56 protein-coding genes and 1 pseudogene (2 of these 57 cut by a window edge) are annotated in these 55,774 nt (G+C 62.8%); 27 read left to right on the top strand and 30 right to left on the bottom strand.

Features of this window, described 5'->3' with window-relative positions; genetic code table 11:
* Positions 1–124, top strand: the end of a protein-coding gene (locus tag J7655_RS14780; RefSeq protein ID WP_230925088.1) for a DUF5064 family protein. It extends 245 nt beyond the left edge of the window; only the last 124 of its 369 coding nucleotides appear in the window; the start codon falls outside the window, past its left edge; the stop codon is at positions 122–124.
* A 79-nt stretch (positions 125–203) separates the two neighbouring features.
* Here the strand turns inward: J7655_RS14780 and J7655_RS14775 are convergent, their stop codons facing one another.
* From J7655_RS14775 to pyrC, 3 genes are all read right to left on the bottom strand, one after another.
* Positions 204–422, bottom strand: coding sequence for a bacterioferritin-associated ferredoxin (locus J7655_RS14775; RefSeq protein ID WP_004423711.1), 219 nt, complete (start codon positions 420–422; stop codon positions 204–206).
* Positions 423–590: 168 nt separating this feature from the next.
* Entirely contained in the window at positions 591–1,265 is a 675-nt protein-coding gene (rnt, locus tag J7655_RS14770; protein WP_230925087.1) for a ribonuclease T, read from the bottom strand.
* Positions 1,262–2,308: a dihydroorotase gene (gene pyrC, locus J7655_RS14765; RefSeq protein WP_230925086.1), complete on the bottom strand. Its 1,047-nt coding sequence runs from the start codon at positions 2,306–2,308 to the stop codon at positions 1,262–1,264. The genes rnt and pyrC overlap by 4 nt, the downstream gene beginning before the upstream one ends.
* Positions 2,309–2,461: 153 nt before the next feature.
* On the opposite strand from pyrC, the gene J7655_RS14760 reads away from it, so the two are divergent.
* Both J7655_RS14760 and J7655_RS14755 read left to right on the top strand, forming a co-directional pair.
* Complete coding sequence (locus J7655_RS14760; protein ID WP_275948850.1) at positions 2,462–3,403, top strand: flagellar protein MotY; 942 nt, start codon at positions 2,462–2,464, stop codon at positions 3,401–3,403.
* Positions 3,404–3,509: 106 nt separating this feature from the next.
* Positions 3,510–4,727, top strand: coding sequence for an argininosuccinate synthase (locus tag J7655_RS14755; protein WP_041977727.1), 1,218 nt, complete (start codon positions 3,510–3,512; stop codon positions 4,725–4,727).
* Positions 4,728–4,850: 123 nt separating this feature from the next.
* Here the strand turns inward: J7655_RS14755 and J7655_RS14750 are convergent, their stop codons facing one another.
* From J7655_RS14750 to metG, 9 genes are all read right to left on the bottom strand, one after another.
* Entirely contained in the window at positions 4,851–5,030 is a 180-nt protein-coding gene (locus tag J7655_RS14750; RefSeq protein ID WP_004423730.1) for a PA3496 family putative envelope integrity protein, read from the bottom strand.
* Between the two features lie 111 nt (positions 5,031–5,141).
* Positions 5,142–5,780: an endonuclease III gene (gene nth, locus J7655_RS14745; protein WP_230925085.1), complete on the bottom strand. Its 639-nt coding sequence runs from the start codon at positions 5,778–5,780 to the stop codon at positions 5,142–5,144.
* Positions 5,777–6,484: an electron transport complex subunit E gene (locus tag J7655_RS14740; RefSeq protein WP_230925084.1), complete on the bottom strand. Its 708-nt coding sequence runs from the start codon at positions 6,482–6,484 to the stop codon at positions 5,777–5,779. The genes nth and J7655_RS14740 overlap by 4 nt, the downstream gene beginning before the upstream one ends.
* A complete protein-coding gene (gene rsxG / locus J7655_RS14735) occupies positions 6,481–7,116 on the bottom strand; it encodes an electron transport complex subunit RsxG (protein ID WP_230925083.1) in 636 nt (211 codons plus the stop codon). Before rsxG ends, J7655_RS14740 begins: the two co-directional genes overlap by 4 nt.
* Before the next feature lie 2 nt (positions 7,117–7,118).
* Positions 7,119–8,150: an RnfABCDGE type electron transport complex subunit D gene (locus J7655_RS14730; protein ID WP_230925082.1), complete on the bottom strand. Its 1,032-nt coding sequence runs from the start codon at positions 8,148–8,150 to the stop codon at positions 7,119–7,121.
* A gap of 295 nt (positions 8,151–8,445) precedes the next feature.
* A complete protein-coding gene (gene rsxC / locus J7655_RS14725; protein ID WP_230925081.1) occupies positions 8,446–11,085 on the bottom strand; it encodes an electron transport complex subunit RsxC in 2,640 nt (879 codons plus the stop codon).
* Complete coding sequence (rsxB, locus tag J7655_RS14720; protein WP_230925080.1) at positions 11,082–11,657, bottom strand: electron transport complex subunit RsxB; 576 nt, start codon at positions 11,655–11,657, stop codon at positions 11,082–11,084. Before rsxB ends, rsxC begins: the two co-directional genes overlap by 4 nt.
* A complete protein-coding gene (gene rsxA / locus J7655_RS14715; protein ID WP_004423752.1) occupies positions 11,654–12,238 on the bottom strand; it encodes an electron transport complex subunit RsxA in 585 nt (194 codons plus the stop codon). The genes rsxB and rsxA overlap by 4 nt, the downstream gene beginning before the upstream one ends.
* Positions 12,239–12,357: 119 nt before the next feature.
* Positions 12,358–14,394, bottom strand: a complete 2,037-nt coding sequence (gene metG, locus J7655_RS14710; RefSeq protein ID WP_230925079.1) for a methionine--tRNA ligase — start codon at positions 14,392–14,394, stop codon at positions 12,358–12,360.
* Positions 14,395–14,577: 183 nt separating this feature from the next.
* On the opposite strand from metG, the gene apbC reads away from it, so the two are divergent.
* Positions 14,578–15,666 carry an iron-sulfur cluster carrier protein ApbC gene (gene apbC / locus J7655_RS14705; RefSeq protein ID WP_230925078.1) on the top strand — a complete coding sequence of 363 codons (1,089 nt, stop codon included), beginning with the start codon at positions 14,578–14,580 and terminating at the stop codon, positions 15,664–15,666.
* A 191-nt stretch (positions 15,667–15,857) separates the two neighbouring features.
* On the opposite strand, the gene J7655_RS14700 is transcribed toward apbC, so the two are convergent.
* Positions 15,858–17,279, bottom strand: coding sequence for an IS1182 family transposase (locus J7655_RS14700; protein WP_230925077.1), 1,422 nt, complete (start codon positions 17,277–17,279; stop codon positions 15,858–15,860).
* Between the two features lie 114 nt (positions 17,280–17,393).
* Entirely contained in the window at positions 17,394–17,603 is a 210-nt protein-coding gene (locus J7655_RS14695; RefSeq protein WP_003245585.1) for a cold-shock protein, read from the bottom strand.
* Positions 17,604–17,904: 301 nt separating this feature from the next.
* Here J7655_RS14695 and dcd point away from each other — a divergent pair, with 301 nt between their 5' ends.
* A complete protein-coding gene (dcd, locus tag J7655_RS14690) occupies positions 17,905–18,471 on the top strand; it encodes a dCTP deaminase (protein WP_104727057.1) in 567 nt (188 codons plus the stop codon).
* 62 nt (positions 18,472–18,533) lie between these two features.
* On the opposite strand, the gene nadE is transcribed toward dcd, so the two are convergent.
* Genes nadE through J7655_RS14675 form a run of 3 tightly spaced genes read right to left on the bottom strand, consistent with a single transcriptional unit; the run spans position 18,534 to position 21,212 of the window.
* Positions 18,534–19,361: an ammonia-dependent NAD(+) synthetase gene (gene nadE / locus J7655_RS14685; protein ID WP_230925076.1), complete on the bottom strand. Its 828-nt coding sequence runs from the start codon at positions 19,359–19,361 to the stop codon at positions 18,534–18,536.
* A gap of 10 nt (positions 19,362–19,371) precedes the next feature.
* On the bottom strand, positions 19,372–20,571 hold the full coding sequence (pncB, locus tag J7655_RS14680) for a nicotinate phosphoribosyltransferase (RefSeq protein WP_230925075.1): 1,200 nt from the start codon (positions 20,569–20,571) through the stop codon (positions 19,372–19,374).
* The gene (locus J7655_RS14675) at positions 20,568–21,212 is read right to left on the bottom strand and encodes a nicotinamidase (protein WP_230925074.1); all 645 of its coding nucleotides are present in this window, start codon (positions 21,210–21,212) and stop codon (positions 20,568–20,570) included. Before J7655_RS14675 ends, pncB begins: the two co-directional genes overlap by 4 nt.
* Positions 21,213–21,352: 140 nt before the next feature.
* Here J7655_RS14675 and J7655_RS14670 point away from each other — a divergent pair, with 140 nt between their 5' ends.
* Positions 21,353–22,045: an NUDIX domain-containing protein gene (locus J7655_RS14670; RefSeq protein ID WP_230925073.1), complete on the top strand. Its 693-nt coding sequence runs from the start codon at positions 21,353–21,355 to the stop codon at positions 22,043–22,045.
* 285 nt (positions 22,046–22,330) lie between these two features.
* Here the strand turns inward: J7655_RS14670 and J7655_RS14665 are convergent, their stop codons facing one another.
* From J7655_RS14665 to J7655_RS14650, 4 genes are all read right to left on the bottom strand, one after another.
* Entirely contained in the window at positions 22,331–24,844 is a 2,514-nt protein-coding gene (locus J7655_RS14665; RefSeq protein WP_230925072.1) for a penicillin acylase family protein, read from the bottom strand.
* Between the two features lie 99 nt (positions 24,845–24,943).
* Positions 24,944–25,408: a DUF2489 domain-containing protein gene (locus J7655_RS14660; protein WP_230925071.1), complete on the bottom strand. Its 465-nt coding sequence runs from the start codon at positions 25,406–25,408 to the stop codon at positions 24,944–24,946.
* 7 nt (positions 25,409–25,415) lie between these two features.
* Positions 25,416–25,610, bottom strand: coding sequence for an SEC-C metal-binding domain-containing protein (locus tag J7655_RS14655; RefSeq protein ID WP_147810524.1), 195 nt, complete (start codon positions 25,608–25,610; stop codon positions 25,416–25,418).
* A 17-nt stretch (positions 25,611–25,627) separates the two neighbouring features.
* Positions 25,628–26,125, bottom strand: coding sequence for an LEA/WHy family protein (locus J7655_RS14650; RefSeq protein ID WP_230925070.1), 498 nt, complete (start codon positions 26,123–26,125; stop codon positions 25,628–25,630).
* Between the two features lie 191 nt (positions 26,126–26,316).
* On the opposite strand from J7655_RS14650, the gene J7655_RS14645 reads away from it, so the two are divergent.
* Complete coding sequence (locus tag J7655_RS14645; RefSeq protein WP_230925069.1) at positions 26,317–26,871, top strand: hypothetical protein; 555 nt, start codon at positions 26,317–26,319, stop codon at positions 26,869–26,871.
* Between the two features lie 68 nt (positions 26,872–26,939).
* On the opposite strand, the gene J7655_RS14640 is transcribed toward J7655_RS14645, so the two are convergent.
* Complete coding sequence (locus J7655_RS14640) at positions 26,940–27,422, bottom strand: YchJ family protein (protein WP_230925068.1); 483 nt, start codon at positions 27,420–27,422, stop codon at positions 26,940–26,942.
* A 4-nt stretch (positions 27,423–27,426) separates the two neighbouring features.
* Positions 27,427–27,924, bottom strand: a complete 498-nt coding sequence (locus J7655_RS14635) for a DUF6231 family protein (protein WP_230925067.1) — start codon at positions 27,922–27,924, stop codon at positions 27,427–27,429.
* 445 nt (positions 27,925–28,369) lie between these two features.
* Between J7655_RS14635 and J7655_RS14630 the strand changes: the two are divergent.
* The 3 genes and pseudogenes from J7655_RS14630 to J7655_RS14620 all read left to right on the top strand — a co-directional run.
* Positions 28,370–28,720: pseudogene (locus J7655_RS14630) on the top strand (OmpA family protein); the annotation flags it as partial.
* A 273-nt stretch (positions 28,721–28,993) separates the two neighbouring features.
* Positions 28,994–29,299 (top strand): DUF1145 domain-containing protein, encoded by a 306-nt coding sequence (locus J7655_RS14625; protein ID WP_230925066.1) that lies wholly within the window; start codon positions 28,994–28,996, stop codon positions 29,297–29,299.
* Positions 29,292–30,053, top strand: coding sequence for a collagen-like protein (locus tag J7655_RS14620; RefSeq protein ID WP_230925065.1), 762 nt, complete (start codon positions 29,292–29,294; stop codon positions 30,051–30,053). The genes J7655_RS14625 and J7655_RS14620 overlap by 8 nt, the downstream gene beginning before the upstream one ends.
* Positions 30,054–30,093: 40 nt before the next feature.
* Here J7655_RS14620 and J7655_RS14615 read toward each other — a convergent pair whose 3' ends face one another.
* Positions 30,094–30,558, bottom strand: a complete 465-nt coding sequence (locus J7655_RS14615) for a CopD family protein (RefSeq protein ID WP_230925064.1) — start codon at positions 30,556–30,558, stop codon at positions 30,094–30,096.
* Positions 30,559–30,698: 140 nt separating this feature from the next.
* Between J7655_RS14615 and dinG the strand changes: the two genes are divergently transcribed.
* The gene (gene dinG, locus J7655_RS14610; protein WP_230925063.1) at positions 30,699–32,843 is read left to right on the top strand and encodes an ATP-dependent DNA helicase DinG; all 2,145 of its coding nucleotides are present in this window, start codon (positions 30,699–30,701) and stop codon (positions 32,841–32,843) included.
* Between the two features lie 5 nt (positions 32,844–32,848).
* On the opposite strand, the gene mnhG is transcribed toward dinG, so the two are convergent.
* From mnhG to mbhE, 6 genes are read right to left on the bottom strand one after another with little or no spacing between them, the layout of a single operon-like run.
* Positions 32,849–33,190, bottom strand: coding sequence for a monovalent cation/H(+) antiporter subunit G (gene mnhG / locus J7655_RS14605; RefSeq protein ID WP_230925062.1), 342 nt, complete (start codon positions 33,188–33,190; stop codon positions 32,849–32,851).
* Positions 33,187–33,498: a monovalent cation/H+ antiporter complex subunit F gene (locus J7655_RS14600; RefSeq protein ID WP_230925061.1), complete on the bottom strand. Its 312-nt coding sequence runs from the start codon at positions 33,496–33,498 to the stop codon at positions 33,187–33,189. The genes mnhG and J7655_RS14600 overlap by 4 nt, the downstream gene beginning before the upstream one ends.
* Positions 33,495–33,992, bottom strand: a complete 498-nt coding sequence (locus J7655_RS14595; RefSeq protein WP_230925060.1) for a Na+/H+ antiporter subunit E — start codon at positions 33,990–33,992, stop codon at positions 33,495–33,497. Before J7655_RS14595 ends, J7655_RS14600 begins: the two co-directional genes overlap by 4 nt.
* Entirely contained in the window at positions 33,992–35,488 is a 1,497-nt protein-coding gene (locus tag J7655_RS14590) for a proton-conducting transporter transmembrane domain-containing protein (protein WP_230925059.1), read from the bottom strand. Before J7655_RS14590 ends, J7655_RS14595 begins: the two co-directional genes overlap by 1 nt.
* Complete coding sequence (locus J7655_RS14585) at positions 35,485–35,889, bottom strand: Na+/H+ antiporter subunit C (RefSeq protein WP_004423816.1); 405 nt, start codon at positions 35,887–35,889, stop codon at positions 35,485–35,487. Before J7655_RS14585 ends, J7655_RS14590 begins: the two co-directional genes overlap by 4 nt.
* A complete protein-coding gene (mbhE, locus tag J7655_RS14580; protein ID WP_230925058.1) occupies positions 35,889–38,609 on the bottom strand; it encodes a hydrogen gas-evolving membrane-bound hydrogenase subunit E in 2,721 nt (906 codons plus the stop codon). The genes J7655_RS14585 and mbhE overlap by 1 nt, the downstream gene beginning before the upstream one ends.
* Before the next feature lie 236 nt (positions 38,610–38,845).
* On the opposite strand from mbhE, the gene J7655_RS14575 reads away from it, so the two are divergent.
* From J7655_RS14575 to J7655_RS14500, 16 genes are all read left to right on the top strand, one after another.
* The gene (locus J7655_RS14575) at positions 38,846–39,991 is read left to right on the top strand and encodes a serine hydrolase domain-containing protein (RefSeq protein WP_230925057.1); all 1,146 of its coding nucleotides are present in this window, start codon (positions 38,846–38,848) and stop codon (positions 39,989–39,991) included.
* Positions 39,992–40,073: 82 nt separating this feature from the next.
* Complete coding sequence (locus J7655_RS14570) at positions 40,074–40,727, top strand: OmpA family protein (RefSeq protein ID WP_230925056.1); 654 nt, start codon at positions 40,074–40,076, stop codon at positions 40,725–40,727.
* Positions 40,728–40,807: 80 nt separating this feature from the next.
* Positions 40,808–41,455 carry a pyridoxamine 5'-phosphate oxidase gene (gene pdxH / locus J7655_RS14565; RefSeq protein ID WP_230925055.1) on the top strand — a complete coding sequence of 216 codons (648 nt, stop codon included), beginning with the start codon at positions 40,808–40,810 and terminating at the stop codon, positions 41,453–41,455.
* Positions 41,456–41,822: 367 nt separating this feature from the next.
* Positions 41,823–43,196, top strand: a complete 1,374-nt coding sequence (locus J7655_RS14560; RefSeq protein ID WP_230925054.1) for a hemolysin family protein — start codon at positions 41,823–41,825, stop codon at positions 43,194–43,196.
* Positions 43,193–44,209: a CNNM domain-containing protein gene (locus J7655_RS14555; protein WP_230925053.1), complete on the top strand. Its 1,017-nt coding sequence runs from the start codon at positions 43,193–43,195 to the stop codon at positions 44,207–44,209. The genes J7655_RS14560 and J7655_RS14555 overlap by 4 nt, the downstream gene beginning before the upstream one ends.
* A gap of 47 nt (positions 44,210–44,256) precedes the next feature.
* A complete protein-coding gene (locus J7655_RS14550; protein ID WP_230925052.1) occupies positions 44,257–44,838 on the top strand; it encodes a phosphatidylglycerophosphatase A family protein in 582 nt (193 codons plus the stop codon).
* A gap of 169 nt (positions 44,839–45,007) precedes the next feature.
* The gene (locus J7655_RS14545) at positions 45,008–45,535 is read left to right on the top strand and encodes a ProQ/FinO family protein (protein WP_230925051.1); all 528 of its coding nucleotides are present in this window, start codon (positions 45,008–45,010) and stop codon (positions 45,533–45,535) included.
* Positions 45,536–45,635: 100 nt separating this feature from the next.
* Positions 45,636–46,739 (top strand): sugar diacid recognition domain-containing protein, encoded by a 1,104-nt coding sequence (locus J7655_RS14540; RefSeq protein ID WP_230925050.1) that lies wholly within the window; start codon positions 45,636–45,638, stop codon positions 46,737–46,739.
* A 176-nt stretch (positions 46,740–46,915) separates the two neighbouring features.
* Positions 46,916–48,283 carry a GntP family permease gene (locus J7655_RS14535; protein ID WP_230925049.1) on the top strand — a complete coding sequence of 456 codons (1,368 nt, stop codon included), beginning with the start codon at positions 46,916–46,918 and terminating at the stop codon, positions 48,281–48,283.
* A 53-nt stretch (positions 48,284–48,336) separates the two neighbouring features.
* Positions 48,337–49,470, top strand: coding sequence for a glycerate kinase (locus tag J7655_RS14530; RefSeq protein WP_230925048.1), 1,134 nt, complete (start codon positions 48,337–48,339; stop codon positions 49,468–49,470).
* 113 nt (positions 49,471–49,583) lie between these two features.
* Positions 49,584–50,045: an outer membrane lipoprotein gene (locus tag J7655_RS14525; RefSeq protein ID WP_230925047.1), complete on the top strand. Its 462-nt coding sequence runs from the start codon at positions 49,584–49,586 to the stop codon at positions 50,043–50,045.
* A 353-nt stretch (positions 50,046–50,398) separates the two neighbouring features.
* Positions 50,399–53,191 carry a monovalent cation/H+ antiporter subunit A gene (locus J7655_RS14520; protein WP_230925046.1) on the top strand — a complete coding sequence of 931 codons (2,793 nt, stop codon included), beginning with the start codon at positions 50,399–50,401 and terminating at the stop codon, positions 53,189–53,191.
* 1 nt (position 53,192) lies between these two features.
* Complete coding sequence (locus J7655_RS14515; protein ID WP_084341320.1) at positions 53,193–53,522, top strand: Na+/H+ antiporter subunit C; 330 nt, start codon at positions 53,193–53,195, stop codon at positions 53,520–53,522.
* Entirely contained in the window at positions 53,519–55,030 is a 1,512-nt protein-coding gene (locus tag J7655_RS14510; protein ID WP_230925045.1) for a monovalent cation/H+ antiporter subunit D, read from the top strand. Before J7655_RS14515 ends, J7655_RS14510 begins: the two co-directional genes overlap by 4 nt.
* Entirely contained in the window at positions 55,027–55,524 is a 498-nt protein-coding gene (locus J7655_RS14505; RefSeq protein ID WP_116619400.1) for a Na+/H+ antiporter subunit E, read from the top strand. The genes J7655_RS14510 and J7655_RS14505 overlap by 4 nt, the downstream gene beginning before the upstream one ends.
* Positions 55,509–55,774: the 5' portion of a K+/H+ antiporter subunit F gene (locus J7655_RS14500; protein ID WP_017361639.1), read on the top strand. 4 nt of this gene lie beyond the right edge of the window; the window shows 266 of its 270 coding nt (coding positions 1–266); its start codon is at positions 55,509–55,511; its stop codon lies off the right edge, out of view. The genes J7655_RS14505 and J7655_RS14500 overlap by 16 nt, the downstream gene beginning before the upstream one ends.

The following is a 55,774-nucleotide window of genomic DNA, read 5'->3' as shown; positions in this document are numbered from 1 at the left end:
TCACAGCCCGATCATGCGGGCGCATGCCGAATACGATGCGATCTTCGAGGATATTCGCGCCAGGCTGCACGCCAAGCCGGGTCAAGCGGTGGACCTCGATCACCTGGAGCGTGACAGCCTGTAGCCTGCAAGATGCATCGAGGCTTTCTGCGAGACGAAAAAAACCGGATTGTACAATCCGGTTTTTTATTTGCGGGTCAGGTTCAGGCGGCGACGAAGCCTGCAGGATAGGCCAGCGAGGCCTGGCTGCTCTGCACTTCGGCGATGGTTTCGCGCACGACCTGCTTGGCCAGGCACGCGCACTTGCCGCACTGGCTGGCGATGCCGAGTGTGCCGCGCACTTCACGATAGCTGCAGCAGCCCTCGTAGACCGCATCGCGGATTTGCGTATCGGTGACACCTTCACAGAGGCAGACGTACATAAGCAAGGCTCGTCTTGGTGGTTCTGTTCGATGGGTCGGATACTAATGTTAATGAGAATGCTTGTCAAAGATCGATTGCGAATGCTCGCATCTCCTGACGAACGGTGCAGGCCATGAGGCCCGATATGAAAAAACCGGCTTTCGCCGGTTTTTTCATATCGGGGGGGCCTACTGATCGAACTCGTCCCAGCCGCCCATTTCCTTCCAGCGGTTGACGATGCCGCAGAACAGTTCGGCGGTTTTCTCGGTGTCGTAACGGGCCGAGTGCGCTTCCTTGCCGTCGAATTCGATGCCCGCTGCCTGGCAGGCCTTGGCCAGCACGGTCTGGCCGTAGGCGAGGCCGGCGAGGGTGGCGGTGTCGAAGCTGGAGAAGGGGTGGAAGGGGTTGCGCTTGATGCCGCAACGCGCCACCGCAGCGTTGAGAAAACCCAGGTCGAAGCTGCTGTTGTGCCCGACCAGGATCGCACGCTTGCAGCCGGCCGATTTGATCGACTTGCGCAGGCCCTTGAAGATTTCACCCAGCGCGTGTTCTTCGCTCACCGCCATGCGCAGCGGGTGGTCGAGCTTGATACCGGTGAACTCCAGCGCCGCCGCTTCGATATTGGCGCCCTCGAAGGGCTCGACGCGGAAGAAGTGGGTATGGTCCGAGTAGAGAAAGCCGCTCTCGTCCATGGCAATGGTGGTCGCGGCGATTTCCAGCAGGGCGTCGGTGGCGCTGTTGAAACCACCGGTTTCCACGTCCACCACAACCGGCAGATAACCGCGAAAGCGCGCTGCCATGGGCGTGCGCGGGCCGGACGGCAGGCTCGGTTCGAGTTCGTCGTCGTAGTTGTCTTCGCTCACGCCTGAGCCTCCAGCAATTTCCAGCGCAGGGTTTCGCCGGCACGCAGCGGGATTACGCTGTTGTCGCCCAGCGGCAGGCTGGCCGGTACGGTCCACTCTTCACGCACCAGGGTGATGCTGTCGGTGTTGCGCGGCAGGCCGTAGAAGTCCGGGCCGTGGCAGCTGGCGAAGGCTTCCAGCTTGTCCAGGGCGTTGCGCTGCTCGAATGCCTCGGCATACAGCTCGATGGCGGCATAGGCGGTGTAGCAGCCGGCGCAGCCGCAGGCGGCTTCCTTGGCGTGCTTGGCATGTGGCGCCGAGTCGGTGCCGAGGAAGAACTTGGCGTTGCCGCTGGTGGCGGCATCGAGCAGGGCTTCCTGGTGCACGTTGCGCTTGAGGATCGGCAGGCAATAGAAGTGCGGGCGAATGCCGCCCACCAGCATGTGGTTGCGGTTGTACAGCAGGTGGTGCGCGGTGATGGTGGCGCCGACGTTGGCCGAGGTGGCCTCGACGAACTGCACCGCGTCACGGGTGGTGATGTGCTCGAACACCACTTTCAGGGTGGGGAAGCGTTCGACCACGCGGGTCAGGTGCTCATCGATGAAGGCCTTCTCGCGGTCGAACACGTCGATCTCGGCGCGGGTCACTTCGCCATGCACCAGCAGCAGCATGCCGACTTCGGCCATGGCTTCCAGCGCTGGGAAGATCTTGTCGATGCTGGTCACGCCCAAGTCGGAGTTGGTGGTGGCACCGGCCGGGTAGAGCTTGGCGGCATGCACGAAACCGCTGGCCTTGGCCGCGCGTACGTCTTCGGGGCTGGTGTTGTCGGTGAGGTAAAGCACCATCAGCGGCTCGAAGCGGCTGCCAGCCGGGCGCGCCGCGAGAATGCGCTGGCGATAGGCGTCAGCCTCGGCGGCGTTGCGTACCGGCGGTACCAGGTTGGGCATGATGATGGCGCGGCCGAAGGTGCGCGCGGCATCGCCGACGGTATGTGGCAGCACCGCGCCATCGCGCAGGTGGATGTGCCAGTCATCGGGACGCAGAAGAGTCAGACGGTCGGACATGGAGGCTTCCAGGCGGGTAAAACGTGGCCGCATGGTACCTGAAAAGCGCCTGTTCGCGCTCGCGCCAGCGTGACAATCGCACGCAGGGGGTCAAGTTTTCGCGAACCTGACCGATACCCCTTGGGAATGCCGTGAACCGCCGTGGAGCCTGTCGTGCGTGCGTCCAATTTCCTTCTGATCAGCCTGCTGGCAGGCATGCCTTTATGCATGCCTGCGCATGCCATCAGCTTCCAGACGCGACTGGAGAAGGTGGAGTGGACGGTAGAAGGTGATCAGTTCGAGTGTCGCCTGAGCCAGCCGATCAGCAATTTCGGCAGCGGTGAGTTCGTGCGCCGCGCGGGTGAACAAGTCACCTTCCGCCTCAAGGCCCGCGAGCGCTGGATGGGCGCGGGGTCGGCGACCTTGCTGGCGGCGGCGGCGCCCTGGCAGCCGGGGCGCGGTGATATCAACCTGGGAGTAGTCAGTGTTGGTAACGGCGAGGTGCCGTTCAACAGCTCGCAGGAGCAGGGCGCGCGCCTGCTCACCGGTTTGCTCGAAGGGCGCAGCCCGCTGGTGCGCCACCGCACGCTCAATGGCGGCGACAACCTGGAGGTGCGCCTGCTGCCGGTGAAGTTTCACAAGGCTTATGAGGACTACCAAGCCTGTACCGCCAAGTTGCTGCCGGTCAATTTCGATCAGATTCGCCAGGCGCAGATCGGCTTTCCCGGTGGCGGCATCGATCTCGACCCAATGGCCAAGTCCAAGCTCGACATCATCCTCGACTTCGTCAAAGCCGACCCGAGCATCAACAGCTTTCAGATCGACGGTCACGCCGATAACAGTGGTAACCGCCTGACCAATCGCGACCTGTCACGCCGCCGTGCACTGGCGGTGCAGGAGTATCTGGTGGCCGGCGGCATACCGGTCGAGCAGATCACCATGCGTTTTCATGGCGAGCGTTACCCGCTGGTGCCGAACACCAGCGACGCCAATCGCGCCAAGAATCGCCGTGCGACCCTGCGTCTGGAGCGTGTGCCAGCGGCAGAAGTGCCACAACAGAGTGCGCCTGCCCCGGCCACCACGCCGGTCGACCCACCCGGAAGCAGCCCATCCTGAATCCAGTCGGCGTCGCTTGCGCAACGCTGTGTGTCGCGCCCCTGTAAATTGCGGCGCGAGGCCAGTAGAATTACGGGTTTTACCGTACAACCCGTGGAGTGATGGCATGGCGGACGTCAAAAAGGTAGTTCTGGCCTATTCCGGTGGCCTGGACACCTCGGTGATCCTCAAGTGGCTGCAAGATACCTACAACTGTGAAGTGGTGACCTTCACCGCTGACCTCGGCCAGGGCGAAGAGGTCGAGCCGGCCCGCGCCAAGGCCCAGGCTCTGGGCGTCAAGGAAATCTACATCGACGACCTGCGCGAAGAATTCGTCCGCGACTTCGTCTACCCGATGTTCCGCGCCAACACTGTCTACGAAGGCGAGTACCTGCTGGGTACGTCCATCGCCCGTCCGCTGATCGCCAAGCGCCTGATCGAGATCGCCAACGAGACTGGCGCCGATGCCATCTCCCACGGTGCCACCGGCAAGGGCAACGACCAGGTGCGTTTCGAGCTGGGCGCCTATGCGCTCAAGCCAGGCGTCAAGGTCATCGCTCCGTGGCGCGAGTGGGATCTGCTGTCGCGCGAGAAGCTGATGGACTACGCCGAGAAGCACGCCATCCCGATCGAGCGCCACGGCAAGAAGAAGTCGCCGTACTCCATGGATGCCAACCTGCTGCATATCTCCTATGAAGGTGGTGTGCTGGAGGACACCTGGACCGAGCACGAAGAAGACATGTGGCGCTGGACCAAGTCGCCGGAAGCGGCGCCGGACACCCCGACCTACATCGAACTGACCTACAAGGCCGGTGACATCGTCGCCATCGACGGCAAGGCCATGACCCCGGCGCAGGTGCTGGCCGAGCTGAACCGCATCGGCGGCGAGAACGGCATCGGCCGTCTGGATATCGTCGAGAACCGCTTCGTCGGCATGAAGTCGCGTGGCTGCTACGAAACCCCCGGCGGCACCATCATGCTCAAGGCCCACCGCGCCATCGAGTCGATCACCCTCGACCGCGAAGTCGCTCACCTCAAAGACGAGCTGATGCCGAAATATGCCAGCCTGATCTACAACGGTTTCTGGTGGAGCCCGGAGCGTCTGATGCTGCAACAGATGATCGACGCCTCCCAAGCCAACGTGAACGGTGTGGTGCGCCTGAAGCTGTACAAGGGCAACGTCATCGTCACCGGCCGCAAGTCCGACGATTCGCTGTTCGACGCCAACATCGCGACCTTCGAGGAAGATGGCGGCGCCTACAACCAGCAGGACGCGGCAGGCTTCATCAAGCTCAATGCCCTGCGCATGCGCATCGCTGCCGGCAAGGGCCGCAAGCTGGTCTGATCGACCGCTTCAGCCTGCCAGCGAACCCCGGCCTTGTGCCGGGGTTCGTCGTTTCAGGTCTGTCAATTTCGGCGCTCAAACAAAAGCCCCGGCTTGCGGGGCTCTTGTAGAAGGCAGCGGCTCTCAGATATCGAAGTCGTATTCGGCCAGCTGTTTGTGCAGGCGTCGTTCTTCGAGGAAGTTGTCGATGATGCGGCGCTTGGTCAGGTTGGTCTTGGCGACTTCTACCGCAGGCTCGGCATCGTCTGCATCGTCCGCGACAAAGTCTTCGTCCAGCTCGAGGTCTTCTTTGTCTGTGCTCATTTCTTCCACTCCAGGCCATTTACTGGGGCCAATGGCGCACCTTATAGCGGCAAAAATTGAGCGGGTAAAAAAGATTTTTTCAATCAGAGGATCGCCAGATTCTATGGTCGATCAATCGTCGGAAGTTTTCGCCTTGTACTCGCACAGATCTTCGATGCGGCAGGCGCCACAGCGCGGTTTGCGTGCGGTACAGACGTAGCGCCCATGCAGGATCAGCCAGTGATGGGCGTCGAGCAGATAATCCTTGGGCACGAACTTGAGCAGCTTCTTCTCCACCTCGACCACGTTCTTGCCGGGGGCGATGCCGGTGCGGTTGCTGACGCGGAAGATGTGCGTGTCCACAGCCATGGCGAGCTGACGGAAGGCAGTGTTGAGCACCACGTTGGCCGTCTTGCGGCCGACACCGGGCAGGGCTTCGAGGTCTTCGCGGTTGTCCGGCACCTGGCTGCCGTGCTTCTCGATGAGGATGCGGCAGGCCTCGATGACGTTCTTCGCCTTGCTGTTGTACAGGCCGATGGTCTTGATGTATTCGGACAAACCCTCGACGCCGAGGGCGTACATGGCCTCCGGCGTATTGGCCACCGGGAACAGCTTGGCCGTGGCCTTGTTGACGCTGACGTCGGTGGCCTGTGCCGATAGCGTCACCGCCACCAGCAGCTCGAAGGGCGTGCTGTAGGCCAGCTCGGTCTTCGGCTCGGGGTTGTCCTCGTGCAGGCGACGGAAGATTTCCAGGCGTTTGGCGGCGTTCATTCGATGACTCCGGTAACGCGAACGCGGCGGCTTTGTACGGGCGCCTCGGGAGCGGCGGCCTTGGCCCGTTCCGCGGCGATCTGATCGATGCGGTTCTTGCCGGCGATCAGCAGGCCCAGAACGATGAAGGCGCCCGGCGGCAGGATGGCCAGCAGAAAGCCCTTGTAATCCTGCACCAGGGTAAGTTTCCACTCGGCGGCAATCGGCCCGAACAACAGGTGCATATTGGCGAACAGCGCGCCGGTGCCGAGCAGCTCGCGAATGGCGCCGATCAACACCAGCACCACGCCGAAGCCCAGGCCCATCATCAGACCGTCGTAGGCGGCGCGGGCCGGGTCGTGCTTGGCGGCGAAGCCGTCGGCGCGACCGAGGATCACGCAGTTGGTGGTGATCAGCGGAATAAAGATGCCGAGGATCTGGTACAGTTCGTAGGTGTAGGCCTGCATCAACAGCTCGATGCAGGTGGTCAGCGCGGCGATGATCATGACGAAGGCCGGCAGGCGCACGGCGGTATTGACCACGCCACGCACCAGCGACACAGCGGTGTTGGAACAGGCCAGCACCAGCGTCGTGGCCAGGGCCAGGCCAAGGGCGTTGACCGTGGAATTGCTCACCCCCAGCAGCGGGCAGAGGCCGAGCAGCTGCACCAGCGCCGGGTTGTTCTTCCACAGGCCATTGAGGGTTATTTCGCGGTAGCTGGTCATTGCGCGTCCTCCGCCACGCCCAATAGTTGGTCGCGGTGTACATCGAAATACTGCAGGGCGCCGTGCACGGCCTTGACCACTGCACGCGGGGTGATGGTGGCACCGGCGAACTGGTCGAACTCGCCGCGATCCTTCTTTACCGCCCAGCCGTCATTGCCAGGGTTACTCAGGGATTTACCCTCGAAGCTGCGGATCCAGTCGCTCTTGGCCAGTTCGATCTTGTCGCCCAGGCCTGGGGTTTCTCTGTGGCTGAGCACACGCACGCCGGCCAGGCGGCCGTCGGCGAAGATGCCCACCAGCAGGTGAATGGCGCCGCTGTAACCGTCCGGGGCGCTCACCGGCAGGATCAGCGCGCTGGGCTGGTCGCTCTTCAATGCCAGGTAGGCCGACTGCGCACTGCGGTGACCCAGCTCGGGAGCGTTAAGCTCGATGCGGTTGTCCAGCAGGTGATTGTCGTAGCTGCCTGCGGGCAGGATTTCGGCCAGGGCGCGCACCTGCGCTTCACGCTCGGCGGCGGCGATGCGCTCGGCGGTGCCCTGTTGCAGCAGGGCAACGCTACCGACTGTGCCAATGGCGAACAGGCCGAGGATCAGGGCGTTTTTCAGCATCGAACGGCTGATTTCCGGCAGCATGCTCATTCTCCCAGCTTGAAGCCGCTATTGGGCTTGCGGTGGCCGTAGCTGCGCGGCCGGGTGTAGTAGTCGATGGTCGGCGCCGCCAGGTTCATCAGCAGCACGGCGAAGGCCACCGCATCCGGGTAACCACCCCAGGCGCGGATCACGTAGACCAGCACGCCGACGCCGATGCCGAACACCAGCCGCCCGCGATTGCTGGTGGCGCCGGAGACCGGGTCGGTGACGATGAAGAAGGCGCCGAGCATGGTCGCGCCGGTGAGCAGGTGAAACAGCGGTGAGCCGTTGGAATCCGAGCCGCTGCCGTTCCAGAACAGCAGGCTCATGACGAACAGGGCGGCGAGCATACCCACCGGCGCGTGCCAGGTGATCAGGCGTTTGTGCAGCAGATACAGACCGCCGGCGAGGAAAGCCAGGTTGACCGCCTCGCTGCCGGCGCCGCCGAAGTGGCCGAAGGCCGGATTGGCGGCGCGCAGTTCGTCGATGGTCAGGCTCTTGTTCACCTTCAGGGCGTCCAGTGCGGTGGCCTGGGCCCAGCCATCGGGCAGGCTGGCGATGCCGAGGATGTGCTTGAGGCCATCCAGCGCGGCGACGCCATGCGGCGCGGGCCAACTGGTCATGTCGACGGGGAAGGAGATCAGCACCACCACGTAGCCGACCATCGCCGGGTTGAACGGGTTCTGCCCGAGGCCGCCATAGAGTTGCTTGCCGAAGCCGATGGCGAAGCCGCAGGCGATCAGGGTCAGCCACCAGGGCGAGTAGGGCGGCAGGGCCAGGGCCAGCAGCACGGCGGTGACCAGGGCGCTGTAGTCCTTGAGGAAGAAGGCGATCGGGCGTTTGCGTGCGGCCAGCAATGCGGCCTCGAAGCCCAGCGCGCAGAGGCAGGCCCATGCCAGATTGAACAGGGTGCCGGCACCGAATAGCCAGGTCAGGGCGAGGATGCCCGGCACGGTGGCCAGCAGCACCTGCAGCATGACCTGCTGGGTACGGTTGCTGCCCGTGGCGTGGGGCGATGTGATACGGGGCAGGGCCATCGGCGCTCCGTTGGTTCTGTTGCTGCGTTCGTATTGAGCGCAGTGGTGTTCATTCCCCGGATTGCATCCGGGCTACGGTTGTCTGTGCCGCCCGGATGCTCCGGCGCAACGGGTGTCTTTTGTAGCCCGGATGCAATCCGGGGCGCTGTACCGGCGTGCCGGCGTTTTCATTCCCCCTCTCCCGTTTACGGGAGAGGGCCGGGGAGAGGGTGCGGCGCACTGGCCCTCTCCCCAACCCCTCTCCCACAAGTGGGAGAGGGGCTTTAATCGCAGTGCAGCCTGCCCTGGACGATCGCTACTTCTGGTATTCGGCCAGCTTGCGTTCGGCTTCGGTCAGGCGGTTACGCGCCTGTTCCAGCGCCTCGCCAGCGGCGCTCTCGTCACGCTCCAGCTTGCGCAGATCGGCGCGGGCGAAGGCTACTTCGGTCTTCAGGGCTTTCAGTTCGGCATCTACGCCGGGGCGTTCGGTGCGCACCAGCTCCGGCGCCGGTTTGCCCGAGGCCGCCTCGGCGGCATGTAGAGCGTGTTCAGCGTCAGCCAGGGCATCGCGCAGCGGCTGCAGCGTGGTTTCGTCGCTGCCGGTTTTTTCCGCCTTTTTCAGCTCGGCGCGTTTCATCGCCAGTTCGATCTTGGCTTTCTTCAATGCCTCTTCGCCGGCGGGTTTGGCTGCCGGGATGGGCGCCTGCTCCTGAAATTCGGCGAGGGCTTTCTCAGCGGCTTCAAGCTGCTGGCGCACGCGGGCGATTTCGGCCTGCTGATCATCGTCCGGCGCTTCGGTCTTCTCCAGCTTGCGCAATTGCGCCTTGAGCATGGCGGCTTCGATCTTGGCTTTTTTCAGCGCTTCGTTGCTGACGGGGTTGGCAGCCGGCGCAGGCGCCTGGTTCTGCAGCCTGACCAGGACCTTCTCGGCGGCTTCCAGTTGCTGGCGCAGGCGGGCGATTTCGGCCTGCTGCTCGTCGTCCGGGTTCTCGATCTTTTCCAGCTTGCGCAACTGGGCCTTGAGCATAGCCGCTTCGATCTTGGCCTTTTTCAGCGCTTCGTCGCCAGCGGATTTGGCGGCTGGGGCGGGTGCCTGGTTCTGCAGATCGATCAGGGACTTCTCGGCGGCTTCAAGCTGCTGGCGCACGCGGGCGATTTCGGCCTGCTGATCATCGTCCGGCGCTTCGATCTTCTCCAGCTTGCGCAATTGCGCCTTGAGCATGGCGGCTTCGATCTTGGCTTTTTTCAGCGCTTCATCGCCGGCTGGCTGGGGCGCTGGGGCAGGGGCTGTAGCCTGGGCATCGGCCAGCGCCTTCTGTGCGGCTTCGGCGGCGGCGCGCAGCTCGGCGACCTGTACCTGCAGCTCGGGCGTGTCGTGGGCGGCCAGCTGTTTCTCGGCCTTCTTCAGTGCGACCTGGGCCATGCTGGCTTCGATCTTGAGCTTCTTCAGCGTTTCATCGGCTGGCGCCGCCGCCGCTGCGACGGGGGCTTCGGCTTGCGCGGCCTTGGCGCGGGCGGCTTTCTCTGCACGGGCCTTGCGCTCGGCTTCCTTCTGCTCCTCGGCGCGACGCAGGCGTTCCTGGCGTTGCTCGAAGCGCTGTTTGGAGTGCTCGGCCTTGAGCTGTTTCTGTTCCAGCTCGCGGATTTCCGCCTTGGCCGCGCGGTAGTACTGCACCAGCGGGATACTGGATGGGCAGACGTAAGCGCAGGCGCCGCATTCGATGCAGTCGAACAGGTTGTGCGCCTTGAGCTGTTCGTGCTCCTGGCCCAGGGCGAAGAAGTGCAGTTGCTGCGGCAACAGGCTGGCCGGACAGGCCTCGGCGCATTCGCCACAGCGGATGCAGGGCATGGCCGGCGGTGGCAGCGGCAGCTCGGCAGCGGTGCTGGCCAGCAGGCAGTTGCTGCTCTTGATCAGCGGCACCTCGAGACTGGGCAGAGTGAAGCCCATCATCGGCCCGCCCATGATCAGGCGGTTGAGTTTGCTGGTGTCCAGTCCGGCGAACGCCAGCAGCTCGCCCACCGGTGTGCCGATCAGCGCCTCGACATTGCCGGGCCGCGCCAGCGCTTCGCCGGTCAGCGTGGTAATGCGTGAGATCAACGGCTTGCCCAACAGCACGGCGTCGTGGATGGCCACGCAGGTACCGACGTTCTGGCAGAGAATGCCGATATCGGCCGGCAGCCCGCCCGAGGGCACCTCGACACCAGTGAGAATCTGGATCAGCTGTTTCTCACCGCCGGAGGGGTACTTGGTGGGGAACACCCGCACCTGGTAGTCATGCCCGGCGCAGGCGGCGCGTACGGCGGCGATGGCCTCGGGCTTGTTGTCTTCGATACCGATCAGCACCTGCTCCGGCTGAATCAGATGGGCCAGTATCTCGATACCGGCCACCAGCTCGGCGGCGCGTTCGCGCATCAGTAGGTCATCGGCGGTGATATAGGGCTCGCACTCGGTGCCGTTGATGATCAGCGTGTGGATCTTTTGCGTCGGCCGTGCGGTGAGCTTGACCGCCGTAGGGAAGCCGGCGCCGCCCAGGCCGTTGATGCCGGCCTCGCGGATCAGTGCCAGCAGCTCGGCAGATTCCATATGCCGGTAGTCGGCATGGGGTGTCAGCTCGCCCCATTCATCCAGACCGTCGCTGTCGATGACGATGGCTGGCGCCAGCATGCCGGAGACGTGCGGGTACGGCTGCGCGCCGATAAAGCTGACGGTGCCGGAGGTGGGTGCATGCAGCGGCGCGCTGACGAAGCCGTTGGCTTCGGCGATCTTCTCGCCCTTGCGCACTCGTTGGCCGACCACCACGCAGGGCTCGGCGACCGTACCGATATGCTGGCCGAGCGGCAAGACCAGGCGCTTGGGCAGTGGCGCCTGCTGGATCGGCGTGCGGTTGGACAGCTCCTTGCGCTCGGCAGGGTGTATGCCACCCGGGATATCCCAGATATTTACCTGCGTGCTCATGCTGCCTGCTCCCGGTCACTGGCGATCAACTGGCCGGGTGCCAGTGGTTTGTCCCATTTCCAGCTCTGCACGGTGCTGCCAACTTCGAGCATGTCGATGCAGTCCACCGGGCATGGCTCGACGCACAGGTCGCAGCCGGTGCACTCGCTGGCGATCACCGTATGCATCTGCCGCGCGGCGCCGACGATGGCGTCCACCGGGCAGGCCTGGATGCACTTGGTGCAGCCGATGCATTCGGCTTCGCGGATAAACGCGACCATCTGCGGCTTCTCGCCTTCCACCGCATCCAGCGGCTCGGGCTCGACGTCGAGCAGATCGGCCAGCGCCTGGATGGTCGTCTCGCCGCCGGGCGGGCACTTGTTGATTTTGTCGCCGCCGGCAATCGCCTCGGCGTACGGCTTGCAGCCGGGGTAGCCGCACTGGCCGCACTGGGTCTGCGGCAGCAGGGCGTTGATCTGTTCGGCAATGGGGTCACCCTCGACCTTGAAGCGCACGGCGGCAAAACCGAGGATGGCACCGGCGATCAGGCACAGCGCGAGCAGGGCGAGGACGGCGACCAGCACCAGGCTCATAGCTTGATCAACCCGGTAAAGCCCATGAACGCCAGCGACATCAGGCCCGCGGTGATCATGCCGATGGCCGCGCCCTGGAAGGATTTCGGTACGTCGGCGATGGCGATGCGCTCACGCATGGCGGCGAACAGCACCAGCACCAGGGAGAAGCCCAGGCCGGCGGCGAAACCATTGGCGGTGGCGGTGATGAAGGTGAACTCGGCCTTGTTGGCATTGAGCAGGGCAACGCCCAGGACGATGCAGTTGGTGGTGATCAGCGGCAGGAAGATGCCCAGCACGCGATACAGCAGCGGGCTGGTCTTGTTCACCACCATCTCGGTGAACTGCACCACCACGGCGATCACCAGGATGAAACTGATGGTACGCAGAAATTCCAGGTCCAGCGGCTTGAGCACGTACTGCTGCACCAGGTAGCTGCACATGGCGGCCAAGGTCAGCACGAAGGTGGTCGCCAGGGACAGGCCGATGGCGGTTTCGATCTTCTTCGACACGCCCATGAATGGGCACAGGCCGAGGAACTGCACCAGCACGAAGTTATTGACCAGGATGGCGCTGACCATGATCAGGACGAGTTCGGTCATCGGGTTGCCGTCGAGTGCGCAAAGGCCATAGGAAAAGGGCGCCTATTATCGGGAAGCGCGTAGATGCAAACAAGCCGGCATTGGCCGGCTTGTTCGACAGCTATAAGCCTAGCGTGTGCTTACTTGACGCGCTGACCCGGTTTGGCGCCGCTGTCCGGGCTGAGCAGGTAGATTTCCTCACCACCGGGGCCGGCCGCCAGGACCATGCCTTCGCTGATGCCGAACTTCATCTTGCGCGGCGCCAGATTGGCGACGTACAGGGTCAGGCGGCCTTCCAGCTGGCTCGGGTCCGGGTAGGCGGACTTGATGCCGGAGAACACGTTGCGCTTCTCGTCACCGATGTCCAGCGACAGGCGCAGCAGCTTGTCGGCGCCTTCGACGAACTCGCACTTCTCGATCAGGGCAATACGCAGGTCGACAGCGGCGAAGGCGTCGAAGTTGATCTCGGCAGCCAGCGGATCCTTGGCCAGTTCACCGTTGCCTTGAGGCTTGGGCGCTTCGGCGGCCAGGTCTTCCTTGGAGGCTTCGATCATGGCTTCGATTTTTGCCGGCTCGATGCGGGTCAGCAGCGGGTTGAACGGGTTCAACTGATGGTTGGCCAGTGGCAGTGCCAGGTCGGCCCAGGTTTGCGGCTGCACGTTGAGGAAGGCTTCGGCCTCGGCAGCCAGCTTCGGCAGCACGGGTTTCAACATGATCACCAACTGGCGGAACAGGTTGATACCCAGGGCGCAGATGGCCTGCACTTCGGCCTGCTTGCCCTCGACCTTGTTCAGCGCCCAGGGCGCCTTGTCGGCGATCCAGGCGTTGGCGCGGTCTGCCAGGGCCATGATCTCGCGCATGGCGCGGGAGAAATCGCGCGCCTCGTAAGCCTCGGCAATGCTCGGTGCGGCGGCCTGGAAGGCGTCCCACAGCTCCGGCTCGGGGTTGGCGGCGACCAGCAGGCCGGCGTTGCCCTTGTGGATAAAACCGGCGCAGCGGCTGGCGATGTTGACCACCTTGCCGACCAGGTCCGAGTTGACCTTCTGCACGAAGTCTTCGAGGTTCAGATCCAAATCGTCCACGCCACGGCCCAGCTTGGCGGCGTAGTAGTAGCGCAGGTACTCCGGGTTCAGGTGATCCAGATAAGTGCGCGCCTTGATGAAGGTGCCGCGCGACTTGGACATCTTCTGCCCGTTGACCGTCAGATAGCCGTGCACGTTGACGGCGGTCGGCTTGCGGTAGCCAGCGCCTTCGAGCATCGCCGGCCAGAACAGAGCGTGGAAATTGACGATGTCCTTGCCGATGAAGTGGTACAGCTCGGCAGTGGAGTCCTTGCCCCAGAAGGCATCGAAGTCCAGCTCCGGGCGTTTGCTGCAGAGGTTCTTGAAGCTGGCCATGTAGCCGATCGGCGCGTCCAGCCAGACATAGAAGTACTTGCCCGGCTCGCCGGGAATCTCGAAGCCGAAGTAGGGCGCATCGCGGCTGATGTCCCACTCCTGCAGGCCGCCATCGAGCCATTCGGCGATCTTGTTGGCCACCGCCTCCTGCAGCGCACCGGAGCGCGTCCACTGCTTGAGCATGGCCTCGAAGTCCGGCAGCTTGAAGAAGAAGTGCTGCGACTCCTTGAGCACCGGCACGGCACCGGAGATGGCCGAGCGCGGGTTCTTCAGCTCGGTCGGCGTATAGGTAGCGCCGCACTTCTCGCAGTTATCGCCGTACTGGTCTTCGGCCGCGCATTTCGGGCAGGTGCCCTTGATGAAGCGGTCGGCGAGGAACATGCCCTTCTCGGGGTCGAAATACTGGGTCACGGCGCGGGTGGCGATATGCCCCTTGTCGCGCAGCGCCAGGTAGATGGCTGCCGACAGCTCGCGGTTTTCCTCGGAGTGGGTGGAGTGGTAGTTGTCGAAGTCCACCAGGAAGTCGGCGAAGTCGGCGGTGTGCTCGGCCTGCACGTTGGCAATGAGCTGCTCGGGCGTGATGCCTTCTTTCTCGGCGCGCAGCATGATCGCCGAGCCGTGGGCGTCGTCAGCGCAGACATAGATCGCCTGGTTGCCACGCAGTTTCTGGTAGCGCACCCACATGTCGGTCTGCACGTACTCGAGCATGTGGCCGAGGTGGATGGAGCCGTTGGCATAGGGGAGGGCGCTGGTAACGAGAATCTTGCGGGCTTCGGTCATGGTGATCGGCTGCACGGGGGAAACGAAAGAAGTCGGCAACTATAAAGGAAGCTGCAAGCTGCAAGCTACAAACCGCAGGCAAAAGCGCATCCGTAGCGACCCTTGGTGGCGGTGTAAGGCGTGAAACGGATCGCTGCTGTTAAGATGCCTGCCTGTTTTCCCGCTGCCTTCTGGAGTTCTTGCATGAGTGCCGTCACCCGCGAAGCGGTCGAAGCCTGTCTGCGTCAGTTCACCGACCCTCACCTCGATCAGAACCCGGTCAGTGCCGGTTGTCTGCGTGAGGTCGACATTCAGGGCGCGCGCGTCGCCGTACGCCTGGAGCTGGGCTACGCCGCCGGCCTGTTCAAGAACGGTTGGGCGCAAATGCTGCAGATGGCGCTGGAGAACCTCGATGGCGTCGACAGTGCGCAGGTCAAGGTCGACTGCGTGATCGACTCGCACCAGGGCCAGGCCCAGGTGCCGGCGCTGGCCGGGGTGAAGAACGTGATCGCCGTAGCCTCGGGCAAGGGCGGGGTGGGTAAATCCACCACCGCCGCCAACCTGGCGTTGGCCCTGGCGCGTGAGGGTGCGCGCGTGGGCATTCTCGACGCCGATATCTATGGCCCCAGCCAGGGCATCATGTTCGGCATCGCCGAAGGTACGCGCCCGCAGGTCAGGGATCAGAAGTGGTTCGTGCCGCTCGAAGCCCATGGTGTGCAGGTGATGTCCATGGCCTTTCTTACCGACGACAACACGCCGATGGTGTGGCGCGGGCCGATGGTCAGCGGTGCCTTGCTGCAGCTGATTACCCAGACCGCCTGGAACGATCTCGATTATCTGGTAGTGGATATGCCGCCGGGTACGGGCGACATCCAACTGACCCTGGCGCAGAAGGTGCCGGTGGCCGGTAGCGTGATCGTCACCACGCCGCAGGATCTGGCGCTGCTCGATGCGAAAAAAGGCGTGGAGATGTTCCGCAAGGTGCACATCCCAGTGCTCGGCGTGGTGGAGAACATGGCCGTGCACATCTGCTCCAACTGCGGCCATGCCGAGCATCTGTTCGGCGAAGGCGGTGGCGAGAAGCTGGCGGCGCAGTATGGCGTCGAGCTGCTGGCCTCGTTGCCGCTGTCGATGGCCATTCGCATGCAGGCCGATGACGGCAAACCGACCACGGTGGCCGACCCGGAAAGCCAGATCGCCATGATCTATCAGGATTTGGCGCGCAAGGTCGGCGCGCGCATTGCCCAGGCTGGCAAGCCGGCGATGCCGAGCATCGAGATCAGCGAGGACTGAAAGTCGCCGCGCAGCGGCATCTGATGACCCTCTCCCATGAATGGGAGAGGGGAGACAGGCACCATCCAGACGCCCACAAAAAAGCCCCGCACTAGCAGGCTGTGTGAAAACGCCCTGACCGTAGGCAAATCCAACGCCCCGACTGGTTCGGGGCGTTGGCGTTTTTGATGTTTGGAAATGGAAGACGGGATTTATCCCAACAGTTCGATCAACCGACGGGCACCCAGCACATTGATGGCTCGTTTCAGGTTGTAGGCGTTGACCGCCAGGGCCATTTCCGTCCGCGCTCCCCGCAGTTGTCGGAGCAGGAAGCGACCATTACCCAAAATCCACTGCTTCAGATTGCCGAAGGGATGTTCGACGATGGATCGGCGCCTGACCATCATCTCTGGATGCGCCTGCATCCGCTGATGCATGCGCTCGAATGCGGCTTCATGGACATGCCGAGTCACGTATCGGCGCTTGGCCTTGGTGCAGCGTGATTTCAATGGACAGCCCTCGCAGTCACCTTGCCTGGCATAGATACGTTGTAGGCCACTGACCTGTTTGAGTGTTAGCCACTGGCTCGCAGGGCATTGGTACTGGTCGTTTTTTGCGTCGTAGGTGAAGGCGCTGCGATCGAATAGCGGCGTGTCGTCGCCCTTGTTATTGATGCCTCGATTCTCCGGCACATAAGCCGTAATCCCAGCATCATCACAGGCTTGAAACTGCTCACCATTGGAGTAGCCGGCATCGGCTGTAACCGTCAGCTCTTCCTGTTCTAGGATCGCCTGGGCGGCCTTGGCCATCGGTTCCAGTTGCTGGTTATCGCAACCGTCCTGAGTGACGGCATGATGCAGGATCAGCCCATGCTCGCCATCTACCGCGCTTTGCACGTTATAAGCCACGCGAGCCCCCTGGTGGGTACGCATCATGCGGGCCTCATCCTCACCCATGACGAACTGATCCAGCCCCTGTACCTCCATCAACGCCTGGGCTGTCAGGTTATCGGCATGTCGACTCTTCAGGTGCTGCAGCGCAGCCTTGACCGCACTGCGATCAACCCCTTCAGTCGCCTCACTGCGGTCAGCCTCGTCCAGTTCTGCCAGATAACGGCTTATCTGCGCCTCCAGTTTGGCTTGTTGGCGCTTGAGCTTCGTCAGGCTCAGATGCTTGCGTTGCGACGCAACCGCCTGAAACTTACTGCCATCGATGGCCACGAGTTGCCCACTGATCAGTCCCACCTGGCGACAGAACTGGACGAAGGTGCGGCAGGTCGCTTGAAAAGCAGCACTGTTGTCCTTGCGAAAATCGGCAATGGTCTTGAAATCCGGAGCCAATCGGCCCAGCAGCCACATCACCTCGACATTGCGCTGGCACTCGGCTTCCAGGCGCCGGGAGGAGCGGATGCGCTGGAAGTAACCGTATAGATAAAGCTTGAGTAGATCCGCCGGATCATAGCCAGGACGTCCGGTCTTGAGCGGCTCGGCCTTGCTGAAACCCAGAGCCTGCAGATCCAGACGAGCGACATAGGCCTCGATCACCCGTACCAGATGATCCTCCGGTACCAGCTCCTCCAATGTGGGAGGAAACAGGCTGCTTTGCTGACGACCTTCGCCCTTGATGTAGCCCATAAACAACAATGCCCCTATCGACCGATAGAGGCATTGTCTTCACCTTGCACTCAGACTGCTAGGTTTTCACACAGTCTGACTAGGCGGGGCTCTTTTCAAGCAGGGTAGTGCAGGTTAGATAACCTGAACTTCCTCAGCCTGCATGCCTTTCTGACCACGGGTGGCCACGAAGGAAACTTGCTGGCCTTCTTTCAGGCTCTTGAAACCATCGCTCTGGATGGCTTTGAAGTGTACGAAGAGGTCGTCACCGGATTGCGGGGTGATGAAGCCGTAGCCTTTCTCATCGTTGAACCACTTAACGGTGCCAGTCTGACGATTGGACATGTGATGTCTCCTAACAAAAGTAATTACAGCCCTGGAAAAGCCCAGGCCGGGACTGAGTGCAACGAGTACTAGGAGTCGGACGATGTTTGGATCGAGATCTAGGCATCAAGTAGCGATTCGCGGTGACACATGCAGCACAGTGGGGACACCATACGTGTTTTTATCGCCAAGTGCGAATGCTCGATGCAGCTTTTTTGCAAATAATGCGTTGAGGGTGCGTCGGCAATCTTTGAAGCAGGGCTTCAGCATCGGTAAGATGCGCTCACTTTTTCTTGTAACAGCCCACTCAGGACACCTCGCCATGAGCATCAAATCGGATAAGTGGATTCGCCGCATGGCCCAGGAACACGGGATGATCGAGCCGTTCGTGGAGCGCCAGGTGCGTGGTGCGGACGCCAGTCGGGTGATCTCCTACGGCGTTTCCAGCTACGGCTACGACGTGCGTTGCGCCGACGAATTCAAGGTGTTCACCAATATCCACTCGGCCATCGTCGACCCGAAGAATTTCGACGAGAAAAGCTTCGTCGACATCAAGAGCGACGTCTGCATCATCCCGCCGAACTCCTTCGCCCTGGCGCGCACCGTCGAGTATTTCCGCATTCCGCGTGACGTACTGACCATCTGCCTGGGCAAGAGCACTTACGCGCGTTGCGGCATCATCGTCAACGTCACGCCGCTGGAGCCGGAGTGGGAAGGCCATGTGACCCTGGAGTTCTCCAACACCACCAACCTGCCGGCGAAGATCTACGCCCATGAAGGTGTGGCGCAGATGCTGTTCCTGCAGTCCGACGAGGCCTGTGAGGTGTCGTATCGCGATCGCGGTGGCAAGTACCAGGGGCAGACCGGTGTAACCCTGCCCAAGGCCTGATCGAACCTCCTGATGCGAAGAAGCCGGGCATTGCCCGGCTTCTTCGTTTCTGCCCTCTGCGATCAAGGCACCAGCGGCAGCTCGCGCTTGTGGCGGGTGGCGTCGTAGGTGCGCACGATGGTGGCATAGGCCTGGTCGCTGACGGTCTCGCCATGCAGGAAGGCGTCGATCTCGGCATAGGTCACGCCATGGGCTTCCTCGTCCGGTTTGCCCGGGCGCAGTTCTTCCAGATCGGCAGTCGGCGTTTTCATCACCAGATGCTGCGGTGCGCCCAGGTGTGCGGCGATGGCGCGTACCTGTTTCTTCACCAGGCCAGACAACGGGGCCAGGTCGCAGGCGCCATCACCGAATTTGGTGAAGAAGCCCATCACTGCCTCGGCGGCATGATCGGTGCCGATCACCAGGCCGTTGTTGGCGTTGGCGATGGCGAACTGGGCGACCATGCGAATGCGGGCCTTGACGTTGCCCAGTACGAAGTCGCGTCGGGCATGGCTTAGTTGCTCCAGGTGGCTGACCTGCAGGGCCAGGCCGTTGACGCTGTCGGCAATGTTGACTGTAGTGTTCTCGTCGGCACGGATGAATTGCAGTGAATCCTGTGCGTCATGCTCGTCATGCTGGGTGTTGTGCGGCAGACGCACGGCGATGAAGCGATAGGCGTTATCGCCACTCTCGGCGCGTAACTCCTCGACCGCAAGCTGAGCCAGACGCCCGGCCGTGGTCGAGTCGACGCCACCGCTGATACCGAGCACCAGCACCTTGAGGCCGGAATTCTTCAGGGTGTTCTTGATAAAGGTCTTGCGCCGTTCGATTTCGGCGATCAGCGCGGCGTCGTCGGCGAATGGCGGCACCACATCGAGGGCGGCGGCGATTTCGGCTTGGCGGTTGCTCATGTCTGGCTCCTCACTGGGGCACGCGAAAGACGTGTTTCAGGTAATGGACGAAGTTTTCGTCGCGGCACTGGGTCTTGCCGGGTGTATCGGAAATCTTGGCGACCGGTTGACCGTTGCAGGCGATCATCTTGAGCACGATGTTCATCGGTTCGACGCCGGGGATGTCGCAGGTCAGGTTGGTGCCGACCCCGAAGCTTACGTGGATTCGCCCGCAAAGTGCACGGTAGAGCCGTAGCGACTTGGGCAGGTCGAGCCCGTCGGAAAACACCAGGGTCTTGCTCATGGGGTCGATGCCGAGCTTTTCGTAGTGGGCGATGGCCTTTTCCGCCCACTCCAGCGGGTCGCCGGAGTCATGGCGCAGGCCGTCGAAGAGCTTGGCGAAGTACAGGTCGAAGTCGGCCAGGAAGGCATCCATGGTGATGCAGTCGGTCAGGGCGATGCCGAGCAGGCCACGGTACTCGCGTACCCAGCAGTCGAGCGCGGCGATCTGGCTGTCGATCAACCGTGGACCGAGCTGCTGGTGCGCCATCAGCCATTCGTGGGCCATGGTGCCGATGGGCTTGAGGTCGAACTCGCGCGCCAGGTGCACGTTACTGGTGCCGACGAAACGTCCGGGGAAATCGCGCTTGAGGATATGCACCGCCTGCTCCTGCACGCGGTAGGAGAAGCGCCGGCGTGTGCCGAAATCGGCAAGCTGGAAGCCGGTCAGTTCGCTTGGCGAGGCTTCGGCCTTGAGCCAGTCGAGCTTCTCGTACAGGCGTTCGGCGGCCTGCTCCAGCAGCACTTCGCGGTAGCGATAGCGGTTGCGCACCTCGCTGACAATGGCCAGCAGCGGCACCTCGAACAGAATCACATGCAGCCAGGGGCCGCGCAGGCGAATGCTCAACTGGCCGTCTTCGATACTGCTGTGCACGTAGCGCAGGTTGAAGCGGAACAGGCTGAGAAAGCGGATGAAGTCCGGCTTGATAAAAGGGATGCGTTCGAGAAAGGCCAGTTGATCCACGCTCAGGCTCAGCTCGCTCAAGCGCTCGATCTGGTAGCGGATTTCTGCCAGATAGGGCGTCAGGTCCTCGCGGCTGCGGCAGCGAAACTCCCATTCCACTTCGGCATTGGGGTAGTTGTGCAGCACGGCCTGCATCATGGTCAGCTTGTACAGGTCGGTATCCAGCAGGTTCTGCACGATGCGCTCGGCGAAAATGCTCTCGCTCATGGCTGAGACTCCTTGGTGAGGGCGCTGTCCAGCTCATCCAGGCTGGCGGTCAGCAGAATGCCCTGTTCGCGCATGGCGCTGCAGGCGGTTGCAGCCGTTTCACTGGCAATCGCGCGGCAGGCTGGCAGATGGACGATCACCTCGAAACCGGCGCGGCGCAACTGCAGGGCAGTGGTCTTGACGCAGTAATCCAGGGCCAGACCTCCGACCAATACAAGGTCGATACCATTGTGCCGGAGAAATTCGATCACGCCCGTGCTGCGCTTCTCGGCCAGGTCGTGATAGCAGGCGCCATAGGGGTGCAGATCCGGCTCAACGCCTTTCCACACGAAGTAGTCGTAATCCAGCGGTGCCGGCAGGCCATCGAGCAATTCAAAGCCTGGCGTGCCGGGGACGCAGTGGCTGACCCAGGTCAGATCGGCGTTGGCCAGCGGCAGTGGGCGCAGCATTTCATCGTGCGTGTCGACGACCCAGGCCGCCTGCGGGCTATGGGCATCCTTGCTGCCGATGCGTAGCTCGGCGCGTGCAGCCAGTTGGTTCAGCGCCGGGACGATGGCATCGCCTTCGGGCACCGGCAACTCGTTGGGGCACAGCGGAGTAAAGCCTTTCTGGGCGTCGACGTCGAAGCTGGCGATCTTCATGGTGCGCCTCCTTACTGCGTTTGTATGGCTACATATTTCATCTGATGAAATATGTAGTCAAGCGTTTTTGCCAATTCATGCGTGAAAGAAGGCGAATTATTGGTCAAGATGAAATAAGTACATGAAGACGCGGGGGAAGGATGAGTGCAGTGGAGGTGCTGGCCGGGGTGGATATCGTCGCCCTGCGCCTGAGCGAGGGGGGCGCGCTGCAGGTGCTGCTGCTGCGTCGCCAGCGCGAACCCTATGCGGGGCAATGGGCGCTACCGGGTGTGCTGGTCAATGGTCGCTGTGCCGATGCCAGCCTGGATGCCGCTGCCGCCCGTGCGCTGGCGGATAAGGCGCGCCTGCAGCCGCAGTATCTGGAGCAGGTGGCGACCGTTGGCAATGGTGTGCGCGATCCACGCGGCTGGTCACTGAGCACCTGCTATCTGGCGCTGCTGACGCCGGATGCCGAGCCGCAGGATGAGGGTTTGTGCTTCGTCGATCTGTCAGCCATAACCGCAGGGCAGCAGGCCTTGCCATTCGACCATACGCAACTGGTACGTCTGGCCGCCGAGCGTCTGCGTGGCAAGTCGGTGTACAGCTCGCTGCCGCTTTACCTGCTGGCAGCGCGCTTTACCGTGACCGAAGCGCTGATGGCGTTCCAGGCGTGCCTGGGTGAGCCGGTGCAGCACACCACGTTGCGCGGCAGGCTGGAGCGGATGAAGGCGCAGGGCTGGATCAGTGATACCGGCGAGAAGAATTATCCGAAGATGGGGCGGCCGCAGAATCTATTGGCGCACAGCCCGCACGCGGGTGAGGCCTTTATCTTCGACCGCAGCCTGCTGGCTTAGGGTCTGTTGCCGTTTCGGCGCAGCAACGCGGCTCGCGTCGAAACGGCAACAGACCCTAGTAGGCGCTCCCTGAATGGCAGGCAAAAAAATAGGCGCCAGAGGCGCCAGGGGAGCATTGCAATCGATGCATAGGTTCTGAACCTGCTTTTGCCGGAAAGTTCAGCGGTTTTTCTGCAGGCAAAAGAAAAGGCGCCAGGGGCGCCTTAAACGATGATCTATGGAGTAAGTCGATTATTCAGAGTGCGGCGCTGAGGAAAAGGTTCAGCGCCGCCCGACGAACGGTCATCATTTGGCTGGCATCAGCAGCAGGCGCTGGTTGCCGTAGACCTTGTCCAGATTCTCCGCTTTGAACGGGAAGCTCATGTACCCGCCTTTGAGCCATGCTTCGATGCCATCGGCGTAGTGTGGGCTGGCCGGGTTGCCGGATTGGCCCGAGCTGTTGACGCCAACCAGCGGTTCGTCGGCGGCGAAATCCACCACGAAACGCATGGCCGGGATCAGGAAAGTGTTGAAATCCTGGCCCCAGGCGTAGGCGGAAACGTTCAGCGTGCTGTGATCGCCGCCTGCCGGGTAGGGGCCGCGATCCAGATAGCCTTTCAGGGCGTTGATGCTGCTGCGCTGGCTGGCGCTCATGTAAGGCGCCAGGCGCGTGGTGTCGGTGACCCACTCATAGGTGTGCAGCTTGCCCCATTGCCAGTTACGCCGCTCCGCACTCAGACGGCTCTCCAGCAATTCGATGCTGGTGGCCAGGCTGCGCGCCAGGATGGTCGGCTTGTGTTCCTGCTCTGGCGTGCGGATGTCGTTCCAGAATGGGCTGTCGGCGCGCCCAAGCAGGTGGTCGGCCTGCGCCGAGTAAGAGGTGTTGGCGGTTTGCACCAGTGCCTGCCAGGCCGGGCTGCTTTCCGGGCCCAGTTCATCGAGGAAGATCTGCCGCGCGCTTTCCTGCAGAAAGGCGCCGTAGAGGGCGGCATCGGCCGAACCGGCGGCGAGCTTGCCATCGAACGCGAGCAGGCGTTTCAGCGCTTCGTCGGCACGTGCGCGCTGGCCGGCCGGCAGGGCGGCGATGGCCTGGCGCAGCGAATCGTGCATTACCGGGTCGTTGAACATGGCCTGCAGCTTGGCGACGAAGGGCGAGGTCTGGTCGTACTGCATGGCGATCATGCTGCGACCATCGTGCCGGCCGTTACCGGCCAGTTCGGCGATGCGCTCAGCGCGCTCCGGGTAGTACCAGGAACTGGACAGCTGCATGCCATAACCGGGCGGCACGCTGCGTTCGTTGGCGGTGCCCAGCCAGCCTTGCGGCGGATCCTGGTCATAAGGGTGCAGCATCGGGTCGGCGAAGCCGTCCCAGGCGTAGCGCTCGTCCCAGCCGGGGGAGGGCAACAGGCCGCGCCCTTCGCGGCGGTTCGGGTAGCGCCCGGTGACCTGCCAGCCGATATGCTGGGCGTCGGCGAAGACGATATTGAGCGGCATGGCGCGGATTTCCCGCGTGACCTCGAAGGCCTGATCCACCGACTGCGCGCGGGACAGGTCGAAGAAGGCATCAAGGCTCTGGTCGCGCTCGAACTGGGTGGTTTTCAGTGCCAGGCCGTAGCCGCTCTGCAGCGCCAGGGGCTGCAGCATATGCTTGCGTTCGCCCAGTACCGAATTGAGCAGCGGGCCGTTGCGGGTCTCGTAAAGCGTTTCGCGGATCGGGCGCTGGCCACGGATGAAGAACGTCTCCTGGCGCTCGCTGACCGGCAGCCACTTGCCGTCGGCTTGGTACATCAGGCGGCTGCCCTCGCGTTTGATGCGCTCCAGGTAGATGTCCTGATTGTCGCCCATGACCATGGTCATGCCCCAGGCCAGCTTGCCGTTATAGCCGGCCACAATGGCCGGCACACCGGCCAGCGAGATACCCGCAGCCTGGTACTTGGGCGAGCGGATCTGCACGAAATTCCATAGCGAAGGCATGCTCAGCGGCAGGTGCGTGTCGTTGGCCAGCAGGCTCTTGCCGCCGCGGCTGCGCTGCGGGGCGATGGCCCAGTTGTTCGAGGCGGCAACGCCGAGCATGTGCTGCTCGGCGATCTGCGCTGCAGTGCGGGAGATCGCCTGCAGGCCCGGCAGTTGGCCCTTGAGGTCGAGGCCGGCGAGTTTTTCTGCTTCAGCAAAAGGCAGCGGCTCGTCCGGGTAGATCGGCAGCAGCCAGGGCAGTTTGTCGGCGCCCACCTGCTGGGTCATGGTCAGCGCGGCGATCTCTTCCTGCAGGTTTACCGCCAGGCCGAAGTTCAGCAGGCAGAACAGCAGTACCGAGTCCTCGGGCTTCCAGTACTCGGGGCGGTAACCGGACTCGGCCAGATCCATCGGCAGGCGGTTGCGATAGCGGAACATATAGGCGTTGACGCCACGCGAATAAACCTCGAAGAAGCGCTTCAGGCGCGGTGAGGCATCGGCGTAGAGGATTTCCGCGCTTTTTTTCAGGTTGACCGCGCGCATGAAACGGTCCATTTCCAGCACGCCAGGGCCGGCCATCTCGGCCAGGCGGCCCTGGGCCAGCAGGCGCATGCCGACCATCTGGCTGAGGCGGTCACCGGCATGCACATAACCGAGGGTAAAGAGGGCGTCGTGGAAGGTGCTCGACTCGATCAGCGGCATGCCGAGGGCGTTACGCCGCACCGACGCACTTTCGGCCACGCCCTGGATGCGCTCGACGCCACGCGTGGGCGGCACGCTGTCGGCATAACGGCTGTTGAGCAGGGACTGGCAGCCGGCGAGGCTGGTCAGAGAGGCGGCAAGAGTCAGGCAGGCCAGCGCGCGCATGGCGAATTTCCTTGGTATACGAAGGGGCGAGGCCGGTCATGAGTTGGCCGGCCACAAAGGCGCCAAGGTAATGAGGCCAGTGGAGCCTGGCAAGAGGCCTCAGACGCTCGTTTGAGGCTTCTTCAGCCCTTCATCGAGTAACCAGCGCGCGGCGCTGCGTGCGGCGGCCTTGTGCTGCAGTTCCAGCTCGTTGAAGCGTTTTTCGAAGCGGCGCCGTTCGGTCTTGTCCAGAGCCTTCCAGGCTGCATGGGTAGGCACTTCGGCGGTGGCTTCGAAAAGCAGATGGAACACCTGGCAGCGGCTGTCATTGCTCAGGGCACTGTCATAGTTATCGAGCAGCACCTTGATGCGAATGGCGCCTTCGATCAGCGGCAACTGCTCGTCGAGCAGGCTGCTGGCGAGGATGCTCAGGTCGCCACCGAGACGCTGCTGGCGCTCCTGTTGCGCTTCATCACGGGCGCGCTGGGTAGCCCACACGCGGCGCCACAGGTGCCAGGCATAGGCGGCCAGCGCAGCGATCAGCAGCAGGCCGCCAAGCAGCAGGGTCAGGTTCAAGGCACTCATGCGCGGTTCAGGCGCCGTGGCACTTCTTGAACTTCTTCTCGCTGCCGCATGGGCAAGGGTCGTTACGGCCGACATCCTTCAGTGCGTTGCGTACCGGCTCCTGATGGCCATGGTTGCAATGCGGGCCATGTACATGGCCGTGATCGTGATGATCGTGATCATGGTTGCAGTCGGGGCCGTGGACGTGGGGTTGGTTGCTCATGGTGTCACTCGCACAGGTTATTCGGGGATGAAATCGCCGGGAATTATCTCGCCATTGCGCGCCATATGCACGCTACGGCCAAACATCATGCCGGTTTTTACTTCACCTCGGAGGCTGTAGCGAATTGGTACGTCGGGTTTTTCCAGTGCTTTGACGATCTGTCGGACATGACGCCAGAGATTGGTACGTACCGGCACCTCGAAGGTGTGGTGGCCGTGGGCGGGTACGGTGAACCACTCGTTGGAATAGCCTTCGGCGAGCTGGATGCCGTTGAGCTGGACGTTATAGTCCAGCCCGCGTACCGGCAGGCTGACGCCATTGGGATTGTCGATTCGAAAGCGCAGGCGAAACTCCTGCTCGAGCAGCCTGGCCTTGACCACGTCAACATTGATGAGTTGGACTTCCGGATCCTTGAAGCTACCTGTCACCCAGGTGGAACATCCTGTCAGGCCTGAAAGCAGGCCTAAAAACATCAGTAGGCTGGTAATTCTTATCATTTGCGCCTGAGAAAGCATTTCATACCCCCGTTGCGGCCCAGTGTAACAAGCAAGCGCTTGGCTGCAATGGGGTACAACCATTATTTTCAAGGTGATAGCGTGCCGGTCGCGGTCTGTCGGTAATCGATGAGGCGTGAATGAGACGTCTGCCGTGTCAGTGCAAAAGAACCTGCGCCATACTGAGCGGCGAATAGGACAGGAGTGTGACCATGAGTCGCTATGAGATCGCCTTCTCCGGGCAACTGGTGCCGGGCGCCCAGCCGGAGTTGGTCAAGGCCAACATGGCCAAGCTGTTCCAGGCCGATGCTCAGCGTATTGCCCAGTTGTTCTCCGGGCGCCGTATCGTGATCAAGAACAACCTCGATGCCGCTGGGGCGGAAAAGTATCGGGCGACGCTGGAGCGCGCCGGTGCGCGGGTGGAGGTGGTCGATATGGACGTGCTGATCGAGGAGGTCGAGCTCGCACCGCCGCCACCTGCCGAGCCGCCACCTGCTGTGGTGAGTGCGCCTGCCGTGGCCAGGGCCGGTCGCCTGCAGGTTGCCCCGCGCGATGAATACATGGCGGCGTTCAGCGATGTCGATGCACCGGATTTCGGCATCGCTCCGGTGGGCAGCGATCTACAGGATGCCCGGCCTGACGCGGCTGCACCGGCGGTGGACCTGTCGCAATTCACGCTGGCGCCTGTCGGCAGTGATATGGGCCAGGCCAAGTCCTCGACACCTGCGCCAGCGCCGGATACCTCGCACCTGAAACTGCTGGACTGATCGTCCAGCAGGCCGGCAAGCGCCGTGAGTGGTGCAGGTAGTCACGGCGTTTTCATCTGTGATGCGCGTCAGCCGTGCAGATACGGTGCGCAGCACTTCTTGAATTTCTGCCCACCCTGGCAGGGGCAGGGATCATTGCGACCAGCCTTCAGAGGCACTGTCGGGTCGAGGAAATACCAGCGCTCGGCCACCTGCACGAAGGCGGAGCATTCGCGATGCCGATGCTCGCCTTGTGTGTCATGCCAGCGGGCAATGAAGGTGACCTGCGCGTGCTCCGGTTTGCCGCCGAACACCTCGCCACCCTCAACTTCCAGGCCTAGCCAGGTGCTCTGGGCGCTCCAGGCGGCCATGGCCTCACGGTCGAGTGCCTGCTGTTGGGCGGGTAGGGTGGTGGCTATCAGATAGTCCACCAGGCCCAGCACATAAGCGCTGTAACGAGAGCGCATTAGCAGTTCCGCGCTGGGTGCATGGGTACCGGCATGATAACGGCCGCAGCACTGGCTCAGTGGATTGCCGCTGCCACAGGGGCAATTGGAGTCGAGAGGGTTCATCGCTCTACCACCAGTACTTGCCGAAATTTTCCGGGTTGGCCCAGAACTTTGCGTTCAACCAGTCCGGAACTTGCTTGTAATCGAGCAGATCATAGGTGAACAGATGCAGGGTCTGCCCTTCGCGCTGGAATTGCTCGCTGGCCTGCATGGCCAGGGCGAACAGGTCGGTTTCTTGCCAGGCAGCTGCCTGCAGGTCAAGCAATACCGCGATGCGGCTGGCGTTGAGATTTCGGATGCCGCCCAGCAGTTGCAGTCCATCGCGTTTGGGTAAATGCTCCATACAGTCGACCAGCAGGGCCAGGTCGAAACGCTGTGCGGCCAGTTCCGGCGCCAGGGGCGCTGCGGGTGCAGTGGTGATCTGACACTGCGGGTGAGCGTCGCTAAAGGCGTTGACTGCGGGGAGTTCGCTGGCACCGAGGAGCAGCAGTTTCTCGGGGCTGTAGCGGGCAAGCAGTGCCGCAATGGCCTGCTGTGGTGTGCGAGTGCTAAGGTTGGCGGTCATCGAACTTCCTCGAAAAGTCTGCAAAGACTAACGTGGAGTCGATATCAGGCCTAGAGTGATGGGAAATTATCCGCAGGGGCGACTCTAGCTGGCGGATTGTACAACTTCTGTCTTTACTACTATCGAGTCGGTTATGGGCCGATGAATATTGGAGACCTAAAGTATGAGTATCACAAGGAACGCAGTACCCCTGATTCTGGCGAGCACTCTGCTGACCGGTTGTGCCGGTTTGCAGAAAACCGACTGGCCCACCTGCGCAGCTGTAGGCGGCGTTGGTGGTGCGGCGTTAGGGGCAATCGAAAGTTCTACCTGGGCCGGCGGTGGTGCTCTGGTCGGTGCGGGGATGGCGGCAGCCTATTGCTGGGTACATGGTGCCGATGCGCAGCAGGTTGCAGTCGTCGAAGAGGAAGTGGTGGTCGAGGAGGTCGCCGTCGCCGAACCGGTTGAGGCCGTTCGTGTCGAGCTGGACGTGAAGTTCGACTTCGACAAGGCGCAGGTCAAACAGGAAAGCTATGGCGATATCAAAGCGCTGGCCGACTTCATGAAGCAGTACCCGCAAACCAGCACTGTGGTCGAAGGTCACACTGACTCCGTGGGCAGCGATGCCTACAACCAGGGGCTGTCCGAGCGTCGCGCCAGTGCTGTGCGTGATGTGCTGGTCAACCAGTATGGCGTCGAGTCCGGTCGCGTGCAGGCCGTGGGTTACGGTGAAAGCCGTCCGGTTGCCGACAATGCGACTGCTGATGGCCGTGCCATCAACCGCCGTGTAGAAGCCGAGGTCGAAGCTCAGCCGTAAGGCGTTCGCTCAAGCCTGGCAAGGCGTTATCCACAAAGGCCCGACCGGTTTCTACCGGCCGGGCTTTTTTGTATGTACGACTCCGGTCGCACGGGAAGGCGCGTGCCCAGGGGATGTTCTGTGACAAGGCCTGAATGGGCCGTGTTCGAGCCTGCTTCTGGAGTTTGCGTGCGTCAAACAAAGTCATGAAAAAACTGTCGTCGCTATGGCAGTCCCGGTGGTGAGGGGGTAACGTGCAGCGCTAACTAGAAAAAGCGCTGCACGAGGGCGGGGATGAAAGCATTGTTGAGAATGGGCAAGGCGTTGGCCTTGATCTTCTGGCTGGTCTTCGGGGCCGCCTTGAGCAAGCGTTTGGAGGCCCCTTTCGAACAGCTCGTTTACCTGCTGGCGGGTTTTCTGGCGTTCTTGCACGTCGCGCAGTTATGGCTGTTTTCCAGCCTTGTGGCGGCGCGGGCCAACCCCTGGCTGGAGCGTGTGCAGATTCTGCTGTTCGGCATTTTCCATCTGTACCCGTTCAAGGCTGCGCAGCCGCGTGATGCCGTTGCAGCCGCTGTGCTCGAGGAGGCTGCCCATGCGTAGTTTCGTTCTGTTGCTGTGCCTGAGTGTGGGGACTGCATCTGCCGCTACGCAGATCAGCGTACCGTCCAATACGCTGATGCGTTTGCCGGTGGCCAGCAGCACTCTGCAGCTCGAGCGGCTGGAGGTGGCGGATCAGGCAACGCTGATGGTGCCGGCAAGCGTGACGGAGTTGCGTATCGGCCAGTTGTTCATGGGGCGCGATGCGCGTATCGGTGTGGCGCCTGGCGATCAACCATTGCGCCTGGTCATCGACGATGCCGATATCGGGCCTGGCGCCTGGATCAGCGCCAAGGGCGCCGCCGGTACCTATACCCGGCCGGCGACACCTGGGCGTGAGATCAGTCTCAAGCTGCACAAGCTGACCTTCGAATCGCTCACCGTGGATGTACGTGGTGGTCAGGGCAGGCCAGGTTATGCCGGGCTCGATGGTGCGCACGGTCAGCCGGGTGGTTGCACCTGGGGCCAGGCCAGCGCCGGTCACGATGGTCAGGATGGTACTGACGGTCACGATGGTGCACCGGGCGGCAAGGTGGTGCTGGAAGTGCCGCATCATGTCGAGGTCGAGCGCATGCAGGTTCTGCTCGACGGCGGTGCCGGTGGTGCAGCCGGTACGGCAGGGCGTCCCGGACGTGGCGGCGCTGCCAAGGGTTGTCTGCTTTATGGCGTAGACGGTGCGGCCGATGGCCAGCCCGGCCAGCCCGGGCGCGAAGGTGCGGCGGGCCGCAGTGGTGCCGTGCAGGTCTTCCGTTTCTGAGTCATCGCTGCTGCCTGGGTTCGCCAGGCAGCAGCACCCGTCAGAATGTCGGGCGCATGGCCGCCAGCGTCATCAGCGCCAGGCCGATCAGCAGGTTGCTGCCGACCAGTCTGCGAATTCGCCCCAGCACCTCACCGCCTGCCGGCCAGTTCTCGGCCTCCACGGCGCGGCGTAGTTCGGGCAACTGCAGTGCCTGAATACGCAGGAACAGAGCGAGCATCACCAGATACAGCCCCATCATGATGTGCACATAGCGCGGTGCGGCATCGAAACCGGCATAGCTCATGTGCAGCATGCCGATGCCAGTCAGGGGCAGGACTGCCACCGCTCCCCAGACCCAGACGAAGAAACGTTTGAACACACTCAGCCACAAGCGCAGGCGTGCTGGCGGTTCGAGTGTGTCCACTGCTGCCGGGCGCAGGATCATCCAGGCGAAGAACATGCCACCGACCCAGACGACAGCGGCCAGCAGGTGTAGCGCATAGAGTGGTGCGTAGGGTGTCATGCGGTATCTCCAGAGGGTCCGTTTGGCAGGTCGGTTCATTCGATTGGCACACGAGTCAGCGCCGGATCGATTGCCGCGCTATGATAGCGACCGCTCCGCGAATACTGAAAATTTATCCAGCCTTTTTCGTTTCAGAATCCATGCTCAGTACCGAACTCAAGTCCCAGATCCAGGGCGCCTATTCGCGCTTTCTCGAAGCCAAGTCGCTCAAGCCGCGTTATGGCCAGCGCCTGATGATCGCCGAGATTGCCAAGGTGCTCGGCACCATCAAGACCGATGACGAGGGCAAGCGTCTGGGCGACCCGGCCGTGGTGGCGGTTGAGGCCGGCACCGGCACCGGCAAGACGGTGGCCTACAGCCTGGCCACCATTCCCACCGCCAAGGCTGCCGGCAAGCGTCTGGTGATTGCCACCGCGACGGTCGCCCTGCAGGAGCAGATCGTGCACAAGGATCTGCCCGATCTGTTACGCAACAGCGGCCTGAATTTCAGCTTTGCCCTGGCCAAGGGTCGTGGTCGCTACCTGTGCCTTTCCAAGCTCGATCACCTGCTGCAGGACGGCGCCGCGCAGAGCGCCACCGCGCAACTGTTCGAGGAAGAAGGTTTTCGCATCGACGTCGACGAGCAGGGCCAGAAGCTGTTCACCGCGATGATCGAGAAGCTGGCCGGCAACAAATGGGACGGCGACCGCGACAGCTGGCCCGAAGAGCTGGAGGACAGCCGCTGGGCGCAACTGACCACCGACCATAGCCAGTGCACCAACCGCCATTGTCCGAACTTCCAGCAGTGCGCCTTCTACAAAGCGCGCGAAGGCATGGGCAAGGTCGATGTGATCGTCACCAACCACGACATGGTGCTGGCCGACCTGGCGCTCGGTGGCGGCGCAGTACTGCCTGACCCGCGCGAAACCATCTATGTATTCGACGAGGGCCATCACCTGCCGGACAAGGCCATCGGCCACTTTGCCCATTTCACCCGCCTGCGCTCGACCGCCGACTGGCTGACCCAGATCGACAAGAACCTGACCAAGCTGCTGGCACAGAACCCGCTGCCGGGTGATCTCGGCCGGCTTATCGAACAGGTACCGGAGCTGGCCCGCGAGCTGAAGACCCAGCAGCAGTTCATGTTCACCGCCTGCGAAGAAATCGCCGATTTCAAGGCCGGCGAGGACATGGAAGGACGCGAGCGCCCGCGTCACCGCTTCGTCGGCGGGGTGGTGCCGGAGCACCTGACCGAGCTGGGGCTGGAGCTGAAGAAGGGGTTCTCCAAGCTCAACGACCTGTTCACCGGCGTCACCGAGCTGCTCAAGGAAGCCATGGATGGTGAGGGCGCAGTCGGTATCGCCAGCCACCAGGCCGAGGAGTGGTATCCGCTGTTCGGCAGCCTGATGGCCCGAGCCAAGGGCAACTGGGAGCTGTGGCTGGCCTTTACCGCCGAAGACCCCGAGGAAAGCCCGCCCATGGCACGCTGGCTGACCCTGGCCGAGAGCGGTGCGCTGTTCGATATCGAGGTCAACGCCAGCCCGATCCTCGCCGCCGAGACGCTGCGCCGCAATCTGTGGAACGTCGCTCACGGCGCCCTGGTGACCTCGGCCACGCTCACCGCGCTGGGCACCTTCGACCGTTACCGCATGCGCGCCGGCCTGCCCAGGGTGGCAGTCAGCGCCATCGTGCCAAGCCCCTTTCATCATGCCGATGCGGGCTTGCTGCGGGTACCGGATCTGAAGGCCGACCCGCGCGAGGCGGCTGCGCACACGACGGCCATCATCCGCGAGCTGCCGAACCTTGTGGCCGGCAGTCGTGGCACGCTGGTGCTGTTCTCCTCGCGCAAGCAGATGCAGGACGTGTTCGACGGCCTGGAACGCGACTGGCGCAAACGTGTGTTCATCCAGGGCAACCTGTCCAAGCAGGAAACCCTGAACAAGCACAAGGCGCGCGTCGATTCAGGCGAGGAAAGCGTGCTGTTCGGCCTGGCCAGTTTCGCCGAAGGCGTCGACCTGCCCGGCGCCTACTGCGAACATGTGGTGATTGCCAAGATCCCCTTCGCCGTGCCGGATGACCCGGTTGAGGCGGCCCTGGCCGAATGGATCGAAGCGCGCGGCGGCAATCCTTTCATGGAAATCGCCGTGCCGGATGCCTCGCTGCGCCTGGTGCAGGCCTGCGGCCGCCTGCTGCGTACCGAGGCGGATCGCGGCACCATCACGTTGCTGGATCGGCGTGTGGTGACCCAGCGTTACGGCAAGGCCATCCTCAATGCCTTGCCGCCGTTCCGCCGGCAGATCGACTGACGGATCTATTCACCGCCCCTGTTGCGCTGCTCCAGCTCATCACCCAAACGCCCGAGCGTCGGCCGAATGCCGGCGCGGTGTGCAGCGCGGGCAATAGCGTGAGCGGCCAGCGGAGCGCTGGCCAGCAGAATCAGCAGGCCGATAAAGGCCTCCAGTGCCAGCTCGCCACTGCTGGACAAGGCCACTGCGCCCAGTAGCAGCACGGCGCCGAGCACGCCGGCCTTACTCGCCGCATGCATGCGGCTGTAGCTGTCGGGCAGGCGCAGCACGCCAATCGCACCGAGCAGAGAGATCACTGCACCGCTCAGCACCAACAGCGAGGCCAGCCAGGCTTGTACGTCGTTCATGGGCGTTCCTCACTCTTGTCCGGTATCTGGCAGTGGGCGTCATCGAACAGGAAGGCAAAGGCCGCCGTGCCGAGAAACGACACCAGAGCCAGGAGCACGGCGGCGTCCAGAAATAGCGCCTCTTCGCGTATCAGGCACAGCAGTGACATGGCGGCCACGGCAAGCAGAGCCAGCGCATCGATGGCCACGGCTCGGTCAGGGCGACTCGGCCCACGCAGCAGGCGGTAGAGCACGAGCATGCCGCTCAGGGCGAGCAGCGCGGCGGCCAGGGGCAATACCCAGGCGGTACCAGCCAGATGCAGGGTCATGGCGTTACTCCTTCGGCTTTGCCTGCATCGATCCAAGCCTGCAGGCGGCGCTCCAGTTGCGTAAGGTTATCGGTCACATCCTCGCGCCGACGGGCATCGAGCGCGTGGATATAGAGCAGCCCCTGTTGCTCGTCATACTCCAGAACCAGAGTGCCGGGTGTCAGGGTCAGCAGGGTGCCGAGCAACGTCACCTTGTCAATCTCGCGGCGAGCCACCGAGTAGGCCAGTATGGCCGGCTCGGCCTCGATACGGCGCGCCAGCACCAGGGCTGCAACCTGGTACGTCGCAATGAACACCTGAGCGATGAACCACAGACAGAAGCTCACGCCATGTTCCAGGCTGCATGCATACCGGCGCAGGCGCCCGATTGCCAGGCCCAGCAGGCGCGCAAGCAGGTAGAGCAGGGCGAAGGCCAGCAGACCGCCACCGAGATGGCCGGCGCCGAGACTCCAGGCCAGACCGACGCTGGCCAGCAAATGGATGATGAACAGCATCAGGTACCTCCTGCGTCGGTGAAGGGTTGCAGATAGGCCTGCGGGTCGGCGAGCTGCGCGGCGGCCGCTACGGCGTAGTCGATCAGCGGGCCGGCGCCGAGGCCGATCAGCACGGTCAGCAGTGCCAGGGCGCTCATGCCCACCCAGGCCGCGCGCATGCCAGTCACCTTTTGTAGCGCCTCTTCACCGCGTGGATGAGGCTTGAGGAAGGCCTCGTTCCAGATCTTGTTCATCGACAGCAGGGTGAATACGCCGGTCAGCAGGGCGATGCCCGCCGCCCACCAGGCTGCGGCGTCCAGGCTGGCCTTGACCAGCAGGAACTTGGCCCAGAAACCGGACAGCGGCGGAATACCGGCCAGCGACAGCGCTGGAATGGCAAAGAGCAGCGCCAGCCAGGGCATGCGCTTGTACAGCCCGCCCATATCGGCCAGGCGTTCGGAGCCGCAGATGCGCGCCGCCAGGCCACCGATGAAGAACAGATTGGCCTTCACCACGATATGGTGGATCAGGTAGAACACCGCGCCGGCCAGCGCCAGCGGGGTGGCCAGGGCGAGGCCGAGGATCATGTAGCCGACCTGACTGACGATATGGAACGACAGGATACGGCGCACCTCGGTCTGCGCCGCCGCGCCCAGCACGCCTACCAGCATGGTGGCGCAGGCGACCCACAGCAGCAGTTGGTGGGGCAGGCCGTACTCCGGCCAGAGCAGGGTCACCAGGCGAATCAGCGCGTACACGCCGACCTTGGTCAAGAGCCCGGCGAACATCGCCGAAACGGCTGTCAGCGCCACGTGATAGGTAGCCGGCAGCCAGCCGAATACCGGGAACAGCGCGGCCTTGATGGCAAACGACAGCAGCATCAGCAGCAGCGCCGGTGTCACGCCCGGTGGCGCCTCACCGCTGCGCATGATCATGGCCAGCTCGCCCATGTTCAGCGTGCCGCTGGCGCCGTAGACCAGGCCGGCGGAGAGCAGGAAGATCAGCGTGGCGAACAGGTTCAGCGCCACGTAGGTCATGCTGCCGGCCAGCCGACGGCTGCCACCGCCCAATGCCATCAGGGCGAAGGAGGCGATCAGCAGCACTTCGAACCAGACATAGAGGTTGAAGATGTCGGCGGTGATGAAGGCGCCGCAGATGCCGGTCAGAAGACCCTGGATGAACAGGTGGAAGTCGCGGCCGATGGTGCTGTCGTTGTCCTTGGCCACGCCGTAGAGCAGGGTGACCAGCGCGACCAGGGCGCTGATGGCGATCATCACCGCCGACAGCCGGTCGATCACCAGGCTGATGCCGAAGGGCGCCTGCCAGCCGCCGACCTGGCCACTGAGCACCACGCCTTGCGCGGCCTGCCACACCAGCATCAGGCCAACGGCCAGCAGCAGCACGGCACCTGTCAGGCTGAGCACGCGCACGGCCAGCAGATGGCGGCGCAGGATGATTGCCAGCAACAGGCTGCACAGCGGGATGAGAATCGGGGCAACCAGTAACGCGTGATTCATCGGCGAGCCTCCGTACCATGGGCGTCCTGTTCGTGCTCGCTGTCGTGCCAGTCCGGTGCCGGTTGCTCGGTGATTGCGCTGACCGAGTCGGTGGTCTTGTCGCCGTGCAGTTCGCGGGTGCGTTTGAGCAGCGCCAGCGTGAAGATGAACAGGCTGAAGCCGATGACGATGGCCGTCAGTACCAGTGCCTGCGGCAGCGGGTTGGCCGTGCTCACTGCGTTGCCGGCCTCGACGAAGGCCGGGCGTTCACCGAAGAAACGGCCGGCGGTGATAACCCCCAGGTTGATTGCATTACCCAGAACCACAATCCCCAGTACGACACGCTTGAGGTTGCGATCCAGAAGCATCCACAGGCCCAGACCCGCCAGGCCACCGGTGGTGATTGCAGCTAGCCATTCCATTACTGGCGAACTCCCGTGAGCTTGTCGATCATGTGCAGGGCGGAGCCGAACACGGTGAGGAATACGCCGACATCGAAGAGCAGGGGCGTACCCAGCGGCAAGCCGCCGGGGAAAGTCCACAGACCGGTGAGAAAGGCGCTGCCGGCGATCAGCCCCAGGACACCGGCGCCCGCCGCGCAGCCCAGGCCAATGCCGATCAACTGCGCAGGGGCCACGGGCAGTACGCGGCGAATCTGCCCGTGACCATAGGTCAGCACCAGCAGAATCAGGCCGCAGGCCGCCACCAGGCCACCGATGAAACCACCGCCCGGCAGGTTGTGGCCGCGCCACAGCAGCAGCAGTGAGCCAGCCAGCATCAGCCAGGCCAGCGGGCGCAGGCCCTGGCGCAGCAGTGGCGAATTGAAGGCGTCTTCGCCGCTGTGTTCATTGCCGACGCGTTGGCCGGTGCCCAGCAGGCTGGCTGCGGCGAGGGCGGAGAGCGCGACCACGAGGATTTCGCCGAGGGTGTCGAAGGCGCGGAAGTCCACCAGAATCACGTTGACCACGTTATGCCCATGACCACCCGGCAGGCTGTTGGCCTGATACCACTGGGCGATGTCGCCTGGCAGCGGCAGGCTCACTGCGAGCAGCAGGGCGCCTGTCACACTGAGGCCGAAGAGAATCGCCACGCCGGCATGCAGGCGGCGCTTCCAGGGGGTGCGGGCGCCACTGGCCGGCACGGTGGGCATCTTGCGAAACACCAGGGCGAGGAAGATCAGGCTGAGGGTTTCCACCATCAGTTGGGTCATCGCCACATCCGGCGCATTGACCGAGATGAACACCATCGCCAGGCCCAGACCGCAGGCGCCGAGGGCGGCCAGCAAGGTCAGGCGACCGGGCAGGAATGCCGCCGTCATGGCGCCGGCCAGTGCCATCAGACAGCCCGCCAGGCCCAGTGGCGAGATCGGGCTGTAGCTGCCCTGCAGCAGTTGCGGCAGCGCCGGCAGCAGACCGACCGCCAACAGGCCGCCGACTGCCAGAGCCAGCAGCACCAGATGCTGGCGCAGCGAGCCATGCTGGAAGCGCGCAGCGAGCAGCCCGGCGAAATGGAAGACGCGCTTGAGCAGGCGGTCCCAGATCAGATCGCCGCTGACATTCCAGGCCGCGTTGGCACGATCGAGCACCTGCCGTACCCGGTCACGCAGTATGTAGAAGAGCACACCGAGCGATACGGTCAACAAGCTGGCCAGCAGCGCCGGGGTGATACCGCCCCACAGATACAGGTGTACATCCACCGGGCCACGCGCCACGGCCTGCACCGCATTGTTCACCAGCCAGGTTTCCGGCCAGGCATTCCAGGCGCCGAGCAGGAAACCGCCGATGGCCAGCAGCATCGGCCCCAGCCACATCGGCAAGCCGACTTCGTGCGGCATGCGCGGATAATCGCCACGCTTGCCGAGGAAGGTCTGCAGGAAGACCAGGCCGGCAGCGGCGAACAGCAGGGCGTTGGTCAGAATCATCACCAGCGTTACCGCCCAGCCGATATGGCCCATCTCGATCAGGCCGCTGTACTTGAACTCCTTGGCGATGAAACCGAAGAACGGCGGCAGGCCGGCATTGGAGAATGCCGCCAGGGCCACTGCCGCGCCGGTCAATGGCATGAACCGGATCAAACCGCCCAGGCGTGCCAATTCGCGCGTGCCGGTGGCGTGATCGATGGCGCCGACAGCCATGAACAGCGCGCCTTTATAAAGAGAGTGTGCCACCAGATAGAGAATGAACGCCTGCAGGCCATAGCTGGTGTTGGTGCCGATCAGCATGGTCAGCTGACCGAGTACGGTGACCGTGGTGTAAGCCAGCAAACGCTTGAGGTCGGTCTGGCGGAAGGCGAGGAAGGCACCGAGCACCGCCGTGGCGGCGCCAATGGTGATCAGCAGCGTACCCCAGCCGACCGAGCCGCCGAGTACCGGATTGAGTCGCGCCAGCAGGTAGATACCGGCCTTGACCATGGTTGCCGAATGCAAATAGGCCGACACCGGCGTCGGCGCGTTCATCGCATTGGGCAGCCACAGGTGGAAGGGCACCTGTGCCGATTTGGTGAAGCAGCCCAGCAGCACCAGCGCCATGATGGCCGGCAGCAGCACGTGGCCTTCGATCTGCTCGGCGCTGAGGCTGGAGAACTGCCAGTTGCCGGTTGCACCGCCGAGCAGGATTAGCCCGGCCAGCAGCGCCAGCCCGCCGCCGCCGGTGATCAGCAGCGCCTGCAGCGCCGCGCGGCGCGAGACGGCTTTTTCGTGTTGGAAGCTGATTAGCAGGAAGGAGGCGATGCTGGTGAGTTCCCAGAACACGAACATCGCCACCAGATCGTCAGCCAGCACCAGGCCGAGCATGGCCAGCATGAACACCAGCAGGTAGGCGTGAAAGCGGCCGAGGTGAGTGTGGCTGGACAGGTAACTGCCGACATACAGCACGATCAGGCTGCCGATGCCGCTGATCAGCAGGGCAAATACCAGCGAGAGGCCGTCCAGGCGTAGGCTCAGGTTGATACCCAACGCCGGAATCCAGTTGACGCTCTGCATCACAGCGCCGCCGTCGGCGATCAGCGGTATCTGTTGAATGAACCAGATAAAGGCCGCCAGCGGTGCCAGCATCAGCAGCCAGCCAGTGCGGGCACCCAGCAGACGCGTCAGGCCTGGTGCCAGTATTGCAGCCAGGGCAATCAGGGACAGTAGGTAGAGCACTGGTTTCTCCTGTACCGGGCGTCGATCCAAGACGGCCTGCCTGCCATGCCCACCTGTAGCCGACGGTTGTCGGCCTGACTCGGGATGCAGGGCGTATCGGTCAGATCAGGCCGCGCTTTTTTCAGCATAGGGAAAACCAATCGGGCATCGCTATTTTATGAAGTTTCAGAACATTGCATGATAGGTGGCTGACATCACTGGCCATATCTGGCCGAGCAAGGTAACGGGAGAGCAGCGTGCAGATTCAGGGTTATTTCGACTTACGCTTCGAAGCGGTGAGAGACGCATTCGCTGCACTCTTCGAGGACACACAGGAGCGGGGCGCGGCCCTGTGCGTGAAAGTCGGCGGCGAAACCGTGGTCGATCTGTGGGCTGGGGTGATGGACAAGGACGGCCAGCAGGCCTGGCACAGCGACACCATCGCCAATCTGTTTTCCTGCACCAAACCCTTCGCCGCCGTGGTGGCTCTGCAACTGGTGGGTGAGGGCAAGCTCGATCTGGATGCTCCGGTGGCGCGCTACTGGCCCGAGTTTGCCGCAGCCGGCAAACAGCGCATCAGCGTGCGTCACCTGCTCTGCCATCAGGCCGGCTTGCCGGCGCTGCGCCAGACACTGCCCGCTGAAGCGTTGTATGACTGGCAGACCATGGCCGCCGCGCTGGCGGCAGAAGAACCCTGGTGGCCGCTGGGTGAGGGTCATGGCTATGCGCCCATTACCTACGGCTGGCTGATCGGCGAGCTGATTCGCCGTGTGGAAGGTCGTGGCCCGGGCGAGAGCATCGCCGCGCGTATCGCCAGGCCGCTGGGGCTGGATTTTCATGTCGGCCTGGCGGACAGCGAGTTCGACCGCGTTGCCCATATCGCCCGTGGCAAAGGCAATCTTGGCGATGCCGCCGCGCAGCGTCTGCTCAAGGTGATGATGAGTGACGCCAACGCCATGAGCACGCGCTCGTTCACCAACCCGCCGTCGATCATGACCAGCACCAACAAACCGGAGTGGCGGCGCATGCAGCAGCCGGCCGCCAACGGTCATGGCAACGCGCGCAGCCTGGCGGGTTTCTATGCCGGCCTGCTCGACGGCAGCCTGCTCGATGCCGAATTGCTGGGCGAAATGACCCGTGAGCACAGTGTCGGCGACGACAAGACCCTGTTGACCCGCACCCGCTTCGGCCTGGGTTGCATGCTCGATCAGGCCGACGTGGCCAATGCCACCTATGGCATGAGCGCCAAGGCTTTCGGTCATCCCGGTGCCGGTGGCTCCAGTGGCTTTGCCGATCCGGAACGAGACCTGGCATTCGGCTTCGTCACCAACAATCTGGGACCGTTCGTCTTGATGGACCCCCGCGCGCAGAAACTTGCGCGACAGATTGCGGACTGTACCTGACCGAAACGGCTAAACTCGCGCCAACCGTTCAGTACCAACCATAACGAACCGACCATTAGATTTGTTTGACCCCGGGGGCTACATGCGTGCCAACAAGATTTTTGCCTTTACCTGCTGCCTGCTGATCGCGGGCTGCGCCGGCTCGGAGAAGAAGGAAGTCGCCAAACCAGCCGTGATGCCGCCACCACAGGTGACCCGTGCCTGGCTCGACGAATACGAGCCAAAACTGCGTGAAGCGGTCAAGGGCAGCCACTTCGAGTTCGAGCGTCGGGAAAACCTGCTGGTGGTGACGGCCCCGGTGCAGGGCTCGTTCAACCCGGATCGCCCGCAGATGCTGCTGCCGGTCAGCCTGGGGCCGATCACCCGCGTGGCCAAATTGCTGGAAAAGGATGAAGACATTGCTGTGGTCATCCTCGGCCATGCCGACACCAGCGGTGACGACGCCAGCAACCGTGAGCTGAGCCAGCAGCGCGCGCGCGCCGTGACCTCCATCTTCCGCCTCAGCGGCCTCAGGCAGAATCGCCTGCAGGTCATGGGCCTGGGCTCCGACATGCCGCGTGCCGCCAACGACAGTGCTGCCGGCCGTGCCCTCAACCGCCGCGTGGAAATCCTCCTGACCTCGCGTGACACCATGCAGGGGCTGATCGCCAAGTACAGCCAGCCGGCCAAGCCCCAGTTCAAGGACGCCCCCAAGGTCGCTGCCGCAGATCAAGGAAAAGTCGGCAAGTCGGAGTAAGCTTGCCGGCATGCCCACCCTGCGCGGGCGGGTGCCGGAAACCTACGGTTAGGTGGCCGGCTCCGTCCTGAGGAATTGCCATGACCCAGACGTTGGCCGATATGCGCCGTGACTATACCCGCGACGGCCTGAGCGAGACTCAGGCGCCGCTAGAGCCCTTCTCCCTCTTTCGCCAGTGGTTCGATGATGCGGTCAAGACCGAGCAACCGCCGGTCGAGCCCAATGCCATGACCCTGGCCACCGTCGACGAAGAGGGTCGCCCGCACTGCCGGGTGCTGCTGCTCAAAGGTCTCGACGAGCGCGGTTTCACCTTCTTCAGTAACTACGACAGCGCCAAGGGCCGGCAACTGGCAGCACGTCCGTTCGCTGCCATGACCTTTTTCTGGCCCAGCCTGGAACGTCAGGTGCGTATCGAAGGGCGTGTCGAGCAGGTCACGGCGGCCGAATCCGACGGTTACTTCCAGGTGCGCCCGCTGGGCAGTCGCATCGGCGCCTGGGCCTCGCCGCAGAGCCGGGTGATCCGCGACCGTACCGAGCTGGAGAGCTTGCTGGCGGAAACCGAAAAACGCTTCCTCAACCAGGCGCCTCACTGCCCGCCGCACTGGGGCGGCTACCGCCTGCTGCCCGAACGCATCGAGTTCTGGCAGGGCAGGCCAAGCCGTCTGCATGACCGCCTCAACTATCGTCTGCTGGGCGAAGCCTGGGTTCGCGAACGGCTGGCCCCCTGACACGCATGCCGGCGTGATGCTTGCGCCGGTGGCATCGGTGACAGGTCGCCTGGCTTTCCTGTCACTGGGCATGGTTACGCGGGGCGGTGAGGTGAGCCGGGGCCATGGTCGGCGCCTGGTTACCTGCCTTGCCAGCCGTTCAGGGATGCGACTGGATGTGTGTTCAAATGTTAAGAATCGCCCTGCCACTGGCGTAAGCCACGCGTGGCGGGTCTGCGCCCGTATTGCTGCGGTGATCGTCGAAGTAGCGTGGAGCCCTGGAAGTAATATAATGGGCGTCCCTTTGTCACCTCGGATCCAATGTGGACACCTCAAGCCCCAGCGATTGTAGACCCTCTTCTGAAACAGAATATGACGGGGTGATGCGGTGATCGAGCCGATACTTACCCTGCTGTTCGGCACTCTCGTTATCCTGGCCATCATTGCGGCAAACGGCTATTTCGTCGCCCAGGAATTTGCCTACATGGCTGTCGACCGCACCCGCCTTGCGGTGCTTGCAGCCGATGGCAACGTCTCCGCCAAGCGCGCTCTCAAAGTGACGAAGCGAACCAGCTTCATGCTGTCGGGTGCCCAGTTGGGCATCACGGTGACAGGTCTGCTGGTCGGTTTTGTGGCTGAGCCACTGGTAGGGCAGTCGCTCGGTGTTCTGCTGGGCGGTGCAGGTGTTGCATACGAGGTGGGTGTCACCGTCGGCACCTTGATTGCGCTGCTGGTTGCCACGGTTATCCAGATGATCTTCGGCGAGCTTTATCCCAAGAACCTGGCCATCGCCAATGCTGAACCCATGGCCAGGGGGCTCGCTCGCTCCACGCTCATCTATCTGACCGTCTTCGGCTGGCTGATCGGTTTCTTCGACAAGTCGGCCAATCTGTTCCTGCGCCTGCTACGGATCGAACCGGTACATGACCTGGATGTGAGCGTTTCTGCCGACGATCTGCCGCACATCATTTCCGACTCGCGCGACAGTGGAGATCTTCCCGTAGAACTGTCGCTGATGATGGATCGTATTCTGGATTTCCCTCAGCAAGACGTTGAGCACGCCATGATTCCGCGTTCGCAGGTTGACTGGCTGACTCCCGAGACGACGCTGTGCAAGCTGCGCGAACTCATGGCCAGTGGTCATACGCGCTACCCGGTCATTCACGAAGACACGCCTGTCGGTGTCGTTCAACTTACCGATGTACTGTTGCGTCTGGCGGCCGGCGATACCGATGAAACGGTCGAAACGGTGATGAGACCGGCCATGGTCATTCCCACCCTGATGGCACTACCGGATGCGCTTGCCGAACTGATTCAGACCAACAACCAACTGGCCTGCGTCATCGATGAATATGGCAGCTTCGTCGGCGTACTGACCCTTGAGGATCTCGCCGAGGAAATCGTCGGCGAAATTAACGATGAACATGATGAAGATAACGCCGATCCGTTCATACCCGGCGGTGATGGCATCTGGATCATGGACGGTGACGTGCACCTGGATGAAATCGAGCGTGTGCTTGGCTATGACCTGCCCTGTGAAGAGGTTGAAACCATCGCAGGCCTGTTGATCGCGGAGCTGGGCGCCTTGCCCGCCGAAGGCGACATCGTGACCATTACCTTGCCCGAGGATCCCTCGGAGCTTGTTTCCGACCTGCCCATCGAGCGCCAGCTAGTGATCGAAGTGCTGCGTGTTGAACGCTACGTGCCGACGCAGGTACGTGTCACGCTGGTCGAGGCGTTGAAGCAGGAGCAAAGCCAATGAATGATCCCCTGATCGTCACATTGGTGACCATTGCCCTCATCGTGCTCAGTGCGCTGTTCGTCATCATCGAGTTCGCATTGCTGGGGGCTCGCCGTCATCGTCTCGAGGAGCTGGCGCCCAGCAGTCGTTCGGCGCGGGCCGCGCTGCGCGGGATGAATGATCTGACCCTGATGCTGGCCGGGGCTCAGCTCGGCATTACATTCTGCACCTTTGCGCTGGGCGCGGTGACCAAGCCGGCAGTCGATAACTGGCTCGGCCCGTTACTGGTTGTCTGGGGCGTACCTGAGTGGGCGGCTGGCGGAGCGTCGTTCGCCCTGGCGCTGTTCGTCGTGACCTTCCTGCATCTGGTCGTCGGCGAGATGGCGCCCAAGTCCTGGGCCATTGCACATCCTGAGCGTTCGGCGCTTGCCGTAGGCCTGGTATCGCGCGCCTACATCTGGCCACTGCGCCCGCTGATGAGTTGGGTCAACCGTATTGCCAACCGACTGGTCAAGGCGTCCGGTGTCGAGCCGGTCGAGAGCGCTGCGGTAGGCGGGCAGGACATCGCCACCATTCGCAAGTTGGTCGAGCACTCCGCTGAAGTTGGAACCCTTCAGCCTGGGTTGCAGCAGCAGATATCCAGTCTGATCGATCTTGGCACCTTGCCGATCGAGGAGCTGGTGACCAGTGATGCCGTCCCCGTTCACGTCACATGGCAGGCAACGGTTGCCGAAGTGCGTTTCGCCGCCGCGCAGTCGGGCCACCTTCGTATCCTGATCCTGGGGCAGGGCGACAGCCTGCCGCTGGTGGTGCACCTGCGTGACACACTGCTGGAGCCGGATACGCGACCTGCTACGGAAATCGCTCGTCAGGTTTTCGTCCTGGAGGCCAAAACGCCGGTCTACGAGTCGTTGGCACTGATGCGTAAATCGAGTGTGCAACTGGCTGTGGTGATGCGTGACGGGCAGTTGGTGGGCGTGGTGACGCTGGCCGATATTCTCGGGCGCATACTGCCCCTGGCCACTGCTGCCTAGTGACTGTCACCCGAAGGGTATAGCGCTCTGCGGGCGGCAGATGCGAAATGGCGCGTCAGGCATGGCTGGTCTGGCGCGTGCCTCGTCGCTGCCTGCAGGTCGTGCGGTTTGTCGGCGCATCAGGTGCACTCTCTGGAGACGTGATGCTGGTTGAAATGATGGTCGTACAGTTGGCAACAGGCTTTGGTCTGGGCCAACTGCCCCTTATGCCCGGAACCTTTGGCTCGCTACTTGGCCTGCCTCTGGCCTGGTGGTTGTTGAATTACCCGGTCAGACGTCAGGCCGTGATCATGATGGTTCTGGTGGTCATGGCCATTCCCCTGTGTCATTGGGCTTCAATGTGGCTGGGGGGTGGGGATTTGCCGCGCATCGTTGCCGATGAGTATCTGGTCTTCCCGGTTTCTGTACTGGGCCTCGCCTCAATGCCGCGCCTGCCTATGCTCCTGGTCGCCTTCGTGTCGTTTCGACTGTTCGATGCCCTCAAGCTGCCGCCGGTGAATCTTTTAGAGGCCGTAGGCGGCGGTTTGGGCATCGTGCTGGATGATCTGATGGCCGCCATTTATACCTGGCTGGTGATGCTGCTGGTCATTCGTCTATGGCGATGCTTTTCGGACACACAGTCCCGCTAGACTCGCCAGGAGACAGTGGGCGCCTGGCAAGCCCGATGCCTCCGGCGGATGTGCTGCTTCGTTGCCTGAGCGGCCAGTGGATCTGCTTTATCTGCCAATAAGGCTGTAAGAAGCGAGCACATACGCTACCCTTGCGCCACGAACCAACCAGGACGCTGCGAACCGAACGATGGGTTTTGAACAATTAGCCGAGCTACGTGACCGCCTGCGGGCCGAGAAACAGCAGGTAGAGCAGGTACAGCAGGTAAAGACCGAACGCGCGACGCCGCCAAAGCGCAAGCAACCGGCCAAGACCCGGGCGCGTGAGCAGGACCCGGCCGTCGAGGCGATCTGGCGCCTGCAGAAGCACTTCCCCCTGGCCTTCCCGGTCAATCCGGCGCCCAAGGTGCCGCTGAAAGAGGGCATTCTCAAGGACGCCGAGCAGCATCTGTCGCAGCTCGGGATCAACCTCGAGCAGCTCAAGCTGGGTATTGCCGCCTGGTGTCGGGGCGGCCGTTATTGGTCGGCGATGACCGAGAACGCGCCGCGTCTCGATCTGCAAGGCCAGCCCGTTGGTGTGGTGACCGCGGCGCAGGCGCTGCATGCCAGGCAGCAGGCCCGACGCCAGCGTGTCGAGGCGCGGCGCAATCAGGCCAAGGCCAAAGCGCCAGCAGATGACAAGCCTGTGGAGAACGCTGCAGCGTCAGCTGCGGAGTGAACCCTGACTAGCTGAAGGTTTCGCCGGCGCTGCGAGGGAGACTTCGTAAGGCGCCGCAGGCGTGCCTACAATGACGGCCTCATTCGCGAGGCCGTTTTTCATGCTCGAACTCGACTCCACTCTGGCGCAGCATATCGTTGATCGCGCCATGGCCATCCTGCCGCACAACATCAACGTGATGGATGCGCAGGGCATGATCATCGGCAGCGGTGATCCCAGCCGCCTGCACACTCGTCATGAAGGTGCGCAACTGGTGCTGGCCAACCGCCGCGTGGTGGAGATCGATGCGCAGGCGGCGACCTGCCTGCGTGGCGTCAAACCCGGCGTGAATCTGCCGTTGCTGCATGCCGAGCGTCTGATTGGCGTGCTCGGTATCACGGGTGACCCCGAGATCGTGCGGCCTTATGCCGAGCTGGTGCGGATGGCCGCCGAGATGCTGGTCGAGCATCGCGTGCTGCAGGCCGAGCGGCACTGGCAGCGGCATCAGCAGGAAGCCTGGCTGCGCCAGTTGCTCGACCCGCACCTGCGCCTCTCCAGCCTAGAAGTCGATGCCGAACGTCTGGGGCTGCAACTGACCTGGCCACGACAGATGTGTTTGCTGCAACTCGATGGAGAGGGCGATCCCTTGCCGCGTCAGGCGCGTCTGCTCGCCGCGCTGGGTGGTAAGAGTGAGCATCTGGTTGCGCCGCTAGGACGTCATGAGTTGCTCTGGTGCCGGCCCTACAGCAGCACGCGCGATGATCGGGGCTGGTTGCAGCAGGCCGATGAGCGCGAGTGGGGCGTGCGCTCGCTGGCGCTGAGTGATCCGCTGCATGACCTGGCCGAGCTGCGTCAGGCCAGCCTGGTGCTGCGCGATCTGCAGGCCTATGGCCAGGCGCGCTTTCCCGAGCGGCGCCTGCTGCGTCTGGAAGAATTGCGCCTGCCTACACTGCTCTATGCCCAGCGCCATAGCTGGTTGTTGCAGGGCTGGCTGGCGCCGCTGCGCCAGGTGCTGGCACAGGATCCGCAAGGCACGCTACGCGCGACACTGGAAGTCTGGTGTGCACACGACGGTCAGGTGCAAAGCTGTGCCCAGGCGCTGGGCATTCACCGCAATACCTTGCGCTATCGGCTGGAACGCATTGGCGAGTTGAGTGGCCTGGATCTCAACCGCTTCGATCAGCGCCTGCAGCTGTCACTGGGGCTTGGCCTGCTGGACAGCTAGGGGCTGCAGGCAGTTGAGCGATATTGTGCGGGTGAACGGAAACTGGCCCGGGGGTTTCTCGATTTTTGGTGCCGGTGCACAGGGTCTGTTGTCAGAGGCTGAGCCACAATTGCCTGCCTGTCGGCATTCCCAGCCGGACACCGAGTCCGGTCATAACAACAACGAGGAGACTGGTCATGGGCCTGGTCCTGATCCTGGTGGCGCTGATCGCGTTCATCGTACTGTCCACTACCCGCTTGAAACTGCACCCCTTTCTCGCTCTGCTGGGCGCCGCGATCATCGCCGGCTTCGCCTATCAGTTGCCCGCACCGGAGATTCTCAAGACCGTCGCTTCGGGCTTTGGCGGCATTCTTGGTTACATCGGTATTGTCATTGCGCTGGGCACCATCATTGGGGTGATCCTCGAGCGCAGCGGTGCGGCCATCACCATGGCAGAAACCGTGATTCGCCTGCTGGGCCAGCGCTTCCCGACGCTGACCATGTCGATCATCGGTTATCTGGTATCGATTCCGGTGTTCTGCGACTCCGGCTACGTCATTCTCAACTCGCTGAAGAATGCCCTGGCCGCGCGCATGAAAGTCTCCGTGGTGGCCATGAGCGTGGCATTGGCCACTGGCCTGTATGCCACTCATACCTTCGTACCACCGACCCCCGGCCCGATTGCGGCCGCCGGTAATCTTGGTCTGGAAAGCTCGCTGGGCCTGGTGATCGCCGTGGGCCTGTTGGTTGCTCTGGTCACTGCGCTGGCCGGCATGCTCTGGGCCAATCGCTTCCTCAAGCAGAACGACCAGGAACTGCTGGAAGAGGCGCCGAGCGAGCTGCTCGATGATGCGGTCGATTTCGAGGCGCTCAAGGCGCGCTATGGCAAGCTGCCCAGCGCCTTCCAGGCCTTCGCGCCGATTTTCGTACCCATCGTGCTGATCTGCCTGGGCTCGATTGCCGTCTTCCCCAGCAAACCGTTCGGTGATGGTCTGCTGTTTGGTCTGCTGAACTTCTTCGGTCAGCCCATCGCGGCTCTGCTGGTCGGTCTGGCGCTGGCTTGCACGCTGCTCAAGAGCGCCGACAAGCGTCAGGAGTTTCATGATTATGTGGCCGAGGGGCTGGTGTCCGCAGCGCCGATTCTGCTGATCACCGGTGCTGGTGGCGCGTTCGGGGCGATTCTCAAGGTCACGCCGCTGGGCGATTACCTCGGTACTACATTGTCGGCGCTGGGGATCGGTCTGTTTATGCCGTTCGTGGTTGCCGCCGCGCTGAAGAGTGCGCAGGGCTCTACCACGGTGGCCCTGGTCACCACCTCGGCGCTGGTCGCACCGCTGCTTGGTCAGTTGGGACTCGACAGCGAGATGGGCCGCGTGCTGACTGTAATGGCTATCGGCGCCGGCGCGATGACGGTATCGCATGCCAACGACAGCTTCTTCTGGGTCGTCACCCAGTTCAGTCGCATGAAGGTCTCGACTGCCTACCGCGCGCAGACCATGGCGACCCTGATCCAGGGCGTGGCCGGCATGCTCACCGTCTGGCTGCTTAGCCTGGTTCTGCTGTAATCCGCTTTATCGGCAGGCGGCTGCGGCCGTCTGCCCCTGCCGAGGTACCCAGGATGAAGATCGTCATTGCTCCCGACTCCTTCAAGGAGAGTCTCAGTGCGCCCGATGTGGCCATGGCTATCGCGCGTGGTTGGCAGCAGGTGTTCCCCGAAGCCGAATGCCTGCTGCGGCCGATGGCCGACGGTGGCGAGGGTACGGTCGATGCCGTACTGGCTGCCGTCGGTGGTGAGCGCCGTGAATGCGAGGTGCGTGGCCCCATGGGGGCGCCGGTCAAGGCGCATTGGGGCTGGCTGGGGCAGGGAACGGCGGTGATTGAAATGGCCGCAGCCAGCGGTCTGCATTGGGTGCCGCGTGAGCAGCGTGACGCGCGCCTGGCCAGTAGTTTCGGCACCGGTGAGTTGATCCGTGAGGCGCTGGATGCCGGTGCCACGCGCATCATCCTGGGGCTGGGCGGCAGTGCCACCAATGATGCGGGTATGGGGCTGTTGCAGGCGCTGGGGATGCGTTTTCTCGATGCGCGGGGGCATGAGCTGGCGCCGGGCGGTGCGGCGCTTACGAACCTCGACAGGCTCGATTTGAGTGGCCTGGATGCGCGCCTGAGCGATGTGCAGGTGGAGGTCGCCGCCGATGTCGACAATCCCCTGTGCGGCCCGCATGGTGCTTCTGCGGTGTTCGGGCCGCAGAAGGGCGCGACGCTTGAGCATGTCGCACAACTGGATGCGGCGCTGGGCCGTTTCGCTGCTGTGGCGGCGACAGCGCTGGGGGAGGATCACGCCGAGTTTCCCGGTGTCGGTGCGGCGGGTGGGCTTGGTTTTGCCGCGCGCGCATTTCTCAAGGCGAGCTTCCGCCCGGGTATCGAGCTGGTGGCCGAACTGTCCGGCCTCGCAGCGGCGATGAAAAATGCCGATCTGGTGATCACCGGGGAAGGACGCATGGATGCCCAGACCCTGCATGGCAAAACGCCCGTTGGTGTAGCGCGTGTGGCGCGGGCGGCCGGGGTGCCGGTCATCGCCTTGTCCGGTAGCCTGGGTGATAACTACCAGGCGTTGTACGAGGCGGGTATCGAGGCCGCGTTTAGCCTGGCGCCGGGGCCGCTGTCGCTGGAGCAGGCCATGGCTGGCGCGGCAGCTGAGTTGCAGGCACGCAGTACGGATATTGCCCGGCTCTGGCGACTGGCGCGCGGCTGACAGAGGGATCTGGCTGAACTGGGTCTGTCAGAAACAAATATTGTTCAGACTCTGTCGTGACAGTTGCTCTCGCCCGGCGTCTAATGGTTCGAGATACCTCTGGAGGAATTGCTATGCGTAAACCTACTCTGCTCATCACTTCGCTGGCCGCACTGCTTGTTCTTGGCGGCTGTCAGTCACGTCTCACCGGCGACACCTATAGCCGTGATGAGGCCCGGGCGGTGCAAACGGTACGCATGGGCACCATCGAGTCGCTGCGTCCGGTACAGATCGAAGGGACCAAGACACCAATCGGTGCCGGTGCCGGTGCCGTGGTCGGTGGTATCGGTGGCAGCACGCTTGGTGGCGGACGCGGCAGTGCGGTTCTGGCGGTGGTCGGCGCCGTTGCCGGTGGTCTGCTCGGCGCTGCAGCCGAAGAAGGCCTGACCCGAACCCAGGGCGTGGAAATCACCGTGCGTGAAGATGACGGCACCCTGCGTGCCTACGTGCAGGAAGTCGAGCCGAACCAGGTGTTTCGTGTCGGTGAGCGCGTACGCATCATGACCGTCAACGGCACCAGCCGCGTTTCTCACTGAGCCGTACACAAGAGCCGGAGTAGCCTGGGCTGCTCCGGCTTTTTTGTGCCTCATCGTCACCACCCGGGCAGGGTGCTTGTGCTGAGGGTAGAGGGCCTTGCCGGCAGTCTTGTTACAGTGGTGTTCTGGCCTCTGCGTCGGTCTGCATCTGCCTGTATGTAAACAAGTGTGTTTAATGATAATTCAATGCATGACGTTGCCCTGATAGTTATGGATAATCGGGCGTTATGCTTGTGCCGACAACGACTTAGCTGCTTCGTTGTGGTGCATGGACTGTCACCGTCAGGGAGTTGCGACTCCAATTCTCGTCGTTGGGTCGTTTGACCTGGCGTGCCTGCTAAAGGGGTTTTTCGATGGCGCTTGCGTTGATTATCGCCTTGCCATTTCTGGGGCTGTTTCTACCCGTGCTGGCTGATCGCCTGGGCCGTTCCGCCTGCGCGGCGGCAGCGGCCATAGCGCCCGTTGCGGCGCTGATCCTGTTGTTCAACCACCAGTCAGCGGTGTTTGCCGGTGAAGTGCTGCGAGTCAAGCTGGAGTGGTTGCCGCATCTTGGCCTGAACCTCAGCTTGCGCCTCGACGGCCTGGGTTTCCTGTTCGCCTTGCTGATTCTCGGCATCGGTCTGCTGGTGATCCTCTACGCCCGTTATTACCTGGCCAAGACCGAGCCAATGGGGCGCTTCTTCGCTTTCCTGCTGCTGTTCATGGGCGCCATGCTCGGCGTGGTGCTCTCGGAAAACCTGCTGCTGATGCTGATGTTCTGGGAGCTGACCAGCCTGTCATCGTTCCTGTTGATCGGCTTCTGGGGTTCGCGCTCCGAAGCCCGCAAGGGCGCGCGCATGGCGTTGGCGATCACAGGCGGCGGTGGTCTGGCGCTGCTTGCCGGTATCCTGCTGATCGGCCATATCGCCGGCAGCTTCGAGCTGTCACAGGTGCTGGCGGCTGGTTACGCGATTCGCGCACATGAGTTGTATCCGCTGGCGCTGGTACTGGTGCTGCTGGGTGTGTTCACCAAGTCGGCGCAGTTCCCCTTCCACTTCTGGCTGCCCCATGCGATGGCAGCGCCAACGCCGGTTTCGGCCTATCTGCACTCGGCAACCATGGTCAAGGCCGGGGTATTTTTGCTGGCGCGCCTGTACCCGGCGCTGGCCGGCTCCGACTGGTGGTTCTACATGGTCAGCATGACCGGCTTGGCCACCTTGCTGGTCGGTGCGGTCATGGCACTGTTCCAGCATGACCTCAAAGGCTTGCTGGCGTACTCGACCATCAGCCACCTGGGCCTGATCACGTTGCTGTTCGGTCTCGATACCCAGTTGGCTGCCGTGGCGGCGGTGTTCCACATCATCAACCATGCCACTTTCAAGGCCTCGCTGTTCATGGCCGCGGGCATCATCGATCACGAAACCGGCAGCCGCGACATGCGGCGAATAAACGGCTTGTGGAAGTACATGCCACATACGGCCGTGCTGGCGATGGTGGCGGCTTCGGCGATGGCCGGCGTGCCGCTGCTCAATGGCTTTTTGAGCAAGGAGATGTTCTTCACCGAAACCCTGCACCAGCACCTGCTGGGCGGCTTCAACTGGGTGATTCCGGCGGCGGCAACTCTGGCCGGCGTGTTCTCGGTGGCCTACTCGCTGCGCTTCATCCATGACGTATTCTTCAACGGCGAGCCGATCGATCTGCCCAAGTACCCGCCCCACGAGCCACCGCGTTACATGAAAGTGCCGGTGGAGGTGCTGGTCTTCCTCTGCCTGCTGGTCGGTGTCCTGCCGGCTTATACCGTGGCGCCGTTGCTGGCGGCTGCTGCCGCTTCGACGCTGGGCGGCGCGCTGCCGGAGTACAGCCTGGCCATCTGGCATGGCTTCAACCTGCCGTTGCTGATGAGCTTCGTAGCCCTGTTCGGTGGCATTCTCGTCTACACCTGCCGCAAGCCATTGTTCCGCTGGTACGAGGGGCTGCCCAACCTCGATGCCAAGGATGCCTTCGATCAGGTGGTGCGTTACATGACGCGCCTGTCCGTGCGTATCACCGTGCTGCTGGAAAGCGGCTCGCAGCAGCGCTATCTGGCCTGGATGCTCGGCAGTGCATTGACCCTGATGGTGATTGCCCTGTCGCCGCTGGAGCAGTTGGCCGGTAGCGTGGCGATGACTCCGCTCGATCCGATGACCGTCACCGGCATGCTGATTCTGATGGTCACCGCCGTACTCACCGTGGTCTTCCATCGTCGTCGTCTGGTGGCGCTGATGATCCTCAGCGCTGCCGGCCTGATGGTGGCATTGGCCTTCGCCCGTTTCTCGGCGCCGGATCTGGCACTGACCCAGTTGTCGGTGGAGGTGGTGACCATCATCCTGCTGATTCTCACCCTGTACTTCATGACCGACCGTACTCCGGCGGAGTCGAGCAGCCTGCGTGGTCTGCGTGATCTGACCCTGGCGTTGGGCAGCGGCACCATGGTGGCGATGCTGACCTATGCGGTGCTGACCCGTCCCTATCAGAGCATTTCGTCGTTCTTCCTCGAGAACAGCGTCTCCGGCGGCGGTGGCACCAATGTGGTCAATGTGATCCTGGTGGACTTCCGTGGTTTCGATACCCTGGGTGAAATCACCGTGCTGGCGATTGCCGCCATCGGCATCTACGCGCTGCTGTATGGTTTGCACCTGCCACATCCGAGCCACGACAAGAACGGGCGGCCGTGGTCGACCGATGCGCACCCGATGATTCTCGATATGCTCTCGCGCGCCATGCTGCCGATGGCGCTGCTGGTATCGGCGTTCATCTTCCTGCGCGGGCACAACCTGCCAGGTGGCGGCTTCATCGCCGGCCTGATCACCTCGGTGGCGCTGATCCTGCAGTACATCTCCCATGGTGTGACCTGGACGCAGCAGCGCCTGAAGTTCAGTTATCACGCCACTGCCGGTTGGGGCGTACTGATTGCCGGCCTGACCGGTCTGGGCAGTTGGGCCTTTGGCTCGCCGTTCCTCACCTCGGCGTTCGGCCATTTCCACATTCCGCTGATCGGCGAAATCGAACTGGCTACTGCCATTCTCTTCGATCTCGGGGTGTTCCTGGCCGTTGTCGGCGCCACTCTGTTGATTCTTTCCAATATCGGCCATGTCAGTCAGGACGAGTCGTGCAAGGAGGTCATCTGATATGGAGGCAGTATTCGCAATCACCCTCGGGGTACTGACGGCCAGTGGCGTCTACCTGCTGCTGCGCGCGCGCATCTTCCCGGTGGTGATGGGGCTGACCCTGATCTCGTATGCGGTCAACCTCTTCATCTTTTCCATGGGACGCCTCGGTACCGGCGTACCGGCGGTAATCGGCAAGAGCGCCGAGCACGGTGACCCGCTGCCGCAGGCACTGGTGCTCACCGCCATCGTCATTGGCTTCGCCATGACCGCGTTCGTCGTGGTGCTGGCCTTGCGCGGGCTGGGTGAGCTGAAAACCGATCACGTCGATGGTGAGGAGCCGCGCGCATGAGTCACGCCATCATCCTTCCCATTCTGCTGCCGTTGTTCATTGGGGCGTTGTTGCTGGTTGGCCACAGTTGGTCGCGTACGCTCAAGCGCGGCATTTCCCTGGTGGGCTGCCTGGCCTTGCTGCCGGTGTGTGCCTATCTGGTGGTGCTGGCCGGAACCGGACAGTTGCAGGTCTACGCCCTGGGTAATTGGGCGCCACCGTTCGGCATCATGCTCTTGCTCGACCGTTTCAACGCCGCATTGCTGTTGCTCACCGCGGTGCTGGCCTGCTTGGCGCTGATCTATGCCTGCCGTGGCGACGATGAGCGTGGGCCGAACTTCCATGCGCTGTTTCAGTTTCAGTTGCTGGGTATCAATGGTGCGTTCCTCACCGCTGACCTGTTCAACCTGTTCGTGTTCTTCGAGATCCTGTTGATCGCCTCCTATGCGTTGCTGCTGCATGGCAACCGTGCCAATCAGGTGCGGGCCGGCGTGCATTACGTGGTGCTCAACCTGCTGGGTTCGTCGTTCTTCCTGATTGGCGTCAGCCTGCTGTATGGTCTGACCGGCACCCTGAACATGCCGGATCTGGCCGTCCGCGTGGCCAGTGCCGAGGTTGCCGATGCGCCGCTGATCAAGGCGGCCGCTTACCTGCTGCTGATCGTCTTCGGCCTCAAGGCTGCGGTACTGCCGCTGTGCTTCTGGTTGCCGCGTGCCTATGCTGCGGCGCCTGCTTCGGTGGCCGCGTTGTTCGCGATCATGACCAAGGTGGGCTTCTATGCCATCGTCCGCGTGTTCACCCTGGTGTTCGGCGAACAGGCCGGGCCGCTGGCCAATCTTGGTCATGAACTGCTCTGGTGGCTGGCGCTGCCGACAATTGTCTTCGGTGTGATCGGTGCCCTTGGTGCGCGTCAATTGCAGGCGCTGCTGGCCTATCTGGTGGTGATTTCGGTGGGTACGCTGATGGTGGGGTTTGCCATCGGCAATGTCGCGGCCCTGAGTGCGGCGCTTTACTACCTGCTGCACAGCACGCTGATCAGTGCGGCGTTGTTCCTCCTGGCTGGCCTGGTGGTCGCTCAGCGTGACAGTGCCGGTGGCGATCTGCAGCAGGAACGTGTACTGCGTCAGCCACTGGTGCTGGGCAGCCTGTTCTTCTTTGCCTCGATTTCCGTGGCCGGGCTGCCGCCATTCTCCGGCTTCCTCGGCAAGATGCTGTTGCTGCGCGCAGCCGAGCCCGGCTGGCAGGCCTGGAGTCTGTGGCCGGTGGTGCTGATCGGCGGGCTGTTGACACTGGTGGCGCTCAGCCGCGCCGGAACCAGCCTGTTCTGGCTGGGCCATGGCGCCGACGCGGCACCTGCTAAAGCCGAACCGGCTGACCGCGTCAGCCTGCTGGCTGCGCTGGGCTTGCTGCTGGCCAGTCCGCTGTTGATGGTCGCTGCGGCGCCGATCATGACCTACCTGGAGGCTGCTGCTGCGCAATTGCTCGATCTGCAACCCTATCTGTCCATCATTGCCGGAGGTGCGGCATGAGGCGTTTCTTCCCCCATCCGCGGATGATGCTGGTGCTGACGGTGCTTTGGCTGCTGCTGGTCAACACCTTCAACCTGGGGCATGTCCTGCTCGGCCTGTTTCTCGGCTGGGCCATCGTGCACCTGTGCGGCGACTTTCTGCTGAACGTGCCCAGAGTACGCAAGCCGCTGGGGCTGTTGTTGTTCATTGGCAAGGTGTTCTTCGACATCGTCGTGGCCAACATGCAGGTAGTCAGGCTGGTGCTGGGGCCGAAATCGCGGCTCAACCCGGCATTCGTCGAGTTGCCGGTGGAGATCGAGGATGAATTCGTTCTGGCTGCGCTGGCCTGCATCATTTCGCTGACGCCAGGCACGGTGTCTGCCGGGCTCAGCTCTGATCACAAGACGCTGTTGCTGCACGGCCTGGACGTGCCTGACCACGATGCGCTGATTGCCGAGATCAAGAGCCGTTACGAAGCACCGCTGCTGGAGATTTTCGAATGCTCGAGAACGTAGTCTTTCTGTGCATGGGCATCCTTACGCTGGCCATGCTGCTCAACGTTGCGCGTCTGGTCATGGGGCCGAGCGTGGTCGACCGTGTCCTGGCGCTGGATACGCTTTACATCAACGCACTGGCGCTGATCGTGCTGTTCGGCATCTGGCTGGCCTCGGATCTGTTCTTCGAAGCTGCCCTGCTGATCGCGGTGATGGGCTTCGTCGGTACGGTCGCAGTGGGTAAACACCTGCTGCACGGCGACATCATCGA

Origin of the sequence: Pseudomonas wenzhouensis, assembly GCF_021029445.1 — a bacterium.
GTDB classification, from domain to species: Bacteria; Pseudomonadota; Gammaproteobacteria; order Pseudomonadales; family Pseudomonadaceae; genus Aquipseudomonas; species Aquipseudomonas wenzhouensis.
The sequence above is the reverse complement of the archived record's forward strand: the minus strand, read 5'-3'. Positions and strand labels throughout refer to the sequence as shown.

Coding starts and splice junctions, on each gene's coding strand:
- J7655_RS14615 (WP_230925064.1), bottom strand. CDS start 30,558: ATGACACCCTACGCACCACTCTATGCGCTACACCTGCTGGCCGCTGTC.
- J7655_RS14535 (WP_230925049.1), top strand. CDS start 46,916: ATGGGCCTGGTCCTGATCCTGGTGGCGCTGATCGCGTTCATCGTACTG.
- J7655_RS14525 (WP_230925047.1), top strand. CDS start 49,584: ATGCGTAAACCTACTCTGCTCATCACTTCGCTGGCCGCACTGCTTGTT.
- J7655_RS14595 (WP_230925060.1), bottom strand. CDS start 33,992: ATGCTGTTCATCATCCATTTGCTGGCCAGCGTCGGTCTGGCCTGGAGT.
- J7655_RS14550 (WP_230925052.1), top strand. CDS start 44,257: ATGGCGCGTCAGGCATGGCTGGTCTGGCGCGTGCCTCGTCGCTGCCTG.
- J7655_RS14515 (WP_084341320.1), top strand. CDS start 53,193: ATGGAGGCAGTATTCGCAATCACCCTCGGGGTACTGACGGCCAGTGGC.
- J7655_RS14645 (WP_230925069.1), top strand. CDS start 26,317: ATGAGTCGCTATGAGATCGCCTTCTCCGGGCAACTGGTGCCGGGCGCC.
- J7655_RS14660 (WP_230925071.1), bottom strand. CDS start 25,408: ATGAGTGCCTTGAACCTGACCCTGCTGCTTGGCGGCCTGCTGCTGATC.
- J7655_RS14620 (WP_230925065.1), top strand. CDS start 29,292: ATGCGTAGTTTCGTTCTGTTGCTGTGCCTGAGTGTGGGGACTGCATCT.
- J7655_RS14695 (WP_003245585.1), bottom strand. CDS start 17,603: ATGTCCAATCGTCAGACTGGCACCGTTAAGTGGTTCAACGATGAGAAA.
- J7655_RS14635 (WP_230925067.1), bottom strand. CDS start 27,924: ATGACCGCCAACCTTAGCACTCGCACACCACAGCAGGCCATTGCGGCA.
- apbC (WP_230925078.1), top strand. CDS start 14,578: ATGAGTGCCGTCACCCGCGAAGCGGTCGAAGCCTGTCTGCGTCAGTTC.
- J7655_RS14675 (WP_230925074.1), bottom strand. CDS start 21,212: ATGAAGATCGCCAGCTTCGACGTCGACGCCCAGAAAGGCTTTACTCCG.
- J7655_RS14755 (WP_041977727.1), top strand. CDS start 3,510: ATGGCGGACGTCAAAAAGGTAGTTCTGGCCTATTCCGGTGGCCTGGAC.
- J7655_RS14505 (WP_116619400.1), top strand. CDS start 55,027: ATGAGGCGTTTCTTCCCCCATCCGCGGATGATGCTGGTGCTGACGGTG.
- rsxA (WP_004423752.1), bottom strand. CDS start 12,238: ATGACCGAACTCGTCCTGATCATGGTCAGCGCCATCCTGGTCAATAAC.
- J7655_RS14520 (WP_230925046.1), top strand. CDS start 50,399: ATGGCGCTTGCGTTGATTATCGCCTTGCCATTTCTGGGGCTGTTTCTA.
- dinG (WP_230925063.1), top strand. CDS start 30,699: ATGCTCAGTACCGAACTCAAGTCCCAGATCCAGGGCGCCTATTCGCGC.
- J7655_RS14590 (WP_230925059.1), bottom strand. CDS start 35,488: ATGAATCACGCGTTACTGGTTGCCCCGATTCTCATCCCGCTGTGCAGC.
- J7655_RS14570 (WP_230925056.1), top strand. CDS start 40,074: ATGCGTGCCAACAAGATTTTTGCCTTTACCTGCTGCCTGCTGATCGCG.
- pncB (WP_230925075.1), bottom strand. CDS start 20,571: ATGAGCGAGAGCATTTTCGCCGAGCGCATCGTGCAGAACCTGCTGGAT.
- J7655_RS14730 (WP_230925082.1), bottom strand. CDS start 8,150: ATGGCCCTGCCCCGTATCACATCGCCCCACGCCACGGGCAGCAACCGT.
- J7655_RS14555 (WP_230925053.1), top strand. CDS start 43,193: ATGAATGATCCCCTGATCGTCACATTGGTGACCATTGCCCTCATCGTG.
- nth (WP_230925085.1), bottom strand. CDS start 5,780: ATGAACGCCGCCAAACGCCTGGAAATCTTCCGTCGCCTGCACGAGGAC.
- J7655_RS14665 (WP_230925072.1), bottom strand. CDS start 24,844: ATGCGCGCGCTGGCCTGCCTGACTCTTGCCGCCTCTCTGACCAGCCTC.
- J7655_RS14640 (WP_230925068.1), bottom strand. CDS start 27,422: ATGAACCCTCTCGACTCCAATTGCCCCTGTGGCAGCGGCAATCCACTG.
- pdxH (WP_230925055.1), top strand. CDS start 40,808: ATGACCCAGACGTTGGCCGATATGCGCCGTGACTATACCCGCGACGGC.
- nadE (WP_230925076.1), bottom strand. CDS start 19,361: ATGAGCAACCGCCAAGCCGAAATCGCCGCCGCCCTCGATGTGGTGCCG.
- dcd (WP_104727057.1), top strand. CDS start 17,905: ATGAGCATCAAATCGGATAAGTGGATTCGCCGCATGGCCCAGGAACAC.
- rsxC (WP_230925081.1), bottom strand. CDS start 11,085: ATGAGCACGCAGGTAAATATCTGGGATATCCCGGGTGGCATACACCCT.
- J7655_RS14540 (WP_230925050.1), top strand. CDS start 45,636: ATGCTCGAACTCGACTCCACTCTGGCGCAGCATATCGTTGATCGCGCC.
- J7655_RS14750 (WP_004423730.1), bottom strand. CDS start 5,030: ATGAGCACAGACAAAGAAGACCTCGAGCTGGACGAAGACTTTGTCGCG.
- J7655_RS14655 (WP_147810524.1), bottom strand. CDS start 25,610: ATGAGCAACCAACCCCACGTCCACGGCCCCGACTGCAACCATGATCAC.
- metG (WP_230925079.1), bottom strand. CDS start 14,394: ATGACCGAAGCCCGCAAGATTCTCGTTACCAGCGCCCTCCCCTATGCC.
- J7655_RS14740 (WP_230925084.1), bottom strand. CDS start 6,484: ATGACCAGCTACCGCGAAATAACCCTCAATGGCCTGTGGAAGAACAAC.
- J7655_RS14775 (WP_004423711.1), bottom strand. CDS start 422: ATGTACGTCTGCCTCTGTGAAGGTGTCACCGATACGCAAATCCGCGAT.
- rsxG (WP_230925083.1), bottom strand. CDS start 7,116: ATGCTGCCGGAAATCAGCCGTTCGATGCTGAAAAACGCCCTGATCCTC.
- J7655_RS14700 (WP_230925077.1), bottom strand. CDS start 17,279: ATGGGCTACATCAAGGGCGAAGGTCGTCAGCAAAGCAGCCTGTTTCCT.
- J7655_RS14650 (WP_230925070.1), bottom strand. CDS start 26,125: ATGCTTTCTCAGGCGCAAATGATAAGAATTACCAGCCTACTGATGTTT.
- J7655_RS14530 (WP_230925048.1), top strand. CDS start 48,337: ATGAAGATCGTCATTGCTCCCGACTCCTTCAAGGAGAGTCTCAGTGCG.
- rsxB (WP_230925080.1), bottom strand. CDS start 11,657: ATGAGCCTGGTGCTGGTCGCCGTCCTCGCCCTGCTCGCGCTGTGCCTG.
- J7655_RS14625 (WP_230925066.1), top strand. CDS start 28,994: ATGAAAGCATTGTTGAGAATGGGCAAGGCGTTGGCCTTGATCTTCTGG.
- J7655_RS14670 (WP_230925073.1), top strand. CDS start 21,353: ATGAGTGCAGTGGAGGTGCTGGCCGGGGTGGATATCGTCGCCCTGCGC.
- mnhG (WP_230925062.1), bottom strand. CDS start 33,190: ATGAACGACGTACAAGCCTGGCTGGCCTCGCTGTTGGTGCTGAGCGGT.
- J7655_RS14510 (WP_230925045.1), top strand. CDS start 53,519: ATGAGTCACGCCATCATCCTTCCCATTCTGCTGCCGTTGTTCATTGGG.
- J7655_RS14600 (WP_230925061.1), bottom strand. CDS start 33,498: ATGACCCTGCATCTGGCTGGTACCGCCTGGGTATTGCCCCTGGCCGCC.
- J7655_RS14545 (WP_230925051.1), top strand. CDS start 45,008: ATGGGTTTTGAACAATTAGCCGAGCTACGTGACCGCCTGCGGGCCGAG.
- J7655_RS14585 (WP_004423816.1), bottom strand. CDS start 35,889: ATGGAATGGCTAGCTGCAATCACCACCGGTGGCCTGGCGGGTCTGGGC.
- pyrC (WP_230925086.1), bottom strand. CDS start 2,308: ATGTCCGACCGTCTGACTCTTCTGCGTCCCGATGACTGGCACATCCAC.